This is a genomic window from Rivibacter subsaxonicus (genome assembly GCF_004217215.1).
Classification (GTDB): domain Bacteria; phylum Pseudomonadota; class Gammaproteobacteria; order Burkholderiales; family Burkholderiaceae_C; genus Rivibacter; species Rivibacter subsaxonicus.
The window spans coordinates 1-57,208 of record NZ_SHKP01000005.1; the positions used below are offsets into that span (position 1 = coordinate 1).

The following is a 57,208-nucleotide window of genomic DNA, read 5'->3' on the forward strand; positions in this document are numbered from 1 at the left end:
CCTCAATGCGATGCTGCGCGACCAGGCGATGTGGAACGCTGCCCGTCATCTGCGGCAGCCCATCGGAGCTTGACTTTGAAGACAGTTGCTAACCCGACTGACCAAGCAGTGAGTCGACGGCACGCTCGAGCAGGCTGCGCTCCTCAAGCGGCGCCGCCAGCTGCTCCGCCACCAGCCGCTCGAAGGCCGAGCGGGTCAGTGCGTGCGTGAGCCCGAGGTCGGCGTCGCTGAACAGCAGGTACTCGCGGCTGTCGCTGACCCACAGCAGGCGTGCCACGGTCCAGCCGCCGCGCGGCACCAGCCGACACCAGGTGCCGAGCGCGAGGTGGCGCGCCCAGTCGCGCGGCGCCACCGCGTCGGCGCCATCGAGCAGCTCGGCTGGCACGGTGTGCATGGTGCCGAAGTCGAGCAGCGAGTCCTGCGCCGCGCGCTCGGGCGTCGCGCTCGCGGCCAGTGCCGCATCGTCGTCTTCCTCGCGCATGCGGCGCACGATCTCGGCCGGCGTCAAAAGCTCGGCGGATGCAGTGGCCAGGCGCGCGTCGGGACGCAACAGCTCCATGTGGCGATCGGCCAGTTCATCGAGCACCGCCTGGCGCTCGTCCGGCGTCAGCTTGGTCAGAGCCAGGCCCTGTTGCAGGCGCTGCACCAGTACCGGCACCCGCCTGAGCAGGCGCTGGCGCTCTTCCGGCGTGCGCGGCACTTCCAGACTCTGCAGGAGTTCGTCGATCCAGCCGTGCAGGGCCTGCACCTGCGGCGCATCCTCGCCATCGCGCAGCGCCACCTCGGTCAGCACATCGACCCAGGGACCGGTGAGGAAGCGCTTGAGCGCATCGCTCAGACGCAGGCCCGCGCCCTGGACCGCGGGCTGGTGCAAGCCGAACTCGGGGGCCGCGGCATGCAGGCGCGACTGCACCGCGCGCCGGATGCCGAGCTTCAGCTCGGTTCTGCGCTCGGCGCGCCGCAGGCGCGCGATCGACGCCTGCGCGGCATCGCATTCGGCGCTCAGGTCCATCTCGAAGATGAACTCGAGGTCGCCCAGGGCGCGCACGAAGGTCTCGCCGTCGATCGTCGGCGCCACCTCGAGCCGCGCGCAGAGATCGTCGACGCTGCGCATCAGCGCACACAGACGCGGGTCGCCATCGTCGTCGTAGCCCAGGGTCCAGCTGCCGATTCGGTTGAGGAAGGTCCAGGCCGGGTGGTGATGGTCGTCGAAGAGCTTCGGTTCCTGCAGTGCCAGCCGCAGCAGCGGCACCTGCAGCTTGGCGATCGCGCTGCGCACCGGCAGGCGCAGCTGCTCGTCGTGCAACACGGCGTCGACCATGCGCGCGATCAGTTCGATCACCTGGCGTTCGATGACCTGACGTGCCGCCGCCTCCAGCATCGGCAGCCGCTCGAGCAGGCGGTTGGCCAGCGGGTCGGCCGCCGCGCTGCTGCTGGTGCCGAGCACCCGCGTCAGCATCGCGTCGGGCAGGCCATCGGGCGCGCCTGGGGTGCCGATCGGCACCTGCGGCTGCATGCGGCCACGCAGCATGTCGAGTGCACCCGGCCGCGTGACGTCGAAGCCCGAGGGTTCCGGCGTTGGCAGCCGCCGGCCAGGCAGGGCGGTGGCGCGCCAAGCGGCCGGCGTCACACCCCAGCGATTCAGTCGTTCGAGCGCATCGGCATAGGCGCGACCGAGCGCGCGAGAAAGCGGCGCCGCCGCCGCACGCAGCAGCGCGAGCCGCGCGCCGGGTGCCAGGCCGAGCGCCTCGCTGGCGTCCCAGACCGCGCGCACCATCAAATCGGCGCGCAGCAGGTTGGAGCCTCGCTTGACGCCGCCTTCGCCACGCAGCGTGGCGCTGCGCGCGGCGAGCTCGCGCAACACCAGTTCATGCTCCAGCTCGACCGCCTGCACGATCTTGACGAGCTCGATGTTCTCCTCGGCCTCGGCCTCGTCGACCAGCGCCAGCGAATCGAAGGCCGAGTGGCTCAGGCGCCCGGCGCCTGCGGCACGTGCGGCGCGCGGTGCCAGTTCGTTCTGCCAGCGCTGCACCAGCAGCTCGGCGGTGCGCCGCACCCACAGCAGCTGATCACGGGTGAGGGCCACCTCGGCCGCCTGCATCGGCACGCCGCCGGCGCTGCGCAGCGATCGGGTCGTGCTTGGCGACTGCAGCACCTGGCGCGTGTCGTTGGACAGTGCCGCCATCCAGCGCGGCACGTCGGCAAGGCAGGCCTCGATGTGGCGCTCGAGCAGCGGGGCGTGGGGCGGGAACTCGTTGTTCATCGGCACGGATCACGTTCGGGTTCGGGGCACCGTCGGCGATTCATTATGGGGTGCGCGGCCAGCAAAAAAGGGGCTGCCTCGCGGCAGCCCCTTCTGGCGTCGATGCACCTGCGGACAGGTGCTTCAGGCCGTGGACATCACATGTCCATGCCACCCATGCCACCCATGCCGCCCATGCCGCCCGGCATGGCCGGGCCGTCGTCCTTGGGCGACTCGGCGATCATGGCTTCGGTGGTCAGCATCAGGCCGGCCACCGAGGCAGCGTTTTGCAGAGCAGTGCGCGTCACCTTGGTCGGGTCCAGGATGCCCATGTCGATCATGTCGCCATAGGTCGCGTTGGCGGCGTTGTAGCCGAAGTTGCCCTTGCCCTCGAGGACCTTGGCGATCACCACGCTGGCTTCGTCGCCGGCGTTGGCGACGATCTCGCGCAGCGGCTGCTCGATCGCGCGCAGCACGATCTTGATGCCGGCCTCCTGGTCGGGGTTGTCGCCCTTGATCGCACCGGCAGCCTGCTTGGCGCGCAGCAGCGCGACACCACCACCGGCCACGATGCCTTCTTCGACGGCGGCACGGGTGGCGTGCAGCGCGTCTTCGACGCGGGCCTTCTTCTCCTTCATCTCGACTTCGGTGGCAGCACCGACCTTGATGAGGGCCACGCCGCCGGCCAGCTTGGCCACGCGCTCTTGCAGCTTCTCGCGGTCGTAGTCGCTGGTCGCTTCCTCGATCTGGATGCGGATCTGCTTGACGCGGGCCTCGATGTCACCGGCAGCGCCGGCGCCGTCGATGATCGTGGTGTTTTCCTTGCCCACTTCGACGCGCTTGGCCTGGCCGAGGTCGGCCAGCGTGACCTTCTCGAGCGTCAGGCCGACTTCCTCGGCGATCACCTTGCCGCCGGTCAGGATCGCGATGTCTTCCAGCATCGCCTTGCGACGGTCACCGAAGCCCGGCGCCTTGACGGCGACGACCTTGAGGATGCCGCGGATGGTGTTGACCACCAGCGTGGCCAGGGCCTCGCCGTCGACTTCTTCGGCAACGATCAGCAGCGGACGGCCCGACTTGGCCACCTGCTCCAGCGTCGGCAGCAGGTCGCGGATGTTGCTGATCTTCTTGTCGTAGAGCAGCACGAAGGGGTTGTCGAGCAGCGCCGATTGCTTCTCGGGGTTGTTGATGAAGTACGGCGACAGGTAGCCGCGGTCGAACTGCATGCCCTCGACCACGTCGAGTTCGCTCTCGAGCGACTTGCCGTCTTCGACGGTGATCACGCCTTCCTTGCCGACCTTGTCCATCGCGTCGGCAATGATCTTGCCGATCGACTCGTCGGAGTTGGCCGAGATCGAGCCGACCTGGGCGATTTCCTTGCTGGTGGTGGTGGCCTTGGAGGCCTTCTTCAGCTCGGCGACCAGTTGCAGCACGGCCTTGTCGATGCCGCGCTTGAGGTCCATCGGGTTCATGCCCGCGGCCACGTACTTCATGCCCTCGCGGATGATGGCCTGGGCCAGCACGGTCGCGGTGGTGGTGCCATCACCGGCGTTGTCGCTGGTCTTGGAAGCGACTTCCTTGACCATCTGCGCGCCCATGTTCTGGAGCTTGTCCTTGAGCTCGATCTCCTTGGCGACCGAGACACCGTCCTTGGTGACGGTGGGGGCGCCGAACGAGCGCTCGAGCACCACGTTGCGACCCTTCGGGCCGAGCGTGACCTTGACCGCGTTGGCCAGGATGTTCACGCCTTCGACCATGCGTGCGCGGGCTTCGCCGCCGAACACAACATCTTTTGCTGCCATGAAAATTCTCCGAAATCGTTGGGTGGGGCGGGCGGCTTACTTGCCTTCGACGACGGCGAAGAGGTCTTCCTCGCGCATCACCAGCAGTTCGTCGCCATCGACCTTGACGGCCTGGCCGCTGTACTTGCCGAACAGCACGCGGTCGCCGACCTTGACGTTGAGGGTCACGAAGTCGCCCTTGTCGGTCCGCTTGCCGGGGCCCACCGCCAGCACTTCGCCCTGGTCGGGCTTCTCGGCGGCGTTGTCGGGGATCACGATGCCCGAGGCGGTCTTGGTTTCTTGCTCGAGACGCTTGACGATCACGCGATCGTGCAGGGGACGCAGCTTCATCATCTCTCCTTGGATGGGCTCTGACAGTTGATGCGGGATTGGGTCGCAGTGAGCGCCCATTCACATGCTCGGATTCCGGCGCCGGCAAGGCGGCGGACGGATTGTTAGCACTCGTCAGACGCGAGTGCTAGTCAGACGATTATAGGGTTCGAATCCGAGCTTTCAATGACCCGCCCGTGACCAGGCCGCCGGATCGGGGCCGCCGCGCCGGCGCTTCAGTCGATCCGCAGGTACACGCGCCGCCCCTCGACCTTCACCGGATAGCTGCGCAGCGCCTCGCTGACCGGCTCGCAGGTGGGCTGGCCGCTGCGCACGTCGAACTTGCCCTGGTGCAGCGGGCATTCGATCTCGTGGCCTTCGAGGAAGCCGTCGCACAGCCGCGCCTGGCCGTGGGTGCAGATGTTGTCGGTGGCGTAGACCGCCGCGCCGACGGTGTAGATCGCGATGTCGCGGCCGGCGACGACCAGGCCCATCACGTCGTCGCTCGGCAGATCCTCGGCCGCGAGGGCGTCGACCCAGTTGTCTTGGCTCATGGCGGTCCTCAGATCGGGTAGATGATCGAGTTCGGGATCATTTCGCTGTCGTAGATGCACTCGCGCGACGCGAACCTCAGGCCCTGCGGGGTGCGCACCACCACGTCGAGGTAGCGGCCGACGTTGAACACGGTCGAGGCTTCGGACAGCTTGGTGCGCAGCACCGCGTAGTTCGCCTCGCACTCGAAGCGGCCCGCTTCGGCCCTGCGGATCACCGGCGCGCCGACGATGTGGCGCTGGTAGTAGGGGTCGTGGAACAGCGTCTCCTTGATGCCGTAGACGCGGTCCTTCAGCATGCCCTTGCTGGTGAAGGCCAGCGTCGCCAGCGGGAAGCCGCGCTCGTGGTTCTCGCGCGGCTGCAGCCGGTAGACGCAGTCCTCGGTGAAGAACTCGGGCCACAGCTCCCAGTCGCCGGAATCGACCGCGCTGGCGTAGTCGGCATAGAGCTGGGTCAGCGCGAGCCAGTCCGCGAAATCGATGTTGGTGGCCATCGCTCAGGCCCCCGGCCCGGGGGCCGCGCACAGCGCGGACCCGTTCGCCCCGTCCACGCCCGCGCAGGCGGGCGAGGAGCCGCGGGACTCGCCCTCCATCACTTCGCGCCAGTAGCGGTACATGCCGCGGATCAGCGTCTCGGTGACCATGTGCTCGGTGTTCTCCACCTCGTGCCCGCCCAGTTCGGCCAGCGTGCGGTGGAAGGGCTTGCTCTCGAAGGCCTGCTGGGAGAACTCGATCACCTCGCCGTCGTCGGCCGAGACGAAGCCGGCCGGTCCGAACAGGTTGGCCTGGCGCAACCGGCGCTGCGTCATCTCTTCGCTGTCGTCGTCGAAGCCGAAGTGGGTCCAGACGAAGTCGAAGGCGCCGTGGCCGCTGGGCTGGATGTGGCGGGTCGAAACGCTGTTGACCTGCTGCTGCAGGATCACGCTCGGGAAGATGGTGGTCATCACCGCGGTCGGCCCGCCCCACCAGGGCTCGGGAACGATGTCGAGGAAGCTGGCGTCGTTGAGCTGCATCGTCTCCTTGAAGCTCGACACCTGCGTCACCTGCTCGGCCTTGCCGGCGGTGCCGCGCGTCGAGATCATGGCCGCGTGGCGATGCCTGTCGTCCATGCGCAGCTGCGACTTGTTGTCGGCACGCCAGAGCCCGAAGGTGACGAACCAGGTGTGCAGCAGGCCGGGGTGGTAGGGGTCCTTGATGTTCTCCTGCATCAGCTTCCAGTTGCCCGGGATGCGCTGGCGGTTGTAGCCGAGGATCCTGAGCTTGCGGCCGTTGAAGAGACGGTCGAAGTAGCCGAGGATCACAGGGCCGAGGTAGTCCTCGAGCGACTCGAGCTCGTGGTCGAAGGAGGCAAAGACCACGCCGCCGCGCGTGGCGACCTTGAGCTTGGTCAGACCATGGTCGGCCGTCTTGAAATCGGCCGGCATGCCGCCGTGGACCTGGCCGTCCTGCTTGACGCCGCGGCGGAACGGCACGCCCTGCAGATCGCCCTTGAGCGTGTAGCTCCACTGGTGGTAGGGGCAGACGAAGTCCTTGCGGTTGCCGTGGCGCTCGCGGCAGAAGCGCATGCCGCGATGGGCGCAGACGTTCTCGACCACGTTGATCGCACCCTCGGCGTCGCGCACCATGATCACCGAGCGTTCGCCGACCACGGTGCGCTTGTAGTCGCCGGGGTTCGGGATCTCGGCCTCCAGCCCGACGTAGCACCAGTGGTCCCGGTAGAAAAAACGCTCCAGCTCGCGCTGGTAGATCTCGTCGCTGGTGTAGGTGAGGAAGGGGATGCGGTGGGTGCCGTCGCCCTCCCAGCGCACCCGCTTCGGGAACACGCTCGTGGTGTCGCTCATGCTGCTCTCCTCGCTCAATCCTCGATGCGGACCTCGATCTCGCCGAGGCCGGCGATCGCGCCGCGCATCGCGTCGCCCGCCACCACCGCCTTCACGCCCTCGGGCGTGCCGGTCATGATCAGGTCGCCCGGCTCCAGCGCGTCGTAGGCGGACAGCACGGCGATGGCCTCGGCGACCGACCAGATCAGCTGGTCGATGTCGGAGCGCTGGCGCGGCTGGCCGTTGACCGTCAGCGTGATCGCGGCCGCGCGCGGGTGGCCGATGTCCTGCGCGCGGTGCAGCGCGCCGATCGGCGCCGACTGCGCGAAGGACTTGCCGAACTCCCACGGCCGCCCCTTGTCGCGCGCTTCCAGCTGCAGGTCGCGCCGCGTCATGTCCAGGCCCACCGCATAGCCGTAGACATGCTCGAGCGCGCGCTCGACCGGGATGTCGCGCCCGCCGCGGGCGATGGCGACGACCAGCTCGATCTCGTGGTGGTAGTTGGCGGTCTTCGGCGGGTACGGCAGGCGCACCGGGCTCGCCGCGTCGACGACGGCCGAGGCCGGCTTCATGAAGAAGAACGGCGGCTCGCGGTCCGGGTCCTTGCCCATCTCGCGGGCATGCGCGGCGTAGTTGCGGCCGACGCAGAAGACGCGGTTGACCGGGAACTTCTCGTCGCGGCCGGCGACGGAGAGCGTGTGGAGCGGCGGAGCCTCGACGGCCAATTTCATGGTGCTGTCCTGGTGAAGAGGGTGATCAGAGTCGCTGCTCGCGCCACAGGCCGAGCGCCTGCTGCACCGGGCGGTCGGAGAAGCTGAACAGCAGCATGTCGCGCTCGGCGCGCAGTTGGAGGCCGTGCCACGAGGGCACGACGAACACATCGTTCTCCTGGATGCGCCAGGTGGCGTCGCCGACCTGCACCTCGCCGCGGCCTTCGAGGCACACAACCACGGTGCCGTCGGTCGAGCGCAGCGGCTTCGTTTCGAAGCCCGCCGGCAGCCATTGCGCGAAGGCGCCGATGGTCGGCATCGGCGAGGCGCCGGTGGCCGGGTTCACGTAGCGCAGCTTGTGGCCGTGGTGCGGGTCGGGCTGTCCCTGCGCGATGGCCTGCAGCGAGGCGCGCGTGCGCTCGAAGGGGTAGACGAAGACCCGCGTCGGCTCGGCCGCACGCGGCTGGTAGTCGACCGGCACCATGTTGGCGCCGTAGCGCGCGAGCGCGTCGCCCTCCGGCCGCTGCGCCGGCTGCGACTGCTGCTCGCCCTTCTCGGCGAAACCGGCGTCGAGGAAGCGCACGATCGGGATGTCGAGCCCGTCGAGCCAGACGACCGGCTCATCGCCGAGGTTGCCGTGCTCGTGCCAGGTCCAGGCCGGCGTGATGATGAAGTCGCCGCGCCGCATCGTCGTGCGTTCGCCGTCGACCGCGGTGTAGGCGCCCTCGCCGTCCAGCACCAGGCGCAGCGCCGATTGCGTGTGGCGGTGCGCCGGCGCGACCTCGCCGGGCAGGATCAGCTGCAGCCCGGCGTAGAGCGACTGCGTGATGCAGGACTGACCGCGCAGCGCCGGGTTCTCGAGGATCAGCACGCGGCGCTCGGCCTCCTCGGCGCTGATCAGGCGACCCGCTTCGAGAACCTGCTCGCGCAACTCGGCGTAGCGCCACAGCGCGGCCTGCACCGGCGTGCGCGGCTGCGGCGGCACCAGCGCCCCCAGCACCTCCCACAGCGGCGTCATGTTGCGCGCGCCAATGCGCTCGTAGTAGGCGGCACGCTCGCGCAGCGCGTCGGGCGGCAGGGTGGCGGCGTGCATGAGCTCGGTCTCCTCAGGTTCCTTGCGGATAGAAGGCGTCGGCGTGGATGCGCTCGGGCGCGATGCCCTTGCGGCGTGCGACCAACGCCGCGGCCTCGACCATCGGCGGTGATCCGCACAGGTAGGCGCGCCAGTCGTCGAGCTCGCCGAGGTCCTGCTCGATCGCGTCGGTGACGAGCCCGCAGCGCTGCGTCGCCGGGTCGCCGCCGGAGCTGACGACCACGTGCAGCTTCAGCGCCGGGTGGTCGCGCGCCAACTCGTCGAGCCAGTCGAGTCCGTAGACATCCTTCGGCGTGCGCACGCCAAGGTAGAGATGGATCGGATTGCGCATGCCGCCGCCGACGGTGCCGCGCAGGATCGACAGGATCGGCGCCAGCCCGGTGCCCCCGGCCACGCACAGCATCGGGCCCTCGTGCCGGCGGCGCAGGTAGGCCGAGCCGAGCGGGCCGCTGACGCGCACCGCGTCGCCGGGCTGGAGTTCGCGCGCGACATAGCCGCTCACGCGGCCCTCGGGCACCAGGCGCACGTGGAACTCGAGTTGACCGTCGTCGCACAGGCCGGCCATCGAATACGGCCGGATGTGATCGGGCGTGAACTGCAGCTGCGCGTACTGGCCCGGCGAGAACTCGATCGGCTTGGCCGGCCTGAGCACGACGCGCCTGATGTCGTGCGTCAGCTCCTCGACCGCCACCACCGTGGCCTTCACGATGCGCGCCGGGTGAACGACGATCTCGTCCGGCTCGGGAATCTCGATCGTGCACGGCCCGGTGACATGGGTCTGGCAGGCCAGCACGAAACCCTCGGCGCCTTCGAGCGGACGCTGCAGTTCCTTGCCGCCGTCGAGCACCTCGCCCTCGAGCACCTTGCAGCGGCAGGTGCCGCAGCGACCGGCCATGCACGAGTAGGACATCGGCACCTGCGCTGCCTTCAACGCCTCGAGCAGGTTCGCTCCCGGCTCGACCCGGATGACGCGGTTCAGGGGCTGGACGAGGACTTCCATGACGCGGGCGGCGAGATGCATTGCGGTTGCCGGCATCTTGGCGATCGATAGCTGTTCAGCCAATAGAATCAGCTGAATAGTCAACATCACGCACGGTGATGAAGGAGCCGGCGATGGAGCTCGGTGACCTCGATCTGAACCAGCTGGTGCTGTTCCAGCACCTGATGGTCGAGCGGCGCGTGTCGAAGGTGGCCGATGTGATGGGCCTGACCCAGCCCGCTGTCAGCAATTCGCTGGCCCGGCTGCGCAAGCTGTTCGGCGACGAGCTCTTCATCCGCACGCCCTCGGGCATGGTGCCTACGCCCTTCGCCGAGCAGCTCTCGGAACCGGTGGGCTACGCGCTGGCAATGATCCACAGCGGGCTGAACCAGCACGCGAAGTTCGACCCGGCGCGCATCGCGCGCTCGATGACGATCGGCATGACCGATATCGGCGAGATCGTCTTCCTGCCGCGGCTGGTCGAACGACTCAGCCGCGAGGCTCCGGGCATCACGCTGAGCACCGTGCGCAACGCGGCCGTCAATCTGCGCGACGACATGGAGGCCGGCCGGGTCGACATCGCCATCGGCCTGCTGCCGCAGCTCAAGGCCGGCTTCTTCCAGCGACGGCTGTTCCGCCAGCGCTACGTCTGCCTGTTCCGCCAGGGGCACCGACTCGACAGGAAGAAGCTGACGCTGGCCGACTACCGCGCGGCCGAGCATCTGGTGGTGGTGTCGGCCGGCACTGGCCATGGCAAGGTGGACGAGTTGATGCGGCGTTCCGGCATCGAGCGGCTGGTCCGGCTGACGGTGCCGCACTTCGTCGGCGTCGGTCACATCCTGCAGGCCACCGAGCTGGTCGCCACCGTGCCCGAGCGGCTGGCCCAGCGGCTGGCCGAGCCCTTCGGGCTGTCGTACCTGCCGCATCCGGCAAAACTGCCGGATATCGCGATCAATGTCTTCTGGCACGCCAAGGCGCATCGTTCGCCGGCGAACCAGTGGCTGCGCGGCGTGGTCTGCGAGCTGTTCGCCGACGACCAGGTCGTGGACCCGGCGGAGGCCGCCGCTTGAGCACCGATCTCGACCCGAGCAAGCCGACGCTGGCCGCCCGCCTGTTCGGCCCCTGGGTGCGCGAACTCGACCGCGCGACGCTGCGCGCCGACCTGCTGGCCGGGCTGCTCGGTGCGGTGCTGGTGCTGCCGCAGGCCATCGCCTTCGCCACGCTGGCCGGGCTGCCGCCACAGATGGGCCTGGCGACCGCGGTGCTGCCGTGCGCGCTGGCGGCGCTGTTCGGCTCCAGCCGCCACCTGATGTCCGGGCCCAGCAACGCGATCTCGCTGGCGCTGGCAGCCACGCTGGCACCGCTGGCCCTGGCCGGCAGCCCGGAGTACATCGAACTGGCGATCGCGGTGACGCTGCTGGTGGGCCTGCTGCAGACGCTGATCGGCGTCTTCGGCCTCGGCTCGATCGCCAACTTCATCTCGCCGGCCGCGCTGATGGGCTTCACCACCGGTGCCGCGCTGCTGATCGTGGTGCATGCCTTGCCCGATCTGCTCGGCCTGCCGGCGCACGGCGCCAGCGCGCTGCTGGCCGCGTTGCCGGGCTTTCGATGGGGGCCACTGGCGGTGGCCGCCGCCACGTTGGTGGGCGTGCTGGCGACGCGCCGTTGGCGGCCGCGCTGGCCGTCGATGCTGATCGGACTGGCGCTCGGCACGCTATGCGCCACGGCCCTGCGACTGTGGCAGCCGGCCCTCGGCGAGGCGATCGCCCGAGTCGGCCCGGTGCCGCCACCGTGGCCGATCTGGCACTGGCCTCAGCTCGACGCGGCGCGCCTGCGCGATCTGGCCGGCATCGTGCTGGCGCTGACGCTGGTCGCCTCGGCGCAGTCGATCGCGATGGCCAAGACGGTGGCGCTGCGCTCGGGGCAGCGCATCGACGTCAACCGCGAGCTCTTCGGCCAGGGGCTGTCGAACCTGGTGGGCGGCGTCACCTCCGCGTACCTGTCGGGCGGTTCGGTCAACCGCTCGCTGCCGAACTACGAAGCCGGCGCCCGCACGCCGATGGCCAGCGTGTTCTCGGCGCTGCTGCTGTTGCTGCTGACCATCGTCAGCGCGCCGCTGCTGGCCGCGATCCCGCTGGCGGCGATCTCGGCGCTGCTGGTGCTGGTGGCGATCTCGTTGCTGGATCTGGAGCGCTGGCAGCGCCTGGCCCGGATCGAGCGGGCCGACTTCATCACCGCCGCCGTCACCGCGATCGCGACCCTCAGCCTGCGGCTGGAGATCGCGATCCTGCTTGGCAGCCTGCTGTCGCTCGGCAGTCACCTGCACCGCACCTCCAGACCGGCGATGCGCACGATGGGCTTTGATTCAGATGATGCGAAGCGGCCCTTTGTCGTGCTCGACGAGGCACCCGCGGGCGCCCTGCCGGAATGCCCCCAGCTCAAGCTGCTGCGCATGGAAGGCGCGGTCTACTTTGCCGCGGTGCCCCACGTGGGCGACACGCTGCAGGCCCTGCGCGAGGGCTCGTCGCCGCAACTTCACCTGCTGGTGATGGCCAAGAGCATGAACACCATCGACCTGCCCGCGGCCGAGATGTGGGCCCAGGAACTGGCGGCGCGGCGCGCCGCGGGTGGCGACCTGTACTTCCACCGCCCGCGCCCGCCCGTCATGCAGTTGTGGCGCAGCACCGGCTTCCTCGACGCGCTGGGCGCCGACCACGTGTTTGCCGACAAGCACAGCGCGATCGCCGCCATCGTGCCGCGCCTGGACGATGCGACCTGCGCCGCCTGCACGCGACGAATCTTCGCCGAGTGCGCAGGAAGACCGCGAAATCCTACTCAAGGGGGAGAGCTGGAAGCGTAGCAAGCACGGCTGCGATTGCTACGATGCTGACTCGCCTCACGACGGGCCGCAGAGCCAGCAATCCGCAAGCGTCGAAGGCGTGCTCAGGGAAAACGAAAAAGCGACCGGCGCTGCCGCCGGTCGCTTTTTTCTTGGTGCCTCGCGGCTCAGCGCGGCACGCGCCGGACCGTCGTGCTGCCGCCGCCGGAAACGACCTGGACCGGGTCGCCGGCCAGGAAGTCGCCCGGGTTGCCCGGCTGCGTGACCGCGATCTGCTGGCCGTTCTCGAGGCGCACGATCACCTCGACCCCGGCCTGCTGGTTGCGCGCCGCCGTGGCCTGGTTGGCGGCCACGCCGCCCGCTGCGGCGCCTGCCGTCGTCGCCACCGTCTGCCCGGAGCCGCCGCCGATCTGGCTGCCAAGCGCCGCGCCCGCCACCGCCCCGGTGACCGTTCCGGCCGTCGACGCCGTGCCCGCGATCGTGACGGCGCGCGTGCTCACCACCGTGCCCTGCTGCACCGTCTGCGGCGCCGAGCTCGCGCGCACCGCATTCGGATCGGGCGTGCTGCATGCCGCCAGAACCGCCGCCAAGCCAAGGGCAAGAAGAACCTGCTTCATCTCATTCATCCTTCGTCTTTGGCCGGCACGCCGGTGACTGCGATGGTTCTCGACACGCGCGCCGGCGAGATGTCGAAAGCCGCTCCTCGATCGACGATCTAGGCCTCAGGCGTGCAGACGGCTGCTGCGCGGCACGCTGGCCAGCAGGAACTCCATCTGGTCGGCCAGGATGCGGCGGCCGCGCAGGATCATGTCCTCGTGCAGGCTCGGCACGTAGGGCAGGTAGAGCAGGCTCATGTGCGCTTCCTCGGGCATGCGGCTGCCCTTGCGGCCGTTGCACGAGCGGCAGGCCGTGATGCAGTTCATCCAGCTGTCGCTGCCGCCACGCGAGGTCGGCACGATGTGCTCGCGGGTCAGGTCATCGGCGTGGAACAGGCCGCCGCAGTAGGCGCAGACATAGCGGTCGCGTGCGAACAGCTTGCCGTTGGCCAGTGCCGGCGCCTGGCGCCAGGCCCGGCTCGGGACGCTGCCGCGCACCGCGATGATCGGGTGCACCTCGATGCGCGACTGGCGTCCGCTGATGCGCTGGATGCCGCCGCGCAGCACATAGAACGGGTCACCCAGCGTCCACGCGATGCCGTCGCTGGCGTAGATGAGCGCCGCCTCCCTGGCCGAGATCCAGGCTTGCGGCCGTCCGGAGACATCGAGTTGCAGTACGTCCAAGTTTGGGGCACTCCGTGCACCGCAGCATAAGCCAGCTTGCATGACAGGCTCAATCGGGATCGGCATGGGCTTAGCGAAGCATCGGGCAACGCCGCTCTCCGGGTGAACCCCAAGCGGAAGTAGGCCGAAGTCCCTACAAAAGCCGACAAGGCTGTCACACCGGCGACCCGGAATTCTGCAAAATAGAACGACCGTTCGTTTTATTGCTTATCCTCACAGCTTCCGCTCAACCGCCGTTGCTCGCACAACGCCCAAGCGCCGTGTCCACACCCCTTCATTCCCTGCCCGCTGGTGATCGTTCGAACGAGCCACGCGCCAGCCTGAAGTCGGGCCTGCAGAAAGGCCGGCAGACGCGTGCCGCGATCCTCGAGGCGGCGCTCGGCCTGGCCTCGCAGATCGGACTCGAGGGCCTGTCGATCGGCGCGCTGGCCGAGGTGACCTCGATGAGCAAGTCGGGCGTTTTCGCCCACTTCGGATCGCGCGAGGAACTGCAGATCTCGGTGGTGCGCGAGTACCACGCGAAGTTCGAGGAAGAGATCTTCTATCCGGCCGTGCGCGAGGCGCGCGGCCTGCCGCGCCTGCGCGCGATGTTCGATCGCTGGGTCAAGCGGGTCTCGGTCGAGATCGACTCCGGCTGCATCTACATCAGCGGCGCGGTCGAGTTCGATGACCGCCCGGGCCCGGTGCGCGACGCGCTGGTGCGCATGGTGCGCACCTGGCACGACGCGCTCGAGCGCGCGATCCGCATCGCGATCGAGGAGGGCCACCTGCGGCCGGACACCGATCCGATGCAGATGCTGTTCGAGATCCACGGCCTGATCCTCGCGCTGCACCACGACGCGCGCTTCATGCGCAACCCGGGCGCGGTCGAGCGCGCCTACCGCGCCTTCGAGCGCATCGTCGCCGACTACCGCACGAGCGACGGCGCCGATCTTCCGCTGCGGAGCCGAGGCGCGCGCTGAAGGCGCGGCTCGACCCCATCCCTCACCTCCCCCTTCTTCACCGCTGACCCTGGAGCTAGTTTCGATGGCGACCTACACCCCCCCGCTGCGCGACATGCAGTTCGTCCTGCACGAGGTGCTCAACGTCACCGACGAGTTGAAGCTGCTGCCGCGCCACGCCGATGTCGATGCCGACACCATCAACGCGGTGCTGGAAGAAGGCGGCAAGTTCGCCTCGCAAGTGCTGTTCCCGATCAACATCAGCGGCGACACCGAGGGCTGCACGCTCGACAAGACGACCCACGAGGTGAAGGCGCCCACCGGATTCAAGGAAGCCTATGCCCAGTACGTCGAGGGCGGCTGGCCGGCGCTGAGCTGTGACCCGGAGTACGGCGGCCAGGGCCTGCCGCTCGTCATCAACCAGTGCATGTACGAGATGATGAATTCGGGCAACCAGGCCTGGACCATGTATCCCGGCCTGAGCCACGGCGCCTACGAGGCGCTGCACGCGCACGGCACGCCGGAGCAGAAGGCAACCTTCCTGCCCAAGCTGACCAGCGGCCAGTGGACCGGCACCATGTGCCTGACCGAGCCGCATTGCGGCACCGACCTCGGCATGCTGCGCTCGAAGGCCGAACCGCAGGCCGACGGCAGCTACAAGATCACCGGCCAGAAGATCTTCATCTCCGCCGGCGAGCACGACCTGGCCGAGAACATCGTCCACCTGGTGCTGGCGCGGCTGCCGGACGCGCCGGTCGGCAGCAAAGGCATCTCGCTGTTCCTGGTGCCCAAGTTCCTGGTCAATGCCGACGGCTCGCTGGGTGCGCGCAACCCGGTGTTCTGCACCGGCCTCGAGCACAAGATGGGCATCCATGGCAACGCCACCGCCCAGATCAACCTCGACGGCGCCATCGGCACCCTCGTGGGCCAGCCCAACAAGGGCCTGGCGGCGATGTTCGTGATGATGAACGCGGCGCGCCTGGGCGTGGGCAACCAGTCGCTCGGCCTGACCGAGGTGGCCTACCAGAACGCGGTGGCCTACGCCAAGGACCGTATCCAGATGCGCGCGCTCTCGGGCCCGAAGAACCCCGAACTGCCGGCCGACAAGATCATCCACCACCCCGACGTGCGCAAGATGCTGCTGACCGCACGCGCCTACGCCGAGGGCGGCCGCGCGTTCGCGATCTGGACCGCGCTGCAGATCGACAAGGAACTGCACAGCGACGACGAGGACGAGCGCAAGGAAAGCGCCGACCTGGTCGCGCTGCTGACGCCGATCATCAAGGCCTTCATCACCGACAACGCCTGGATCGCGACCTCGCACTGCATGCAGGTCTTCGGTGGCCACGGCTACGTCAAGGAATGGGGCATGGAGCAGTACGTGCGCGATGCCCGCATCAACATGATCTACGAGGGCACCAACACGATCCAGTCGCTGGACCTGCTGGGCCGCAAGGTGCTGGGCGACAACGGCAAGAAGCTCAAGGCCTTCGGCAAGCTGGTGCAGACCTTCGTCGAGGACGAGGGCACCAACGAGGCGATGCAGGAGTTCATCAACCCGCTGGCCGACGTCGGCGACAAGCTGACCAAGCTGACCACCGAGCTCGGCATGAAGGCCTTCGGCAACGCCGACGAAGTGGGCGCCGCCGCGGTCGACTACCTGCGCGTGGCCGGCCACCTGGTGTTCGCCTACTTCTGGGCCCGCATGGCCAAGGTCGCGCTCGAGAAGCAGAACGCGGGCGACCCGTTCTACACCGCCAAGCTGGCCACCGCGCGCTTCTACTTCGCCAAGCTGCTGCCCGAGACCGCCGGCCTGATCCGCACCGCGCGCACCGGCCTGGCGCCGCTGATGGAGATGGACGAGGCGCTGTTCTAAACGCCGCCACCCTTTCGCAACCTCGCCTGGAGACAACAAGCATGAACAAGAAGAAGCTGCTGCTGGCCACCCTGCTCGTCCTGACCGGTTCTGCCTTCGCGCAGACCAGTCCGGCGGGGTTGTGGAAGACGATCGACGACAAGAGCGGCAAGGAGCGCTCGCTGGTGCGCATCAGCGAGAGCGCCGGCGTGTTCAGCGGCCGCATCGAGAAGCGGCTCGATCCGAACGCGCCGGCCAACGAGGTCTGCGTACCCTGCACCGACGACCGCAAGGGCAAGCCGGTCGACGGCATGGAGATCATCCGCGGTGTCAAGAAGAACACCGACGATGCCGCGCTGTGGGACGGCGGCAGCATCCTCGACCCGGAGAACGGCAAGACCTACAAGGTGCGCCTGAGCCCGGCCGATGGTGGCAAGAAGCTCGAGGTGCGCGGCTACATCGGCATGCCGATGCTGGGTCGCACCCAGACCTGGATCCGGGTCGAGTAAACGAACGAACGACGACTTTCTGGAGAGAGTAGTGATGAACCGATTCAACGTTCGCAAGGTCGCCGTGCTCGGCGCCGGCGTGATGGGCGCACAGATCGCGGCCCACCTGGTCAACTGCAAGGTGCCGGTCGTGCTGTTCGACCTGCCGGCCAAGGAAGGCCCGAAGAGCGCGATCGCGCTGAAGGCGATCGACAACCTCAAGAAGCTCAAGCCGGCCCCGCTCGGCGTGGCCGAAGACGCGGCGCTGATCACGCCGGCCAACTACGAGGAGCACCTCGCGCTGCTTGGCGAATGCGACCTGGTGATCGAGGCGATCGCCGAGCGCATGGACTGGAAGCTCGATCTTTACACCAAGATCGCGCCGCACGTGGCGCCGCATGCGCTGCTGGCCTCGAATACCTCGGGCCTGTCGATCACCAAGCTGGCGGCCGCGCTGCCGGCCTCGATCCAGCCGCAGTTCTGCGGCATCCACTTCTTCAACCCGCCGCGCTACATGGCGCTGGTCGAGCTGATCGCGACGCCGACCACCGAGCCGGTGGTGCTGGATCACCTCGAAGCGTTTGTGACCACAACCCTCGGCAAGAGCGTGGTGCGGGCCAAGGACACGCCGAACTTCATCGCCAACCGGGTCGGCATCGCCGGCATGCTGGCGACGATCAAGGAGGCCGAGAACTTTGGCTTGAGCTACGACGTGGTCGACGACCTGACCGGCAAGAAGTTCGGCCGCGCCAGCTCGGGCACCTTCCGCACCGCGGACGTGGTCGGCCTCGACACGATGGCCCACGTGATCAAGACCCTGCAGGACAACCTGCAGGATGATCCCTTCTATGCCAGCTACGCGACGCCGGCGGTGCTGGACGGCCTGATCAAGGCTGGCGCGCTCGGCCAGAAGGCCGGCGCCGGCTTCTACAAGAAGGTCGGCAAGGACATCCTGCGCCTGGACCCGGCGAAGCAGGACTACGTTCCCGCCGGTGGCAAGGCCGAGCCGATCGTCGATCGCATTCTCAAGAAGCCGGTTGCCGAGCGCCTCAAGCTGCTGCGCGAGTCGAGCAACCCACAGGCGCAATTCCTGTGGGCGATCTTGCGCGACGGTTTCCACTACGCCGCGGTGCACCTGGAAAGCATTGCCGATTCCGCGCGCGACGTGGACTTCGCGATGCGCTGGGGCTTCGGCGCCAAGCAAGGCCCCTTCGAGCTCTGGCAGGAGGCCGGCTGGCAGCAGGTCGCAACCTGGGTCAAGGAAGACATCGACGCCGGCAAGGCACTGAGCAGCGCACCGCTGCCCGACTGGGTCTTCGATGGCCGCACCGGTGTGCACGCGGCCGAAGGCTCGTGGTCGCCAAGCCAGAAGCGCTACGTGCCACGCAGCGCGCTGCAGGTCTACCAGCGCCAGCACTTCCCCGAGAACGTGCTGGGCTCGGGCGCGGTCGCCCCGCTGCAAAGCGGCACCGAGCTGTTCAAGAACGACGAGGTCCGCGTCTGGACGCTAGACGGCGAGGTCGTGATCGCCTCGATCACCGCCAAGCTGCACCTGATCAGCCCGCTCGTCGTCGAGGGCCTGCTCAAGGCACTCGACATCGCCGAGGCCGGCTACCAGGGTCTGGTGATCTGGTCGCCGGACGACGTGTTCTCGGCCGGCGCCAATCTCGAGGCGCTGATGCCGGTGTTCATGAAGAGCGGAGCGAAGGGCATCGCGCCCGAGGTCAAGAAGCTGCAGGACGCCTTCCTTCGCGTGCGCTACTCCAACGTGCCAGTCGTCTCGGCGATGCGCGGCATCGCGCTCGGCGGTGGCTGCGAGCTGTCGGTGTATTCCGCGAAGCGCGTGGTCGCGATGGAGACCTATGTCGGCCTGGTCGAGGTCGGCGTCGGCCTGGTGCCGGCCGGCGGTGGCCTGGCCTACATCGCGCGCCGCGCGGCCGAGATGGCGAGCGCCGGCAATGCGAATGCCGACATCTTTGCCTTCGTCAAGGACGGCTTCACCAACGCCGCGATGGCCAAGGTCGGCACCAGCGCGCTGGAAAGCCGCAAGCTCGGCTACGTGCTCGACAGCGACGTGATCGTGCCGCACAAGGACGAGCTGCTGTTCGTTGCCATCGAGCAGGCCAAGGCGATGGCCGCCAGCGGCTATCGCGCGCCGGTCAAGCGCCTGTTTCCGGTGGCCGGCCGCAACGGCATCGCCACCGTCAAGGCCCAGCTCGCCAACATGCGCGATGGCGGCTTCATCAGCCAGCACGACTTCCACATCTCGTCGCTGATCGCCGACGTGGTCTGCGGCGGCGATGTCGACGCCGGTTCGCTGGTCAGCGAGGAGTACCTGATGGCGCTCGAGCGCAAGCATTTCTGCGCGCTGCTGGAAAACGGCAAGACGCAAGAGCGAATCATGGGCATGTTGTCGACCGGCAAGCCGGTTCGGAACTGATCAGGCCGCGACAGGAGAAATACATGAGCAAGCAGATTCAAGACGCCTACATCGTCGCCGCCACCCGCACCCCGATCGGCCGCTCGGGCCGCGGCTACTTCAAGAACACCCGGCCCGACGACCTGCTGGTCGCGGCGATCCGCAGCGCGATGGCGCAGGTGCCGACGCTCGACCGCGGCGCGGTCGAGGACGCGATCATCGGCTGCTCCTTCCCCGAGGGTGAGCAGGGCATGAACATGGCGCGCATCGCGGTGGCGCTGGCCGGGTTTACCAAACCGGTGGGCGGCGTCACGGTCAACCGCTTTTGCGCTTCGGGCCTGACCGCCATTCAAATGGCTGCTGACCGCATCCGCGTCGGCGAGGCCGACGTGATGATCGCCGGCGGCGCCGAGTCGATGAGCCTGGTGCCGATGGGCGGCAACAAGCCCTCGTTCAACCCCGAGGTCTTTGCCAAGGATGAGAACGTCGGCATTGCCTACGGCATGGGCCTGACCGCGGAGAAGGTCGCGGCGCAGTGGAAGGTCAGTCGCGAGGCGCAGGACGCCTTCGCGCTCGAGTCGCACCTGCGCGCCATCAAGGCCCAGGCGGCCGGCGAGTTCACGAACGAGATGACGCCGATCGAAGTCGTCGATCGCTTCCCGAATCTCGAGACCGGCGAGCAAGGCATCAGGACCCGCACCGTCTCGCTCGACGAGGGCCCGCGCCCCGACACCTCGCTCGAAGGCCTCGCGCGCCTGAAGCCGGTGTTCGCCGCCAAGGGCAGCGTGACCGCCGGCAACAGCTCGCAGACCAGCGACGGCGCCGGCGCGCTGATCCTGGCCAGCGAGAAGGCCATCAAGCAGTACGACCTCAAGCCGCTGGCGCGCTTCGTCAGCTTTGCCGCGCGCGGCGTGCCGCCCGAGATCATGGGCATCGGCCCGATCGAGGCCATCCCGGCCGCGCTGAAGTACGCCGGGCTGACGCAGGACCAGATCGACTGGATCGAACTCAACGAGGCCTTTGCCGCGCAGTCGCTGGCGGTGATCAACAGCGTCGGTCTCGACCCGTCCAAGGTCAACCCGATGGGCGGCGCGATCGCGCTCGGCCACCCGCTCGGCGCCACCGGCGCGATCCGCGCCGCCACCGTGATCCACGCGCTGCAGCGCCATAAGCTGAAGTACGGCATGGTGACGATGTGCGTCGGCACCGGCCAGGGTGCGGCCGGCATCTTCGAGCGCGTCTGATCGGACAACGCCGCTGCGCATGAGCAGTTCGGGCCGCCAGCGCAGCAATGCATGGCGGCCCGTGTTCCTTGCAGATCCGACATGAGCCAACTTCATCAGTACCAACGGCGCCGCTTGCTTGGCGTCGCCGCCCTGCTGCCGCTCACCGGCCTGGCTGGCTGCGCGCCGGCCGAGGCCGTGCGCGACTTCCCGACGCTGGCTTCGGCGCAGGCCGCCATCGAGCGAGCCTCCGCCGGCGGGCTCAAGAGCAGTGGCGCCTGGACCCTGGCCCAGGTGCTCACGCATGCCGCGCAGAGCATCGAGTTCTCGATGAGCGGCTTCCCCGAGCTCAAGCCCGAGTTGTTCCGCGCCACGCTCGGCCGCGCCGCGTTCGCCTTCTTCGATGCCCGTGGCGCGATGCGCCATGCGCTGGACGAGCCCATTCCCGGCGCGCCCGAGCTGAATCCCCAGACGGCGCTGCCGGCCGCCGCCGCGCGCTGCCTCGATAGCTTGCGCCGCTTCGAAGCCCATACCGGCGCACTCGCGCCGCATTTCGCCTACGGTGCGCTCGACAAGGCGCAATACACCCGCGCCCACCTGATGCACCTGGCCAACCACTGGACCGAGATCGGTCCTGCCTGAGGGGCAAGCTTTGATGCAGTCGATCCGCTTCTCGGCCGACGATGGCTTCGAGCTGTCGGGCACCCTGCATGGCGACCCGGGCACCGCCCGCGCCGGCCTGCTGATCGCGCCCGCGATGGGCGTGCCGCAGAGCTACTACGCCGAGTTCGCCACCTGGCTCGCCGACCAGGGCGTGGCGGTGCTGTGCTTCGACTACCGCGGCATGGGTGCCTCGCGCCCGACCGCGATGAAGCACTCGCTGCGCGGCCTCGATGCCGACGTGCAGACCTGGGCCGAACGAGACGCCGGCGCCGCGCTGGCCTGGTTCGATGCGCAGCTGCCGTCGACGACGCCGATCCACTGGCTCGGCCACAGCCTCGGCGCGCAGATCCTCGGCCTGGTGCCGGGCCGCGAGCGCATTTCGCGCGTGGTCACGGTCGGCGCCGGCAGCGGCTACTGGCGCGAGAACGCGCCGGGCTTGCGCCGCTATGTCTGGTGGCTCTGGTTCGTCATCGTGCCGCTGGCGCTGCCGCTGGCCGGCTACTTTCCGGGCCGCCGGCTGCGCAAGGTCGGCGACCTGCCGCGCGGCGTGATGGCGCAGTGGCGCCGCTGGTGCCTGTCACCCGACTATCTGATGAGCGAGCCGGGCACCGACTGGCGCGAGCGCTACGCGCGCATCCGCAACCCGATCCTCGTGCTCTCGTTCACCGACGACGAGTTCATGAGCGAGCGCAACACCGAGTCGCTGCACGGCTTCTACGCAGGAGCGCCCAAGACGATGCGGCGCATCGCGCCGGACGACATCGGTGAAAAGCGCATCGGCCATTTCGGCTTTTTCCGTTCGCGCTTTTCAGACTCGCTGTGGCCGCAGGTACCGCAGTGGATCGGCGCCTGACGCCATACTTCACGCATCGTTCCAGGAGTTTTCAGCATGAGCATCAAGACCGCCGTCGTCGACGGCGTGGCGACCATCGAGATCGCCCGCCCCGAGAAGAAGAACGCGATCACCAGCGCGATGTACCAGCAGATGAGCGACGCGATCCTCGACGCGCAGCTCGACAGTTCGGTGCGCGCGATCCTGATCACCGGCCAGCCCGGCATCTTCACCAGCGGCAACGACCTCGAGGACTTCATGAAGCGGCCGCCGCAAGGCGCCGACTCGCCGGTGTTCCAGTTCATGCAGTCGCTGGTCGGCTGCGACAAGCCGGTGATCGTCGCCGTCACCGGTGCCGCGATCGGCATTGGCACGACGATGCTGTTGCATTGCGACTTCGTCTATGTCTCCGACGAGGCGCGGCTTGCAATGCCCTTCACCAGCCTCGGCCTGGTCGCCGAGTTCGCGTCGAGCCTGACGGTGCCGGCGCTGATGGGCCGCGCCAAGGCGGCCGAGAAGTTGCTGCTCGGCGACCCGATGACCGGCGCCGAGGCGGTCGAGCTCGGCATCGCAAACGCGGTGCTGCCGGCGGCCGAGGTGCTGCCGCATGCGCGTCGCATCGCCGAGCGCTTCAACGCGCTGCCGCCGACCGCGATCCGCGAGACCAAGAAGCTGATGACGCGCGCCAACCGCGCGGCGATCCTGGAAGCAGTCGCGGTCGAGGGCGAGGTTTTTGGCAAGCAGTTGCGCAGCGAAGAGGCGCGCGAGGCCTTCACCGCCTTCTTCGAGAAGCGCAAGCCGGACTTCTCCAGGTTCTGAGCACGGCGGGCGGAGCAACGGCCATGACGATGCTCGCCAAGATCGCCCTCGGGCCGGTGCTGCTGGCGCAGGCCCGCGCGGCGCGCAAGCGCGCGGTGCCGCTGCCCGAGGCGGCCGGCCCGCGAGACGGTGAGTTAGGCGGCCAAGGACAGCCGATCTCGCTGCTCTTCGTTGGCGATTCGTCGGCGGCCGGCGTCGGCGTGACACACCTCGATGCCGCCTTCGTCGGCCACCTCACGCGCAACTTGCATCAACTGACCGGACGACATCTGCGCTGGCGCGTCGCCGCCAGGAGCGGCATCTCGACCGACCATGCGCTGTCGCTGCTCGACACCCTCGACGCCGAGGCGCCCGGCACGCGGGCCGCGCTGGCCATCGTGCTGCTGGGCGTCAACGACGTCATCGAGCAGATCCCGCCGCACCGCGCGCTGCTCGGCCGGCAGGCGCTGCTCGAGCGACTGCGCGCGCGCCACGGCGTGCGCCACGTGGTGTTCACGCCGCTGCCGCCGATGCACGAGTTCCCGCTGCTGCCGAACCCGTTGCGCGCGGTGGTCGGTCGCGACGCGCGCCGCCTGGACGCGGCGGTGGCGCGCTGGGCGGCGGATCGCCACGACGCCAGCCACCCGCTGATCGACATGCATCTCGGCCCCGAGGTCATGGCAGCCGACGGCTTTCACCCCGGCGAGCCGGTCTACCGCGTCTGCGGTCAGGCGGTGGCCGAACACATCGCGCAGCGCGTGCTGCCGATGCTCGACGACAAGAACTGAACAACACTCAACCGGAGACGCGCATGAGCCTCAAGGGCAAGACCCTCTTCATCACCGGCGCCAGCCGTGGCATCGGCCTGGCGATCGCCAAGCGCGCGGCGGCCGACGGCGCCAACATCGCGCTGATCGCCAAGACCACCGACCCGAACCCGAAGCTGCCGGGCACGATCTTCAGCGCCGCGGCCGAGATCGAGGCCGCCGGCGGCCAGGCGCTGCCGATCGCCGGCGACATCCGCGAGGAAGCCAGCGTGCTCGACGCGGTGCGGCAGACGGTGGAGCGATTCGGCGGCATCGACATCCTGGTCAACAACGCCAGCGCGATCAGCCTGACGCCGACCCCAGCCACGCCGATGAAGCGCTTCGACCTGATGTTCGGCGTCAATGTGCGCGGCACCTACCTCTGCACCCAGGCCACGCTGGCCGAACTGATCAAGAGCGCCAAGGCCGGACGCAACCCGCATGTGCTCAACATGAGCCCGCCGCTGAGCATGAAGGCGCACTGGTTCCGTGGTCACGTGGCCTACACGATGGCCAAGTACGGCATGAGCGAGTGCACGCTGGGCCATGCGGCCGAGTTCAAGCCGCACGGGATCGGCGTCAACAGCCTGTGGCCGCGCACCGCGATCGCCACCGCGGCGCTGCAGATGATTCCGGGCGTCGACATCGCCAAGTGCCGCACGCCGGAGATCCTGGCGGACGCGGCCTACCTGATCCTGACCAGCGATCCGAAGACGACCACCGGCAACTTCTTCATCGACGATGAGCTGCTGGCGCAGCATGGCGTCACCGAGCTCGACAAGTACAGCGTGACGCCGGGGACGAAGGACTTCATCCCGGACTTCTTTGTGGATTGAGTGCGCTCAGGAGCCTGCTCGCAGAGCTCGGGGCGTTCGTTCCGTCCAAACCCCGTCGGGTTTGGAGCCGCGGCACTTCAGCGCTTGTGGTCGAAGCGGCGGTCGAGCGGGGGGATGCGCCCGTCGCCGAACGCGAGGCTGGCGAAGCCGGCGATGTAGAACGGCTCGAACTTGGCGCCCTTTTCGGGCATGGGCTCCAGGCGCTGCGGGGGCCGCTTGGCCTGACTTCTGGGGGCGCTGGCTGACTTCTGCATGTTCCGGTCCACGGGGTGGCCTCGATTGCTGCCCACCTCGGCAGCTTCGGGTTCAACGTGTGATGTCGCGATCTGGATGACATCGTTCACGTCGGCCCGGATTTCCAGGCCAGAATTTCGCTACAGAATGTAAGCGCCCACCCGCGCCGATCGACCCGGAGCCAGCCGTGCCCCTCATGGCCTGCCGGCTCGACGCAGCGCGGCGTCGACCTCCTCGTCGTCGAGCTGGTGGAAATCGGCGTAGTGAAAGCCGATCGCATGGAAGGGTTCGGGCGAGGCGAGGCAGCACACCGCGTCGGCCAGCGGTGCCAGTGCGGCGAGCGTCGACGCCGGCGCCACCGGCACCGCCAGCACCAAGCGCGCCGGGCCTTGCCGGCGCAGGGCCTGCAGGGCCGCGCGCATCGTGGTGCCGGTGGCCAGGCCGTCATCGACGACCACCACCTTGCGGCCTGCGACCGACGGCGCCGGGCGACCGCCCAGATAGCGTGCCCGGCGGCGCTCGAGTTCGGCCCGCTGCTCGGCCACCGCTGCCTCGAGCCAGGCGCGGTCGGCCGGCAGTTCGGCGGCCAGTTCGGCGTTGAGCACCAGTTCCGGCGGGTTGCCGTCGACCAGCGCGGCGTAGGCCAGCTCGGGCTGCCAGGCCACGCCGATCTTGCGCACCAGCAGCAGTTCAAGCTTGGCGCCGAGCATCCTCGCGATCTCGGCCGCCACCGGCACGCCACCGCGCGGCAGGGCCAGCACCAGCGTGTCGGGGCCGAGCGAGGCGAGGCGCCGCGCCAGCGCGCGCCCGGCCCAGGCGCGGTCCGGCAGGGGCAGCGGCGTGGGGGAACCGGGCGGTGAGTCGATCAAGGCAATCACGATTCTTGTCCCGTGGCCGCTCCCGCACAATCACGCCATGAGCATCCAGACCGACGATTTCGCGCCCGGCCCGGCGCTGGCCAGGCGCGTGGTCAGCGCGGCACCCGCCTCGCCCAACGAGGAGGCGATCGAGCGCGCACTGCGGCCCAAGGGCTTGGCGGAGTATGTCGGCCAGGCCAAGGCGCGCGAGCAGCTCGAGATCTTCATCGGCGCGGCCAAGAAGCGCAGCGAGGCGCTCGACCACGTGCTGCTGTTCGGCCCGCCGGGGCTGGGCAAGACCACGCTCTCCCACATCATTGCCGCCGAGCTTGGCGTCAACCTGCGCCAGACCTCGGGCCCGGTGCTCGAGAAGCCCAAGGACCTGGCCGCGATCCTGACCAACCTCGAGAAGAACGACGTGCTCTTCATCGACGAGATCCACCGGCTGAGCCCGGTGGTCGAGGAGATCCTGTATCCGGCGCTCGAGGACTACCAGATCGACATCATGATCGGCGAGGGCCCGGCGGCGCGCTCGATCAAGCTCGAGCTGCAGCCCTTCACGCTGGTCGGCGCCACCACCCGCGCCGGCATGCTGACCAACCCGCTGCGCGACCGCTTCGGCATCGTGGCCCGGCTCGAGTTCTACACGGTCGAGGAACTGGCGCGCATCGTGACCCGCTCGGCCGGACTGCTCAAGGTGCATGCCGACGCCCAGGGCGCGCTCGAGATCGCGCGTCGCTCGCGCGGCACGCCGCGCATCGCCAACCGGCTGTTGCGCCGGGTGCGCGACTACGCCGAGGTCAAGGGCAACGGCCGCATCGATGCAGGCGTCGCCGACCTCGCGCTCAAGATGCTCGACGTCGACCCGCAGGGCTTCGACGTGATGGACCGCAAGTTGCTGGAGGCGGTGATCCACCGCTTCGACGGCGGCCCGGTCGGCCTAGACAACGTGGCCGCGGCGATCGGCGAGGAAAGCGGCACGATCGAGGACGTGATCGAGCCCTATCTCATCCAGCAGGGCTACCTGCAGCGCACGCCGCGCGGGCGCATCGCGACCCTGGCCGCGTATCGGCACCTGGGGCTCACGCCGCCCTCACGCAACGCCGGCGTCGACCTGTTCGGCAGCAGCAGCTAGCGCGGCACGGCGCGGCGTGCACAACGCGCCCACCGCGCACAAGCCGGCAATGATCAGCGCGCCGCCGCCGACCTGCAGTGCCAGCGGCAGGGTGTGGACGAACCACAGGTAGAGCGAGGTCGCGCCGAGCAGCGCCAGGAACAGCAGCGCCGCGTTGCGCTGCGTCGCACGCGTCAGTTGCGGGTCGAAGCGTTCATCGCGGGCGCGCGCCAGGTCGAAGGCCGGCTTCGGGAAGCGCGCCGCGACGTCGGCCGGGCGCCAGCCGGGCGGCTTGAACCAGACCCGCAGCTTGTCGGCCCAGGATCGCGCATGCCAGCTGTCGTGCGCCAGCGCCGCGTACACCTCGAGGTTGGCCCACAGCGGGTTCCAGCTGCGCAGCGGCGAGCGGGTGCCGTAGACGCAGGGCTCGTCGTCGTGCTCGGGCTCGAAGCTGCCGAAGAGGCGATCCCACACGAGGAAGATGCCGCCGTAGTTGCGATCGAGGTAGCGATCGTTGACTGCGTGATGCACGCGGTGGTTGCTCGGCGCGCAGAACCAGCGGTCGAACCAGCCGAGCTTGCCGATCTGCTGGGTATGGACCCAGTACTGGTACAGCAGGTCGATCAGCGCAACGATCGCGTAGACCAGCGGCGGGAAGCCGAGGATCGCCATCGGCAGGTAGAACAGCCAGCCGCCGATCCAGCCACTGCCGGTCTGGCGCAGCGCGGTGCTGAGGTTGTAGTCCTCGCTCTGGTGGTGCACCACGTGCGCGGCCCAGAACAGCGCCACCGTGTGGCCGAGCCGGTGATGCCAGTAGTAGCAGAGGTCGTAGAGCACGAGGCCGGCGACCCAGACCCACCAATGCGAGGCGCTGAGCTCGAACAGCGCCAGGTGCCGGTGCGCCAGCACGTAGATCGCCAGCATCAGCGCGCCGCCGAAGACGCCGACGATCTGGCTGCCGATGCCCAGGCCGATGCTGGAGAGCGCGTCGCTGAGCCGGTAGGTGTCGCGCCCGCGCCGGCGACCGACCCACCACTCGAGCGCGATCAGCGCCAGGAAGACTGGCGTGGCCAACACGATGATCTGGGCCGATGTCACGAACGAAGCTCCTGCGACTGTGTGGTGGGCGTGCCGTTCGTCAGCCGCGGCGTTCCCTTCGTCGGGATGGAGCGCGGTGGCGTCGCTTCGGCGTGACAAGCTTCACGCGAGCCGTTGCGGCCTGCGCAGATACTGAACTTGGGAATCCGCCTCAAGGGGCCGGTCGATGTCGAGGAAGCAGAGAACATGAGCAAGAAGACGGTGCACAGCGGTTTCACGCTGGTCGAAGTGATGATCGTGGTGGCGATCATCGGCATCCTAGCGACGATCGCGCTGCCTTCGTATCGGGACTACCTCACCCGCGGCCGCATTCCCGAGGCCACGTCGCGCCTGGCTTCGCTGCAGGTCCGGATGGAACAGTACTTCCAGGACAACCGAACCTATGTCGGCGCTCCCGCCTGCACCGCCGACACGACCGCCAGCACGCACTTCGACTTCTCGTGCTCCGCCGCCGCGACCGCGACGGCCTACACGCTGCAGGCGGTCGGCAAGGGCTCGATGACCGGCTTCACCTACACCGTCGATCAGGCGAACGGCCGCGCGACGGCCGCGGTGCCCACCGGCTGGACACAGCACAGCCCCAACAACTGCTGGGTCACCAAGAAGGGCGGCACATGCTGATGCGGCGCCATGCCCAGCGCGGCATGACCCTGGTCGAGGTGATCGTCACGATGACCATCCTCGGGCTGCTGCTGATGCTCGGCGCGCCGAGCTTCTCGGGCTGGCTGCAGAACAGCCGCATCCGCACCACCTCGGAAGCCATCCTGGCCGGACTGCAGTTCGCCAAGAGCGAGGCCGTGACGCGCAACGCGCGCGTGCGTTTCCAGCTGACCGACACGCTGGACAACAGCTGCGCGCTCAGCACCGCGGGCCGGAACTGGGTCGTCAACCTCGATCCCAACGCCAACGTCGGCGAGGTCGCCGGACTGTGCGCATCGGCGCCCAGCGACACCGTCGCGCCCTTCATCATCCAGAAGCGCGCTGGCGCCGAGGGCTCCGGAAACATCACGGTTGCCGCCGGCGCATCGAGCATCGCGTTCAACGGCCTCGGCCGACCGACGCCGGCGCCCGCAGGCGACGTGGTCATCAACATCACCAACCCCGGTGCCGGCTCCTGCGCAGCGGTGGGCGGCCCGATGACCTGCCTGCGGATCGTCGTGTCGCCGGCCGGCCAGGTGCGCATGTGCAACCCGACCTTCCCTGCTGGCGAGCCCCAGGCGTGCTGACATGAAGAAAACCTCCTCCCGACCCCGCCGCCGCCCGCAGTCGGGCTTCATGCTGCTCGAAGTGCTGGTCGCGATCCTGATCTTCGCGATCGGCGTGCTCTCGCTCGTCGGCCTGCAGGTGGCGTCGATCAAGGAATCGACGCAGGCCAAGTACCGAGCCGACGCGACGCTGCTCGCCAACGATCTCATCAGCCGGATGTGGGTGACCGACCGCAGCTTCGCCACCATCGACGCACAGTTCGACAGCGCCGGACCGGGTGCGGCCTACACCGCGTGGCTGCCTGCGGTGCAGGCGGCGCTGCCGGGTTCCGCGGCGACGCCGCCGGTGGTGACGGTGGAGTCGGTCGCGGGGGGCGGCGCCGCCGGCACGCCGAGCAGCCGGGTGACGCTGACCCTCTCATGGAAGGCGCCGACCGAGCCCGTGGCCGACCCGCCTCACAACCTGACGGTTGTGACCCAGATCAAGTAGGAGCAGCGGCTTGAGAAAAACGCACTTCAGTTCTGGCGCCGCCCGCATGGGCGGTTTCAGCCTGGTCGAGTTGATGGTCGCCCTCGTGATCGGCATGGTGTCGATCCTCGTCGTGATGCAGGTGTTCGCACTGTCTGAAGGCTCCAAGCGCACCACCACCGGTGGCGACGACGCCCAGAACACCGGATCGATCGCATTGCTGATGTTGCAGCGCGATATCCGCCAGGCCGGCTACGGCCTCAGTTCCGTCAAGCTGCTCGGATGCAACCTGGCGCTGCCGGCCCCGGCCTCGTGGACCCTCAATGCCCTGGCACCGGTGACCATCAACCATGCCGACATCCCCGCCGGCGATGCCGGATCCGACACCTTCCTGGTCGCCTATGGCAATGGCGGCGGCTCGTCGGAGGGTGACCTGGTCGCGGCCCAGCCCGCCGCGACGACCTATCGCGTCGTGTCGCCGGGCGCCGTTGCCGTTGGCGACCGGCTGATCGCGCTGAGCAGCACCCTCAATGCCACGCCGCGCCCGACACCCTGCAACGTGGGCATCGAGACCGCCGTCACCGTTCCCTCGCCGAACGTGAATGTCGCCGTGGGCGTGGCGAACATGGCCAACGGCGTGCTTTTCAATCTCGGCCCGAGCCCGCGCATCCTGGCCTACGCGGTCCGGGACGGCAGCCTGACCGTCTGCGACGGGGCGATCAACAACTGCAGCGACGCTTCCGCTGGGACGCTGGCCGACAGGAGCATCTGGGTCCCCGTCGGCGACGGCATCGTCGGGCTGCGGGCCCAGTACGGTTGGGACACTACGGCGGCACCGGGCGACGGCTCCGTCGACACCTACTCGCAGAGCGTGCCGGCCGCGGTTGCCGGCCTCACCACGGCCTGCCAGGCGGCTCGCGTTCCAGCGCTGCGAGTTGCCCTGGTGACTCGCAGCGGCCAGTTCGAGAAGACCGACGTGACCGACGGCGGCGCCGGCACGGCACCGGCTCCGGCCTGGGCCGGCCAGGCCGACGACCCGATCGACCTGAGCGCGATCGCGAACTGGAAGCGCTACCGCTACAAGACCTTCGAAACCACGGTGCCGCTGCGCAACATGGCTTGGCAAGGAGTGCAGTCAGGATGCTGAGTACCAGACAACCCTCGCGCCTGCGGGCGCCGCGCCGCGCGCGGCAGCAGGGCATCGTGCTGTTCATCGCACTCATCGTGCTGGTCGCGATGACGCTGGCCGGCATCGGCCTGATGCGCTCGGTCTACACCAGCAATCGGATCGCCGGCAACCTGGCCTTCCAGCAGGCGGCAACGCAGGCGGCGGACCTCGGCATCGAAGCGGCGGTCGTCTGGCTCGAGAACAACGCCGGCGCCACCCTGCACCAGAACATCGACGTCGGCGGTGGCAACCCGGTCGGCTATGCGGCGTCCCGCCAGGACCCGGCCGCCGGCCAGTCGTGGAACGACTTCTGGACCACCGTGCTCGACCCGGCCAGGCGTGTGACCACGCTGGCGGCGCCCGTGGCCGGCAACACGGTGTCCTACGCCATCCAGCGCCTGTGCACCGGCGCCGGCGACCCCACCGACGCGGCGCTCGGCATCAGTTGCGAGGCCTCGCCGACCGCGGTCTCCGCCAACCGCGACCTGATCAGCAAGACCGGCGGCACGCCGCCGCCGAACATCCCGCCGCCGCAGTACTACCGCATCTCGGTGCGTGTCGTCGGACCACGCAACACGGTCAGCTTCGTGCAGGCCGTGGTTTCCATCTGATATGCCCGACAGAACAGCCAAGAGCCGTGCGCGCCTGCAAGGCGACGTCGAGCCCGGTGCCAACGAGGGAGTGCCCAGCATGAACAAGAAGACCACCCAACCGATCGCGCGGCTGCGCCGCTGGCTGTTGCCGATGCTGCTGCTGGCGGCCGCCGGCGCCCATGCGGCGAGCACCGACATCGCCGCCGCGCCGCTGGTCACGTCTTCTCCGTCGACGGTGCTGCCGAACCTGATGTTCGTCCTCGACGACTCGGGGTCGATGGACTGGGACTACATGCCGGACTACGTCAACGAGGGCTTCTGCCGGGCCTCGGGCGCCGTGTCCGGCACCACGAACGGCAACTTCAATCGCGCCTGCTGCCAGAACGCCAGCAACAACAACAGCGGCAGCAACTCCTGCTGGCGCGGTGCCGCGCCCTTCGGCGAGTGGCGCGGTCATGCGCCCTTCCTCAGCAGCAGCTTCAACGGTCTCTACTACAACCCGGCCGTGACCTACCGGCCGCCGCTGAAGGCCGACCTGAGTTCGTGGCCGGCCCAGAACTCGGCCAATACCGTGGCCTGGACGCTGGTCAAGAACGACGCCTACAACATCCAGAACACCAACTCGATCAACCTGCTGACGCAGTTCCCGGATACCGAGTGGTGCACGAGCAGCGCGTACACCGACTGCCTGCGCAACGGCAACTACGTGCTGCCCGGCACCGTCAACGGCAAGGCCTACACGACCTTTCGCGCCGTGACCGCCACCGGCAGCGGCAACATCGCCATCGGCCAACCGGACGCGGCGACCACCGAGGCCCGTTCCTTCGGTCCGCACTACTACCTCATCAACACGGCCGAGTGGTGCAATAGCCCGAAACTGCGCGACTGCCAGGCCACCAGCGGCGGCTCCTACACCTACCCGGCGCCGGTGCGCTGGTGCAACAGCGACGCCAATTCGCGCGCGATAACGCCGACCACCGGCAGTTGCCAGGCGATCCGGACCGCGACCTATTCGCATGCCCGCTACCCGACCAAGTTCAGTTCGCCGGGCACGGCGGGAACGCCGGGCACGCCAGCCGTCGCGGCCACGATGTCCTTCACCTTCGCCCTGAACGGCTGCACCAGCGGCACCAACGGGCGCCGGGTCGGCTTCTCGCAGGCCGTGGTCAACGGCGTCGACCTGCTCGGCGGCACCGCGACCAGCACCGAGCGCACCGCCGACAACCTGGCCGAGGCGCTGCGCGACGGCATCAACGCCAACACGGCAACCACGGGCTACTCCGCGACGAATCCGAGCGACGGCCAGCTCGTGATCACGGCACCGATCTCGGCCGGCAACCTCAGGACCGGGATCGCGCTGACGCGCAGCAGTGCTTCGCACGCCTCGTGCACCTACACGACGACTCCGCCGACGCCGCTGTTCGACGGCTACACATCCGCGACGACGGGCACGCCCGCCACCGGCGGCAGCTTCCCCGGCAGCTTTACGCGCGTTGACATCGTGCCCGGCACCACCAGCTACCCGAAGGCTGCCGGCCGCTCCGACTGCGCCGGCACCACCTGCACCTATGCCGAGGAGATGACCAACTTCGCGAACTGGTGGACCTACTACCACTCGCGCATGCAGTCGATGAAGTCCTCGGCCGGCCTGGCCTTCGCGACGGTGTCCGACCAGTACCGGCTCGGCTACATGAGCATCAACAACTCCACCGGCAGCGACTTCCTCAACCTCGGCACCTACACCGGCACGCAGAAGTCGGACTGGTTCAGCAAGCTGGTGGCAGCCGAGCCGAGAAACTCGACCCCGTTGCGCCAGGCACTCTCCACGGTTGGCCGCCTCTACGGTGGCGCGCTGAACGGCTCATCCCTGAACGGCTCGACCGTCAGGGATCCGATGCAGTATTCCTGCCAGCAGAACTTCACGATCCTGTCGACCGACGGTTACTGGAATGGCGCCGGCGGGACCCAGCTCGACGGTACGACGGCCATCGGCAACCAGGACGGCAGCCTGTCGCGCCCCCTGCTCGATGGCACCAATACCTCGGACACGCTGGCCGACGTGGCGGCCTACTACTACAACACCGACCTGCGCACCAGCAACTGCACCTCGGGCAGCGGCACCGACCTGTGCCAAAACAACGTGCCGACCGGCGGCGACGACGTCGCGCAACACCAGCACATGACAACCTTCACGCTGGGCCTGGGCATCTCGGGCTACATGCAGTTCCAGCCCGACTACCGGACCGCGGGCTCGGGCGACTTCTTCAACATCAAGAGCGCCCACGACGCCGATGCCGCCAACGGCATCTGCACGTGGCAGGCCAGCGGCACCTGCAACTGGTCGGTGCCGGCTAGCGACTCGCAGACCAACATCGACGACCTCTGGCACGCCGCCGTCAACGGTCGCGGCAGTTACTTCAGCGCCAGCGATCCGATCGGGCTCTACACCGGCCTGTCGAGCGCGCTGGCAGCGATCGACTCGCAGAAGGGCAGCGCCGCGGCGGCGACGACCAGCAACCCGAACATCTCGGCGGGTGACAACTTCGTGTTCCTGTCCAGCTACGAGACGGTCGAGTGGACCGGCGACGTGCGCGGTCAGACCCTCGACCCCCGAACCGGCCAGATCCTGACTACCGGCTCGGACTGGTCGGCGCGCGATCGGCTCGACGCCAACGGCTCGCGCACGATCTACACCTTCGACGCGGGTTCCGCGACCGGCCTCAAGTCCTTTGCCTGGACCGCACTCACCGCCGCCGAGCAGGCCTACTTCGAGACCGCGCACATGACGACCAGCGGTGCCCTGAGCCAGTTCTGCCTGGTTGGGCCGACCTGCCTCAGCAGCACGTCGCAGGCCGACGCCGCGGGCGCCAAGCTGGTGAGCTTCCTGCGCGGCAACCGCAGCGACGAGGGCTCGTCGGCCGACGTCAGCAAGTATTTCCGGAGCCGCGTCCACCTGCTGGGCGACATCGTGCATTCGGAGGCGATCTACGTGAAGAAGCCGCTGCTGAACTACGCCGACGCCGGCTACGCGGCGCACCAGACGGCGATGGCCACGCGCCAGGCGATGGTCTACGTCGGCGCCAACGACGGCATGCTGCACGCGCTCAACGCCGTGACCGGCGACGAGATGTGGGCCTTCGTGCCGAGCGCGGTGCTGCCCAATCTCTACAAGCTGGCCGACAAGAACTACGCCGCCAAGCACCAGTACTACGTCGACAGTTCGCCGGTCGCCGGCGACGTCAAGATCGGCGGGGTCTGGCGCACGCTGCTGGTGGGTGGCCTCGGTGCCGGAGGACGCGCCTACTACGCGCTCGACGTCACCGATCCGGCCAACCCGAAGGCGCTGTGGCAGTTCAGCGATGCCAACCTCGGCCTCACCTTCGGCAAGCCGGAGATCGCCAAGCTCAAGGACGGCACCTGGGTGGTGCTTGTCGCCTCGGGCTACAACAACAACGTTGGCGGCGGCGACGGCCGCGGCCGCCTGTTCGTGCTGAACGCCGCCGACGGCACCGTGATCCGCAGCATCGACACGGGCGTCGGCACGGTCGCCACGCCGAGCGGCATGGCCCAGATCCGGGCCTGGGTCGACAACGGTTTCATCGACAACACCGCGCTGCGCGTCTACGGCGGCGACAACCTGGGCAACCTCTGGCGCTTCGACATCAACGGCGACATCGGCGCGGCCGGCTACGATGCCCAGCGTCTCGCGACCCTCAGGGGCGACAGTCTCAACGCACAGCCGATCACGGCCCGGCCCGAACTGGCCCAGATCGCCGGCACCGCCATGATCTACATCGGAACCGGCCGCTACCTCGGCGCGACCGACCTGACCGACGGCAGCCAGCAGACGATCTACGCCATCAAGGACAGCCTGGGCACGGTCGACCACGGCGATCCGCGGCTGAATGCGGCCTTCGTCGAGCAGGTCCTGTCCGCTGACACGACCTGCCCGACCGGTGCGCCGTCATGCCGTCCCGGCCAGACGGTGCGTACCGGGACCGCGAACCCGGTCAACCTCGCCACCAACGCGGGTTGGTACGTGGACCTGCCCATCAGCCGCGAGCGGGCCACCAACGACCCGCTGCTGGTGCTCGGCACGCTGGTCGTGACGAGCAACATCCCGAACGCGACGGTGTGCACGGCTGGCGGTTCGAGCTACATCAACTACTTCGACTACCGCACCGGTGGACCGATCGCGTCGGGCGTCGTCAGCGAGTACATCGGCAACTCGCTGGCCAACGGCACCTCCATCGTCTACACCGAAGATGGCAAGCCGGTCGGCAACACGAGCAAGGGAGACGCCACCACCTTCAACGATGGCGTGCAGACGCGCTCCAGCACCGGTGCCACGCGCCGGATCTCGTGGCGCGAGCTGGCCACCGAGCAATGACCTGAGTCAAGGCGCCGGCTGACCCGGCGCTCGCATCGAAAGAGGGGCCCGCGGGCCCCTCTTCTTCTTTGACGCGACCCCGGGGTCGCGCCGTCAACGCTCAGGCCGCCGGCCCGGCCCGATCCTGCGACTCGTCGCGCGGTGCCTCGGCAGCGGCCTCGAGGTGCGCCGTGTCACCCCAGCCAACCAGCATGAAGCCGGCCTGCGTATGCAGCAACCGGTTGATGCCGGCGTTGCGCAGTTGCCAGGTACGCGGCGCGTCGAGCTCGATGCGGGTCGCGGCGCGGTAGAGGCAATCGAGCACGCCGCCATGCGCCACCAGCGCCACCGTCTTGCCGCGGTGGCCCGCCACCAGCCGGCTGGCGGTCTCGACCACGCGTTCGTAGAAGCCCTGCAAGGTCTCGCCGCCGGGCGGGCCGAAGCCGGGCTCGCGCTTGCGCCAGCGCAGGCTCTCGGCCGGGTGGCGCTGCTCGATCTCGGCCCAGGTCTGGCCCTCGAAGCTGCCGAAGTGGCGTTCGCGCAGGCCGGTGTCTGTCTGCACCGGCAACTCGATGCGGCCGGCCACGCTGCGCGCGGTATCGAGCGCGCGGCTCAGGTCGCTCGAGTAGATGGCGTCGATGCCCTCGTCGGCCAGCGCCTCGGCCAGCCGCGTGGCCTGCCAGCGGCCGGTGTCGTTGAGGCCGATGTCGAGCTGGCCCTGGATGCGGGTGTCGACGTTCCACGCGGTCTCGCCATGGCGGATCGCGAGCACGCGCACCGGCTGGTGCGCGTCGCCGTCGGTGGCGGCCGCGTCCGCCATCAGCCGCGAAGCCGCGGGTTCAGCGTGTAGGCCCCGCTGTGCTGCGCCTGCGCCAGCACATGGCCGGCGATCGCCGCACGCACCTGGGCGCCGGTGAAGTCGCCTTCGACCGGGCAGCGCGCGACATCGAGCGCGTAGAGCGTGAAGACGTAGTGGTGCAGCAAGCTGTCGTTGAAGGGCGGGAACGGGCCGTTGTAGCCGTAGTACTTGCCGGCCATCTGCTCATTGCCGGCAAACCACCCGGTGTAGTCGTTGAGGCCATGGCGCGCGCCGTGCAGCGTCTGCGGCCCGGGTCGGCCACGCGCGACGAAGCCCCGCGCGAACTCGCCCTCGGCCAGTCCGGCCAGCGTCGGCGGCAGGTCGACGAGCACCCAGTGGAAGAAGTCGACCCGCGGCAGATCGGCGGGCACCTCGCGGTCGGGCTGGTTGACGTCGTCGCCACGGCTTGGCACGTCGGGGTCGTGGCAGATCAGCGCCAGGCTGCGGGTGCCGGCCGGCAGTTCGCTCCAGGTGAACTGCGGCGACACGTCGTCGGAGAAGGTGACCGTGGCCTGCGGATCGGGCCGACCGGCCGCATAGCGCGCCGGGATCGCTGCCCCGTCGGGCCAACTCGTGCTGTTCAGCTTCATGCTCGTCATCTCCCCCAATGGCCGGTTTCTATGCACCCCAGGTCACCGGATGCCCGGCTGCCTGGGCCCGTCTGAGCAATTCGAGCAGCGGCCAGGCGCGCGCCCGCAGGCTGACCCGATCGCCGGCGCGCGGCGCCTTCTCCTCGGCCTCCGGGGTCGCCTGCTCGCCCTCGTCGGCCGCGCGACGCGCCGCCTCGTCGGCGGCGATCGCCGCCTCGATGCTCGCGATCGCCTGCGGCATCTGCTCCGGCGTGAAGATGCCCTGCGCCGCCGGCTCGCGCCCGGCCTGCTTGAGCAGCGCATCGCCGTGCGGCCCGGTCATGATGACGTCGGCACCGGCCTTGGATTTGAATTTGTAGAGCATCGCTTCTCGGCTTCCGTGATTCAGCGGTAAATGTGGTCGCGCGTGAACGGGTACTGCGATTGTGCGCCGCGCGCTTCGGGCCGCCACCCCAGCAACTGGTGCAGCCCCATCCAGCAGCGCTCGAAGCCGAGCGCGCTGCCGGCGAGGTAGAGCCGCCACGCGCGCAGCACCGGCTCGGGCACCAGCGCGCGAGCGGCGTCGAGCCGGGCCTCGAGCGCGTCGCTCCAGTCCCACAGGGTGCGCGCGTAGTGCGGACGCAGGTTCTCGACGTCGAGCACCTCGAAGCCGGCCCGCGCCATTGCCTCCATCACCTGCGCCACGTGCACCAGCTCGCCGCCCGGAAAGATGTGGCGCTCGACGAAGTCGCCGATGCCGGCGCCGAGCTGGCGGTTGTGCAGACCAGCGGCGGTGATGCCGTGGTTCAGCAGCAGGCCGCCCGGCCGCAGCAGCCGCCGCAGCTTGGTGAAGTAGGCATCGAGCTGAACCCGACCGACATGCTCGAACATGCCGACCGAGGCGATGCGGTCATAGCCGGGATCTTCTTCGACGATGTCGCGATAGTCACGCAGCTCGATCGAGGCGCGGTCGCGCAAGCCGCGCTCCTCGATCAGCCGCTGCACATGGTCGTGCTGGTGGCGCGACAGCGTCACCCCGTGCGCGATCGCGCCATGGTGCTCGACCGCCCACAGCATCAGCGCGCCCCAGCCGGCGCCGATGTCGAGCAGGCGCAGCCCGGGCCGCAGCATCAGCTTGCGGCAGATCAGCTCGAGCTTGGCTTCCTGCGCCTGCGCCAAGCTCAGGCCCGGCTCGCGATAGTAGGCGCAGGAGTAGACCCGGCGCGGATCGAGCCACAGTTCGTAGAACTCGTCGCCGAGGTCGTAGTGGAACTGCACCTGCTCGCGATCGCGCCGCCGGCTGTGGGTGCCCGCGACGCGCAAGCCTTGCAGCCACGGCGCCCAAGGCCGGCTCAGCCCGGCCGCGACGGGGTCGGATTGCAGCAGGGCGCCGGCCAGATCGGCCACCAGGCGCGGCGACCCGTCGATGTCGAGGCGGCCGTCCACATGCGCCTGAGCCAGCCGCCCGATCTGACCCGAGGCCAGCGGGCGCAACAGGCCGAGTTCGTGCAGTCTCAGGACCAGCGGCGCCCGCTCGGGCCCCAGTCGGCGGCCACCGGGCAGGACCAGCGCCACGCCGAACGGCAGTTGCTGCAGCCGCGCCCTGATCCGGCGCTCAAGCATTGCCCAAGGCGACCAGCTTGGCGCTCGCGCGGGAGCGGCGCGTTCGGTGCTGAACCCAAGGCCCGGCGTGTCCATCGGCGACCTCCGTCATTCGCCATGCTCACACCTCTCACTCTAGGCAAAACGCTGCCGTTGTGCAGCCACCCGTGGGCAGTCGCGACGATGGCCGGCCTCGCAGCCTCAGGCCGGCGCCCGCACGCTGACCGCGGTGACCTTGAAGCCGGGGATCTTGCCGACCGGATCGATCGCGTCGCCGGTCAGCCGGTTGGCCGCTGCCTCCCAGTAGGCAAAGGCCATGAAGACCTGGCCGCGCCGGACCTCGGTGCTCAGGTGCGCCACCGCGCGCACGCTGCCATGACGGGTCGCCAGTTCGACCGCGGCCTCGTGGGCGATACCCAGCGCCTGCGCGTCGAGCGGGTGCAGCGTCACCAGCGGCAGCGGCGACAGCGCCTCGAGCATACTGGCATGACGCGTCATCGCGCCGGTGTGCCAGTGCTCGAGCACGCGGCCGGTGGTCAGCACGAAGGGGAAGTCGGCGTCGCGCGTCTCGGGCCCGGCGGCAAAGGTGGTCGGCACCAGCAGCGCGCGGCCGTCGGGCGTGTGGAAGTGGTCGGTGAAGACCACCGCCTCGCCCGGCTCATCCTCGCGCGCCGCGGGCGTCACGACCGCGCCCTCGCGGATCAGGCGCGACCACGGCACACCGGCCAGCGGACTCATGCCGGCGCGCATTTCCTCGAAGACACGGGCGACCGGCGCCTCGGCGGCGAGCTGTCCGTCGCCGTCCTCCCCCTCAGGTCCGTCATGCCAGTAGGTCCATGGCAGCCCCAGCCGGCGCGCCACCTGCTCGATCGCCCACAGGTCCTGGCGCGCGTCGCCGGGCGGCGCGAGCGCCGGTCGACCGATCTGCACCAGCCGGTCGGTGTTGGTGTAGCTGCCCCATTTCTCGGCATGGGCCGAGGCCGGCAGGATCACGTCGGCCAGGATCGCGGTCTCGGTGGCGAAGATGTCCTGCACCACCAGATGCTCGAGCCCGGCCAGCGCGGCGCGCGCGTGGTTGAGGTCGGGGTCGCTCATCGCCGGGTTCTCGCCCTCCACAAACAGCCCGCGGATGCGGCCCTCGGCGGCGGCGTGCATGATCTCCACCACGGTCAGCCCCGGCGTCGGGTCGAGGTGGTCGGCCAGCGGGTTGCGGCCCCACAGCGCCTCGAAGGCGGCGCGCGCGGCATCGTTGGCCACGCGCTGGTAGTTGGGCAGCATCATCGGGATCAGGCCGGCGTCGCTCGCGCCCTGCACGTTGTTCTGGCCGCGCAGCGGATGCAGGCCGGTGCCGGGGCGGCCGATCTGGCCGGTCACCATCGCCAGCGCGATCAGGCCGCGCGCGTTGTCGGTGCCATGCACATGCTGGCTGATGCCCATGCCCCACAGGATCATCGAGCCGCTGCTGGTGGCATAGGCGCGCGCCACTTCGCGCAGCGTCTCGGGCTCGATGCCGCAGATCTCGCTCATGCGCTCGGGCGTGGCCTCGGCGACCGAGGCCTTGAGCGCCTCGTAGCCGTTGACGCGCGCGGCGACGAAGCCTTCGTCGACCAGGCCCTCTTCGATGATCACGTGCAGCAACGCGTTGAGCAGCGCGACGTCGGTGTCGGGGCGGAAGCGCAGGTGCCACTTCGCGCGCCGGCTCAGCGCGTTGCCGCGCGGGTCGGCGATGCAAAGCGTGGCACCACGATCGACCGCATTCTTGAGCCAGGTCGCCGCGACCGGGTGGTTGACCACCGGGTTGGCGCCGATCAGCAGAACGAAGCCGGCCTGCGCCACGTCGGCCACCGGGTTGCTGACCGCGCCCGAGCCCAGGCCTTCGAGCAGCGCCGCCACCGAGCTTGCGTGGCACAGCCGCGTGCAATGGTCGACGTTGTTGGTGAGCAGACCCTGGCGCACCAGCTTCTGGAACAGGTAGGCCTCTTCGTTGCTGCCCTTGGCCGAGCCGAAGCCGGCGAGCGGAATCGCGTTGCCACGCAGCCCTTGTGCGATGGCGCCGTCGCGCAGCTTCCTCAGGCCGCCGGCCGCGAGTTCGAGTGCCTCGTCCCAATTGGCCGGACGGAACAGCGCATCGAGCGCCAGTTCGCCCCGCTTGACGCGCTCGATGTCCTGGGCGTCCTTCGCAGCACCTGCGCGCCGCACCAGCGGCTTCGTCAGTCGCTTCGGGTTGTGGATGTAGTCGAATCCGTAGCGGCCCTTGACGCACAAACGCCCGTGGTTGGCCGGGCCGTCGCGGCCGACGACGAAGCGGATCGTCTCTTCGCCCTTCTCGTCCGGGCCGACGTTCCACTGCAGCTGGCATCCCACGCCGCAATAGGGGCAGACCGAGTCGACCTGCTTCGTGATGGTGGCGATGCCGGCCTCGCGCGCCGGCATCAGCGCACCGGTCGGGCAGGCCTGCACGCATTCGCCGCAGGCCACACAGCTCGAGTTGCCGAGCGCGGCATCGGCGTCGAAAGAAATCTTGGAGTGCGCGCCGCGCAGCGCCAGCCCGATCACGTCGTTGCCCTGCTCCTCGCGGCAGGCGCGCAGGCAACGGGTGCACTGGATGCAGGCGTCGAGGTTGACCGCGATCGCCGGGTGGCTGAGGTCGGGCACGGCGTAGCTGGTCTCGCGACGCGGGAAGCGCGGTGCGGTAACGCCAAGCTTGCCGGCCCACGCGCTCAGCTCGGAGGCCGGTGTCAGCGCGTCGGTACGCGCGCCGGCGTCGCTCATCAGCAGTTCGAGCACGAGCGCGCGCGACTTTTCGGCACGCAGGCTCGCGGTCTCGATCTTCATGCCGGCGCTCACGGCGCGGCAGCAGGAGGCGGCCAGCGTGCGCTCGCCGCCCACCTCGACCATGCAGGCACGGCAGTTGCCGTCGGGGCGCAGGCCGACGCCGTTGGCATCGACCGGCTTGTGGCAGAGATGCGGGATCTCGATGCCCTGGGCGTCGGCGACGTTCCAGATCGTCTCGCCGACCGGGGCCTGCACGACGCGGCCGTCGAGCGTGATCTCGACCAGCGCCAGCGCTTCATTCGGCGTGCGCGCGTTCATGCCGAGGCTCCTTCGCCGGCCAGTTCATGCGGGAAGTAGCGCATCACGCAATCCACCGGATTCGGCGCCGCCTGCCCGAGGCCGCAGATCGAGGCATCGCGCATCACCTGCGACAGATCGGCCAGCAGTTCGCGATCCCACCGTTCGCCCGCGATCAGCTCGCGCGTCTTCGCGGTGCCGGACCGACAGGGCGTGCACTGGCCGCAGCTCTCGTGCTCGAAGAAGGCCATCAGGTTGCGCGCGACATCGATCGCGCGGTCGCGGTGCGCGTCGCTCTCGCTGAGCACCACCACCGCCGCCGAGCCGATGAAGCAGCCATGCGGCTGCAGCGTGTCGAAATCGAGCGGCACGTCGGCCAGGCTGGCCGGCAGGATGCCGCCCGAGGCGCCGCCCGGCAGGTAGCCGTAGAGGCGGTGCCCTTCGGGCAGGCCGCCGCAGTATTCGTCGACCAGCTCGCGCAGCGTGATGCCCGCCGGTGCCAGCTTGACGCCCGGCTCGCGCACCCGGCCCGAAACCGAGAACGAGCGCAGCCCCTTGCGGCCATGGCGGCCCTGGGCCGCAAACCAATCGGCGCCGCGCTCCAGGATCTCAGGCACCCAGTACAGGGTCTCGAAGTTGTGCTCCAGCGTCGGCCGGCCGAACAGCCCGACCTGGGCCACGTAGGGCGGCCGCAGTCGCGGCATGCCGCGCTTGCCCTCGATCGACTCGATCATCGCGGACTCCTCTCCGCAGATGTAGGCGCCGGCACCGCGGCGCAGTTCGATCGTCGGCAGGTCCGCCATCGGTGGCTCGGCGCGCAGCGCGGCCAGTTCGCGCTCGAGCAGCGCGCGGCAGCCGTGGTACTCATCGCGCAGGTAGACGAAGACCCGCTCGATGCCGACCGCCCAGGCCGCAATCAGCAGGCCTTCGAGAAAGCGATGCGGGGAGCGCTCCAGGTAATGGCGGTCCTTGAAGGTCCCGGGCTCGCCCTCGTCGATGTTCACCGCCATCAGCCGCGGTGCGGCTTCCGCGCGCACGATGCGCCACTTGCGTCCGGCCGGGAAGCCGGCGCCCCCCAGTCCGCGCAAGCCCGAGGCCTCCATCGCCTGGAGTACCGACTCGACATCGCGCTCGCCGGATACGCACTCGGTCAGCATGCGGTAGCCGCCCGCTGCGCGGTAGGCCGCAAGATCTTCGTAGGCTTCGGGCGCGTGGGTACGGGCGTCTTGCCGTACCGCCGCCTGCACCGATTCCGCCGTCGCGTTCGGCACCGGCCGCTGATGCACCACCGCAGCCGGCGCCTGCTCGCAGCGACCGATGCAGGGCGCTGCGATGACGCGGACCTCGGTCCCGAGCAGGGCCGGCAGGCGCTCGAGCAAGTCCTTCGCGCCGGCCAGTTCGCAGGCAATGCCATCGCAGACGCGCACCGTCAGCGCCGCGGGCGCATCGAACTCGCCATCGGCGCGTGGCTGCCGGATCTCGAAGTGGTGATAGAAGCTCGCCACCTCGTGCACCTCGGCCAGCGAGATCCGCGTCAGCTCGGCCAGTGCCGCCAGGTGGTCGGTGCGCAACTGCCCGAAGTGGTCGTTGAGCCGATGCAGGTGTTCGATCAGCAAGTCGCGGCGATCCAGGTTTGCGCCCGCCAGCACGGCCTGCACGGCATCGAGCGCGGCGCCGGGCACCGGCCGCGGGCCGCTCGGCAGCGCCTTGCGGCGCATCAGGTGGACGGGCTGGACCGGAGCATTCATCTCCTGACCATAGCCACCGGGCCGGTCTTAAATATGCCAAGCTCCGCATAAATGTTGCGCCTCGACATACGCCCGCATTGGCAGCTGCAGCGCGAAGCGCGCGAGGGCGAGCCGACCGCTCCGGCGCTCGACACCAACGCGCTGATCACGCTGCTGGCGGCCATCCAGGACCATGGCGCGATCGCGCAGGCGGCGCGGTCGTTGGGCCTGTCCTACCGGCATGCCTGGGGCCGTATCCGGGACGCCGAGCGCCTGTTCGGCCACCCGCTGGTGATCGGCGGCCGGGGCCGCGGCTCGACGCTGAGCCCGCTGGCCGAGAAGCTGATCTGGGCCGAGCGGCGCGTCAACGCGCGGCTGTCGCCGCTGCTGGCCTCGCTGGCCTCCGAACTCGAGGCCGAGATCGTCCGCACGCTGCCGCGTCCGCCAAGAGAAGAGCCCGGCGCCGGGCCGAAGCTGCGCCTGCATGCCAGCCACGGCTTCGCGGTCGCGGCGCTGCTCGAGCGCCTGGAGGCGGCGGCGCTGCCGGTCGAACTGCGCTACCGCAACAGCGTGGAGTCGGTCGCGGCGCTGGCCAGGGGCGAGTGCGACCTGGCCGGCTTCCACGTGCCGATCGGCGAGTTCGAGGCACGCGCGGCGGCGCACTATCGCCAGTGGCTGCGCGACGACGAGCATCGGCTGGTGCATCTCGCGGTGCGCAGCCAGGGCCTGTTCGTTGCCGCCGGCAACCCGCTGCGGATCCGCTCGCTGCAGGATCTGGTGCGCGAGGACGTGCGCTTCGTCAACCGCCCGGTCGGCTCGGGCACCCGCATGCTCAGCGAGCTGCTGCTCGAGGCCGAGGGCATCCAGCCGGGCCGGCTGCGCGGCTGGAACAGCGCCGAGTTCACGCACGCCGCGGTGGCGGCCTACATCGCCAGCGGCATGGCCGATGCCGGCATCGGCGTGCAGACCGCGGCGCAGCGCTTCGGCCTGGGCTTCCTGCCGCTGGTCAAGGAGCGCTACTTCCTGGCGCTGCCGGCCCGACTGATCGACACGCCGGCGATGGCCCGGGTGCTCGAACTGCTTCGCTCGCCCGGCTACCGCGCGGCGGTCGCGGCGCTGGCCGGCTACGAGGCCGGGCAGACCGGCAAGCTGCTGACGGTGCAGGAGGCTTTCGAGCGCTGAGGGCCGCTACACCGGCACCGCGCTGGCGCTCTTGACCCGGTCCATCACGAAGCTGGTCTTGCAGTCCTCGACGCTCGGGTGCTTGAGCAGCGTGTCCATGATGAAGCGCGAGTAGTGGCCCATGTCCTCGACCACGACCCGCAGCAAGTAGTCCATCTCGCCGGTCAGCGCGACGCACTCCACCACCTCGGGCCAGGCCTGCACCGCGCCCTTGAACAGGTCGATCGGGTTGCGCTTGTGGCTCTCGGTGTGCTTCTCGAGCCGCACGTTGATGAAGGCCGTGAGGCTCAGCCCGACCCGCTCGGGCGGCACCACCGCCACGTAGCCGGCGATCACGCCGGCCTCCTCGAGTCGCTTGACGCGGCGCAGCGCGGCCGAGGCCGAGAGCTGGACCTCGGCGGCGAGCTGGTCGTAGGTCATGCGGCCGTTGGCCTGGAGCGCGCGCAACAGGCGCCGGTCGACGGCATCGAGCTCGATGATGGCTTGCATCATCATGATTTTGCAGGATTCCTGCGCATCCATGGTGATTCAAGCCCGAAATCGAAGCAAAGCTGCGGCCGCTGCTCTATACAGTTTAGAGCGATAGTTTCTTCACGAATCCGACGAGGCGCCGCATGCAAGTCACTCCCTGGGACAACCCGATGGGTACCGATGGTTTCGAGTTCATCGAGTACGCGGCGCCGGATCCGGTCGCGATGGGCGCGCTGTTCGAGCGCATGGGCTTCAAGCCGATCGCCAAGCACCGCCACAAGAACGTCACGCTGTACCGCCAGGGCGGCATCAACTTCATCGTCAACGCCGAGCCCGACAGCTTTGCGCAGCGCTTCGCGCGCCAGCACGGGCCGAGCATCTGCGCGATCGCGTTCCGGGTGCAGAACGCGAAGCAGGCCTACGAACGCGCGCTCGAACTCGGCGCCTGGGGTTATGCCGGCACGGCCGGCCCGGGCGAGCTGAACATCCCGGCGATCAAGGGCATCGGCGACTCGCTGATCTACCTGGTCGACCGCTGGCGCGGCAAGAACGGCGCCAAGGACGGCGAGATCGGCAACATCGGCTTCTTCGACGTCGACTTCGAACCGCTGCCCGGCGCGGAGCTCAATCCGGTCGGCAACGGCCTGACCTACATCGACCACCTCACGCACAACGTGCACCGCGGCCGCATGGCCGAGTGGGCCGACTTCTACGAGCGGCTGTTCAACTTCCGCGAGATCCGCTACTTCGACATCGAGGGCCAGGTCACCGGCGTCAAGAGCAAGGCGATGACCAGCCCCTGCGGCAAGATCCGCATCCCGATCAACGAGGAAGGCAACGAGAAGGCCGGCCAGATCCAGGAGTACCTCGACCGCTATCACGGCGAGGGCATCCAGCACATCGCGATGGGCTCGACCGACCTGTTCAAGACGGTCGACGCGCTGCGCGCCAGCGGCGTCAAGCTGCTCGACACGATCGACACCTACTACGAGCTGGTCGACAAGCGCATCCCGGGTCACGGCGAGAACGTCGCCGAGCTCAAGGCGCGCAAGATCCTGGTCGACGGCAAGGCCGGCGAGTTGCTGCTGCAGATCTTCTCGGAGAACCAGCTCGGCCCGATCTTCTTCGAGTTCATCCAGCGCAAGGGCGACCAGGGCTTCGGCGAGGGCAACTTCAAGGCGCTGTTCGAGTCCATCGAGTTGGATCAGATGCGGCGCGGCGTGCTGAGCAAGTCATGAAGACCTCAGGCCTCGAAAAGGGCGTCAACCAGGGTGTTGCGCCTGTCACCTACGGCCAGGGCGAGCGCCCGCCGCGCGGTGACTACGCCCGCGCGCGCAGCGACTACACCTGCGCCCAGGACTACGCGCAGTACTCCGAGGCCGACCACGACACCTACCGCCGGCTCTACGCGCGCCAGAGCGCGCAGATCGAAGGGTTGGCCTGCCGCGAGTTCATCGACGCGGTGGCGCAGCTCGGTGCGCCGGATCGCATCCCGCGCTTCGAGGCGATCAGCGAGCGGCTGCGCAAGGCCACGCGCTGGGAGATCGTCGGCGTTCCGGGCCTGATCCCCGAGGAAGCATTCTTCGCGCTGCTAGCGCAGCGGCGCTTCCCGGTCACCGACTGGATGCGCACGCCGGAGGAATTCGACTACGTGGTCGAGCCCGACGTCTTCCACGACCTCTTCGGCCATGTGCCGCTGCTGTTCAACCCGATGTTCGCCGACTACATGCAGGCCTACGGCGAGGGCGGGCTCAAGGCGGCGCGGCTCGGCTCGGCGGAGTTGCTGGCGCGGCTCTACTGGTACACGGTCGAGTTCGGGCTGATTCGCGGCAGCGAGGGGCTGCGTGCCTATGGCGCCGGCGTTCTCAGTTCGGCCGGCGAACTGCGCTACAGCGTGAGCTCGCCCGAACCACGGCGCATCGGTTTCGAGCTCGAACGCATCATGCGCACCCGCTACAAGATCGACAGCTACCAGGCCAGCTATTTCGTCATCGACAGCTTCGACCAGCTGTTCGAGGCAACGGCGCCCGACTTCACGCCGATCTACGAGCGCGTGAGCCGGCTCGGCGAGATCGAGGCCGGCGCCGCAGCCGACGGCGACCGCGCGATTGCCCTGCCCTGATTGCGCCCACGGCGCTTCCCCCATCGGGGGTCCTCCGTCGGATGGATGAACGGTCGCGCGGTCCGGCCCAAACTGCCAACGTGCAACGCCCTCACACCTTCCCGCTCGACGACGCCGACCGCCTGACAGCGCTGGCCGCACGCGGCCTGCTGGCCGCAACGCTGCTGGCCGGGCTGATCGGCCTGCTCGCCAACGGCCCGATCGAGGTCGGCCATGCGGTCCTGCAGCAAGCCGACACGCGCGCGCTGGGCGCGCTGCCGAACGCGGTCAACGTGCTGTCGCATCTGCCGCTGCTGATCGTCGCTGCGCTGGCCTGCCGCGCCTGCCTTGACCTGACGCGTCGCGGTCCGCGTCGCGCCTCCCTGTGGGCGCGTGGCTGGGCGCTGTTCTTTGCTTGCGTAGCGCTCGGCGCCTTGGGCGGCGCCGCATTCCATGCGCAGCCCGGCGTCGCGCGACTGCTCGTGGTCGACGCCGCCATCGGCAGTGCCAGCGCGGTCCTCGCACTGCTCTTCCTCGCCGAGCGCATCAACTTTGGCCTGTTGCGCGGGCATTGGCTTGTGCTGGCAGCAGCAGCGGGGCCGGTGGCAGCGCTGGTCGCCGCGGCCAGCGACGACCTGCGGGTCCTGGTGGCGCTCGAGTTCCTGCCGATCGTGCTGGTGCCGCTTGGCGTGTGGCGCCTGCCGAGCCGTGGCATGCCCGGCCGTGACTGGATCGTCGCCTTCGCGATCTGCGTCGGCGCGCATGTCGCCGCCTGGGCCGACCTGCCGCTGTGGCACCTGAGCCGAGGTGCCATCGGTGGCCTGGCGTTGAGCCACCTAATGCTTGCGCTGTGCGTGGCCTGGCTGGCGCGCTGCGCCCTGGCGATCGCGCCGCTTCAACCGGCCGCAGCCGGCTCCGGCGCGGCCGCGAGCAACCGGGCCTCGACCTCGCTCACGACCTCGGGGTGATGGGCCAGGGCCACGTGCCCGGTGGCCTCGATGTGGCGCGCTTCGGCGCCGGGCAGGCAGGCACTCTGCGGCGGAAACACGATGTTGTCGGCGTGACCGTAGAAGCAGGTGCAGTGCGCCGCCAGACCGGCGGCACGCCCCCCCGGCGGACTCAGCGCCGCCGCCCAGGACGAGCCAAGGCGCATCTGCACCGCGTTGCGCGTGAGCCCGAAGCGCGCCAGCCAGGTGCCGCGATGCGGCGTGCCGATCGTGAACACATGGTGTACCCGCGCCGGCGCATCGGGCACGGCCGCCCACCATGCGCGCAGCGCGAGCCCGCCCATGCTGTGCGCGACGATCAGCGGCGGCAGGCCGGTCTCGCGCTCCAGGCGCGCCACGGCCGCTTCGATGATCGGCACGTAGTCGTCGATCGAGCCGAACACAGGTTCCAGCGATGGCGCCACGAAGGGCACGCCGCGCGCCCGGCACCGTGTCAGCCAGGGCAGCCACAAGCCACGATTGCAGACGTAGCCGTGGACGAACACGATGCCACGCCGGCCACGGCCCTGCGGCTGGTCGGGCTCCCGCGTCGATCGCCATGGTTGTCGCCAACCGAAGGCTCGCATCGAGGCCGCGCACTCACCCAGCCAGGCGCGCAGCAACTGGCCGGCACTGGCGTGAGGTGTCGGGTCTTGGGCATGCAGGCAGGCCGCCAGCAGGAACTCGAGGCCGAGGGCACCGGTGTGCAGCGCGATCACCAGCAGCAGACCGCCCGCCATCAGCCACGGCTGCCCCGCGCGCCACGCCAGCAACGCCCACAGCAGCGAAAACACCGCCGCCGCGAGCGTCACGACGCGCAGCAGCCGGGCAAGCATGTGCTGCGTGCCGCTCAGGCCAGCCTGACCTCGCGCCCCGAGAGCTGCTGCGCCAGGTCGGTCGCCAGCCTGTTGACGAGGCCGTAGACCGACAACTGCGGATTGGCGCCGATGCTGGTCGGGAACAGCGAGCCGTCGTGCACCGAAAGGTTCTCGACCTGCCAGTGGCGGCCGTCGGGGCGCACCACGCCGCGCCGGGCGTCGCCGGCAATGCCGCAGCCACCCATCACGTGGGCGCTGACCACGCGCGTGAGATGCGGCTTCATCGGCAGCGCCTCGATGCCCTTCCTGGCGTCGGCCCAGCTCTTGTAGGTCACTGCACGCTCGTGTGCCGGAACGACCTCTCGTGCCCCGGCCGCGAACTGCAGTTCGGCCATGCTCAGCATTGCCCGCCGCGCGCCGTCCATCACGAAGTCGGTCAGCGGGTAGTCGAGCACCGGCAAGCCACCGCTGCCCAGCGTCACACGACCTCCGCTGGCCTGCGGGTGAAAACCGTCGCGCAGCAGCGCCAGCAGCGCGTGCGTGTTGGGGAAGGCCGCGAACTGGCGCGCCATCTCGGGACCGAAGCCGCTCACCGTCGACGCGAAGATGATCGGGTGGATCGGCGGCGCCTCGAGCTTGTAGCCGATCGGACCGTCGATGGCGTGGGTGCCGAGAAAGTGATCGGTGTAGATGGTCTGCGGCGCGCCACTCCAGCCCTCGACCTTCTGGTCGAACACCGCGGCCGAGATGACGACCGGATGGAGGAAGGTGCGCCGGCCCAGCACATCGTGCGGATCGGGCAGGTCGGAGCGCAGCAGCAGCGCCGGCGAGTTGATCGCGCCGCCCGCCACCACGAAGTGTTTGGCCTCGATGCGCAGCACCTGGCGCGAGACCGGCTCGCCGATGCTCGACACCGGCACGCACTCGAGCGCCTCGATGCGCTCGCCGCGCCGAACCAGGCGCTGGGCGCGCGTCTCGACCAGCAGTCGGGCGCCCTTGTCGAGCGCCGCCGGAATGGTCGTGACCAGCATCGACTGCTTGGCGTTGGTCGGGCAACCGAGGCCGCAGGAGCCGAGATTCCAGCAACCCTTGACGTTGCGCTGGATCGCGGCGGCCGCGATGCCGAGCTGCAGCGCGCCGCGCCGCAGCAGGTCGTTGTTCTCGTTGGGTGGCGCGAGCCAGGGCCCGATGTTCAGGCGCTGCTCGGCCTGCGCGAACCAGGGCGACATCGCCTCGGGCGCGAACTCCGGGCCGAGGCCGAAGTGTTCGCGCCAGTAGCCGAGCGTGTCGTCGGGCGTGCGAAAGGAGCTGGTCCAGTTGACCGTGGTCGAGCCGCCGACGCAGCGGCCTTGCAGGATGTTGATCGCCTTGTCGGCGGTCTTGCGCGCCGCGCTTTCCTGATAGAGCGAGGGGTAGGCCTCGCTTTCGAGCTGGCGGAAGTCGCTGCTCGACTTGAGCGGGCCCTCCTCGACCAGCACCACGTCGAGTCCGGCCTGGGTCAGCAGCTCGGCGGTGATGCCGGCGCCGGCGCCGGTGCCGATGATCGCGACGTCGCAGCGGATCGTCTCGGCCGGCAGCGGGCGTGCACCCAGATGATGGCCGCCGTAGACCTTCCAACCGCGGGCCAGGCCGTCGCGTACGGGATCGGGGAGTCGACTCATCGGCAGATCGCGGTTCGGGTGTTCAGATGTCGGTCGGGCCGGGATAGCCCATTTGCGACCAAGTCGCTGGCGTCGCCATGTAGCTGGCGGCGCTGAGGTCGCGCAGCGCATGAAAGACCTGCTGGCGCAGTTCGTCGTCGGCGGTGTGCAGACGCTTGATGGCCGCATGCGCGGCGGGCAGGTCGGCCTGTTGCCAGGGCACCTCGAGCCCCGTGAGCCAGCGCCGGGCGGGTGCCAGTTGCAGCAGGCCGAGCAGTTGCGCCAGTTCGGCCTGGGTATGGCGCGGCAGCGCCGCGAGGGTCGCCTCGACCCGCGTCAGGTGCGCGTCGAGCGCGGCCGCGAGCGCCGCCGCCTCGGTCGGCAACAAGCCCTCGAGCACCGCCAGTGCCGTGGCGCGAAAGACCGCGCGACCGTCGGCGCTCAGATGTCCATTGCGCCATCCGGGTGACCACAGCCACGCGCCGGTCGCACCCGCAATGGCGACAACCGCCGTGGCGCCGGCCCCGAGCTTGAGCAGGCGCCGCCGTCGCGGGTCGGCCGGCGCCTGGTTCGGCGCGGCGTTGGCGTGCTTGGGCGCGAGGCTCGAGGGGATGGCTGGCTCGGATCGTTGCATGGCGGGCGAGTGTTGCATCATTCGCGGGCGCCCCATCGAGGCCGCGCTCTATTCCCGCCCCGGATTTCCCCCGCCTTCCTGTCGCCGATGAGACAAGCCCTGGAAGCCCGACTCGCCGCCGCCGCGCCGATCCTCACCGCCCTCGAAGCGGTTGAACGCGAACGCACGGCGCGAGGCCAGGATGCCGAGCTGGCGCGACGTGTCGTCGACGTCAAGGCCTACCAGCAAAGGCGATTCGCACGCAGCTACGCCGATCTGCTGGAATCGCCGCGCTATGGCGCGGCGGCGCGATTCTTCCTGGACGATCTCTACGGCCCGCGCGACTTCCGCGAGCGCGACGCGCAGTTCGCCCGCATCGTGCCGGCGCTGGTGCGCTTGTTTCCGCAGGACATCGTCGGCACCGTGCTGGATCTGGCGCGGCTGCATGCGCTGTCGGAGCGCCTCGATGGCGCGATGGCGCGTGCCCTGCCGACTTCGCAGGTCGACGCGCGCGGCTATCTGGCAGCCTGGCAGGTGGTCGGCGAGCCCGCCGCGCGCGCGCAGCAGGTCGAGTACGTGCTGGCCATCGGTCGTGCCCTCGATCGCTTCACCCGCGTGCCGATGCTGGCAACCTCGCTGCGCATGATGCGCGGCCCGGCGAGCGCGGCCGGACTGGGCTCGCTCCAGCGCTTTCTTGAGGCGGGCTTCGACACCTTCAAGGCCATGCGAGGCGCCAACGAGTTTCTGGTGATCATCAGCGAACGCGAGCATTCACTGCTGTCGCTGATGTTCGAGCCATGCGTCGAGTCCGATGCGGGACACCCGGCGTTGGTGCAATTACCGTAGCTCTCGCAGGGTGCGCTGCGAACAATCGGCCTTCACTCTCGCGCCTCAGGAAGATCGATGGACATGCAGGTCACACAGCCTTGGCTGAATCACTACCCGCCCGGGGTTCCGGCTACTGTCGACTACGTTCAGCATGGCTCGCTGGTCGATCTGCTGGACGCGGCGTTCCGCCAGCATGCTTCGCGCACGGCCAGCGTGTGCATGGATACGAAGCTGCGCTTTGCAGAGATCGACGAGATGTCGACCGCGCTGGCGGCCTGGCTTCAGGCGCGCGGGCTGCGCAAGGGCGCGCGGGTGGCGATCATGATGCCGAACCTGCCGCAGTACATGGTGGCGATTCCCGCTGTGCTGCGCGCCGGCTGCGTGGTGGTCAACGTGAATCCGCTGTACACACCGCGCGAACTCGAGCACCAGCTCAAGGACTCCGGTGCCGAGGCGATCATCATCCTCGAGAACTTCGCCGGCACGCTGGCCGAGGTGATCGAGCGAAGCGCCGTCAAGCAGGTCCTGCTGGCATCGATGGGCGACCTGCTCGGCTTCTGGAAGGGGCAGCTGATCAACTTCGCGGTGCGCCATGTCAAGAAGATGGTGCCGGAGTTCAAGCTGCCGCTGAGTGACGACCGCCAGGTGACGCGCTTCAACATGGCCATCGCCGAGGGTACCCGCCTGAGCCTGCAACGACCGGCGGTCGGCCCCGACGACGTGGCATTCCTCCAGTACACCGGCGGCACGACCGGCGTCTCGAAGGGCGCGACGCTGTTGCACCGCAACGTGGTGGCAAACATCGTCCAGACCGAGGCCTGGTTCAAGCCGATGCTGATGACGCTCGGCGACAAGCCGCTCACCTGCGTCTGTGCGCTGCCGCTGTATCACATCTTCGCGCTCACCATCTGCTACATGATGGGCGCGCGCCTGGGCATGGCGAACGTCCTGATCCCGAACCCGCGCGACCTGCCAGGCCTGGTGAAGACGCTCTCGAAGCACCGCATCAACATGTTCCCGGCGGTCAACACGCTGTTCAACGCGTTGGCCAACGACGCTGATTTCGCACGCCTTGATTTCAGCGAGCTGGTGGTTTCCAACGGTGGCGGCATGGCCGTGCAACAGGCCACCGCGGAGAAGTGGCTCAAGGTCACGGGCTGCCCGGTGGTCGAGGGCTACGGCCTGTCCGAAACCTCGCCGGTTGCGACCAGCAACCGGCTCGACCAGCGGAACTTCACCGGCACCATCGGCTTGCCGATTCCGTCGACCGAGATCTCCATCCGCGACGACGATGGCCGCGAACTCACGATGGGCGAGCCGGGCGAGATCTGCATCCGTGGACCGCAGGTGATGGCCGGGTACTGGAACCGTCCCGACGAGACCGCCAAGGTCATGACCGACGACGGCTTCTTCAAGTCGGGCGACGTCGGTGTGATGGACGCAAACGGCTATGTGAAGATCGTCGACCGCAAGAAGGACATGATCCTTGTGAGCGGCTTCAACGTATATCCCAACGAGATCGAGCAGGTCGTCAACCTGCACCCCGGCGTGCTCGAGTGCGCCGCCGTCGGCGTGCCCGATGCGCGTTCGGGCGAGGCAGTGAAGCTGTTCGTGGTCAAAAAGGACCACGCGCTGGCCGAAGAAGATCTCGGCGAATACTGCAAGCAGAACTTCACGGCCTACAAGCGGCCAAAGTACATCGAGTTTCGCGACGAACTGCCCAAGACCAACGTCGGCAAAATCCTGCGCCGGGAACTGCGCTCGACGACCGCCTGACGGACGGTACCGCTGCCCGCTTCGGGCAGCCGGACGGCGTTGTCCCTCTGTCGGGCGGTCGGCTCTGGTCGAGTTGCAAGCGCGACTGGGCTACCAGGCCGTTGGCCAGCGCTGCGAGTAATTCGTTTCCGACGCCGAAATGAAAAACGCCCCGTCACATGACGGGGCGTTTCAATTAATAGCCTGACGATGTCCTACTTTCACACGGGAATCCGCACTATCATCGGCGCAGAGGCGTTTCACTGTCCTGTTCGGGATGGGAAGGAGTGGGGCCACCTCGCTATGGTCATCAGGCTTAAACTTTCATCGCACAGCGCTGGGCTGCGCGATCAATTTGTAGAGTCTTATCAGCATTCTAGATTGCGCGCCGGATATTGCAACGGCATAACACTCTGACGGTGGCGGCGGTTTAGCGCGCCAATCGACGTCAAAAATATAGGGTCAAGCCTCACGAGCAATTAGTATCGGTTAGCTTAACGCATTACTGCGCTTCCACACCCGACCTATCAACGTCCTGGTCTTGAACGACTCTTCAGGGGGCTCAAGGCCCCGGCAGATCTCATCTTGAAACGAGTTTCCCGCTTAGATGCTTTCAGCGGTTATCTCTTCCGCACTTAGCTACTCGGCAATGCCACTGGCGTGACAACCGATACACCAGAGGTGCGTCCACTCCGGTCCTCTCGTACTAGGAGCAGGCTTCCTCAAATCTGCAGCGCCCACGGAAGATAGGGACCAAACTGTCTCACGACGTTTTAAACCCAGCTCACGTACCTCTTTAAATGGCGAACAGCCATACCCTTGGGACCGGCTACAGCCCCAGGATGAGATGAGCCGACATCGAGGTGCCAAACACCGCCGTCGATATGAACTCTTGGGCGGTATCAGCCTGTTATCCCCAGAGTACCTTTTATCCGTTGAGCGATGGCCCTTCCATACAGAACCACCGGATCACTTAGTCCTACTTTCGTACCTGCTCGACTTGTCAGTCTCGCAGTCAAGCACGCTTATGCCTATGCACTATCAGCACGATTTCCGACCGTGCCTAGCGTACCTTCGAACTCCTCCGTTACACTTTGGGAGGAGACCGCCCCAGTCAAACTGCCTACCATGCACTGTTCCCATCCCGGATAACGGGACAAGGTTAGAACCTCAAACACACCAGGGTGGTATTTCAACGTTGGCTCCATGACACCTAGCGGCGCCACTTCAAAGCCTCCCACCTATCCTACACAGGTCTGTTCAAAGTCCAATACAAAGCTACAGTAAAGGTTCATGGGGTCTTTCCGTCTTTCCGCGGGGAGATTGCATCATCACAAACATTTCAACTTCGCTGAGTCTCTGGAGGAGACAGTGTGGCCATCGTTACGCCATTCGTGCAGGTCGGAACTTACCCGACAAGGAATTTCGCTACCTTAGGACCGTTATAGTTACGGCCGCCGTTTACCGGGACTTCAGTCAAGAGCTTGCACCCCATCATTTAATCTTCCGGCACCGGGCAGGCGTCACACCCTATACGTCGACTTTCGTCTTTGCAGAGTGCTGTGTTTTTATTAAACAGTCGCAGCCACCGATTTCTTGCAACCTCATTGGGCTCCCCTTGTACAGGTTCACCTACTAAAGGCACACCTTCTCCCGAAGTTACGGTGTCAATTTGCCGAGTTCCTTCTCCAGAGTTCTCTCAAGCGCCTTAGAATACTCATCTCGCGCACCAGTGTCGGTTTGCGGTACGGTCGTGTGCAGCTGAAGCTTAGTGGCTTTTCCTGGAAGCAGGGTATCACTCACTTCGGAGGCAAGCCTCCTCGTTATCACCCCTCATCTAAGCCCGGCGGATTTGCCTACCAGGCATGACTACAGGCTTGAACCGGGACATCCAACACCCGGCTGAGCTAACCTTCTCCGTCCCCACATCGCACTGCACATCGGTACAGGAATATTCACCTGTTTCCCATCAGCTACGCATCTCTGCCTCGCCTTAGGGGCCGACTCACTCTACGCCGATGAACGTTGCGTAGAAAACCTTGCGCTTTCGGCGAGGGGGCTTTTCACCCCCTTTAACGCTACTCATGTCAGCATTCGCACTTCCGATACCTCCAGCGGACTTCACAATCCACCTTCGCAGGCTTACGGAACGCTCTCCTACCACGTGCCTTACGGCACATCCGCAGCTTCGGTTACTGGCTTAGCCCCGTTACATCTTCCGCGCAGGACGACTCGATCAGTGAGCTATTACGCTTTCTTTAAATGATGGCTGCTTCTAAGCCAACATCCTGACTGTTTTAGCCTTCCCACTTCGTTTCCCACTTAGCCAATATTAGGGACCTTAGCTGGCGGTCTGGGTTGTTTCCCTCTTGAGTCCGGACGTTAGCACCCGGTGCTCTGTCTCCCAAGCTGTACTCATCGGTATTCGGAGTTTGCAATGGTTTGGTAAGTCGCCATGACCCCCTAGCCATAACAGTGCTCTACCCCCGACGGTAATACTTGAGGCACTACCTAAATAGTTTTCGGAGAGAACCAGCTATCTCCAGGTTTGTTTAGCCTTTCACCCCTATCCACAGCTCATCCGCTAGTTTTGCAACACTAGTCGGTTCGGACCTCCAGTGCGTGTTACCGCACCTTCATCCTGGCCATGGATAGATCACCTGGTTTCGGGTCTACACCCAGCGACTGATCGCCCTATTCGGACTCGGTTTCCCTGCGCCTTCCCTATTCGGTTAAGCTTGCCACTGAATGTAAGTCGCTGACCCATTATACAAAAGGTACGCAGTCACCCTTGCGGGCTCCTACTTTTTGTATGCATGCGGTTTCAGGATCTATTTCACTCCCCTCCCGGGGTTCTTTTCGCCTTTCCCTCACGGTACTAGTTCGCTATCGGTCGATTACGAGTATTTAGCCTTGGAGGATGGTCCCCCCATATTCAGACAGGATTACACGTGTCCCGCCCTACTTGTCGCACGCCTAGTTCCACACGCTGCTTTTCTTGTACGGGGCTATCACCCGCTATGGCCAGCCTTTCCAGACTGTTCCAATGAGCTGCGTGCTAAAACGTGCAGGCTGGTCCGATTTCGCTCGCCACTACTTTCGGAATCTCGGTTGATGTCTGTTCCTCGAGCTACTGAGATGTTTCAGTTCACCCGGTTCGCCTCGTACCCCTATGTATTCAGAGTACGATACCCCTAAGGGTGGGTTTCCCCATTCGGAAATCTTCGGATCAAAGCTAATTTGCCAGCTCCCCGAAGCTTATCGCAGGCTAACACGTCCTTCATCGCCTGTAATCGCCAAGGCATCCACCACATGCACTTAGTCACTTGACCCTATATTTTTGGCGTCAATGACCATCAGAGTAATACGTTACGCCGTTGCTCAGGCATTGC

49 protein-coding genes and 2 rRNA genes are annotated in these 57,208 nt (G+C 68.1%); 25 read left to right on the plus strand and 26 right to left on the minus strand.

Annotated elements, in window-relative coordinates:
• Nucleotides 1–88: 88 nt before the first annotated feature.
• The 9 genes from EV670_RS05995 to EV670_RS06035 form a co-directional block, all read right to left on the minus strand.
• Entirely contained in the window at nt 89–2,263 is a 2,175-nt protein-coding gene (locus EV670_RS05995; protein ID WP_130430953.1) for a DUF1631 family protein, read from the minus strand.
• Nucleotides 2,264–2,400: 137 nt separating this feature from the next.
• Entirely contained in the window at nt 2,401–4,044 is a 1,644-nt protein-coding gene (gene groL, locus EV670_RS06000) for a chaperonin GroEL (protein WP_130430954.1), read from the minus strand.
• Between the two features lie 36 nt (nt 4,045–4,080).
• Nucleotides 4,081–4,374 (minus strand): co-chaperone GroES, encoded by a 294-nt coding sequence (gene groES / locus EV670_RS06005; protein ID WP_130430955.1) that lies wholly within the window; start codon nt 4,372–4,374, stop codon nt 4,081–4,083.
• Between the two features lie 215 nt (nt 4,375–4,589).
• Nucleotides 4,590–4,907 carry a non-heme iron oxygenase ferredoxin subunit gene (locus EV670_RS06010; protein WP_130430956.1) on the minus strand — a complete coding sequence of 106 codons (318 nt, stop codon included), beginning with the start codon at nt 4,905–4,907 and terminating at the stop codon, nt 4,590–4,592.
• An 8-nt stretch (nt 4,908–4,915) separates the two neighbouring features.
• Nucleotides 4,916–5,398 (minus strand): aromatic-ring-hydroxylating dioxygenase subunit beta, encoded by a 483-nt coding sequence (locus tag EV670_RS06015; RefSeq protein ID WP_207225014.1) that lies wholly within the window; start codon nt 5,396–5,398, stop codon nt 4,916–4,918.
• Between the two features lie 3 nt (nt 5,399–5,401).
• The gene (locus EV670_RS06020) at nt 5,402–6,745 is read right to left on the minus strand and encodes an aromatic ring-hydroxylating dioxygenase subunit alpha (protein ID WP_242616863.1); all 1,344 of its coding nucleotides are present in this window, start codon (nt 6,743–6,745) and stop codon (nt 5,402–5,404) included.
• A 14-nt stretch (nt 6,746–6,759) separates the two neighbouring features.
• Nucleotides 6,760–7,455, minus strand: a complete 696-nt coding sequence (locus EV670_RS06025; RefSeq protein WP_130430957.1) for a fumarylacetoacetate hydrolase family protein — start codon at nt 7,453–7,455, stop codon at nt 6,760–6,762.
• 25 nt (nt 7,456–7,480) lie between these two features.
• Complete coding sequence (gtdA, locus tag EV670_RS06030; RefSeq protein ID WP_130430958.1) at nt 7,481–8,527, minus strand: gentisate 1,2-dioxygenase; 1,047 nt, start codon at nt 8,525–8,527, stop codon at nt 7,481–7,483.
• 13 nt (nt 8,528–8,540) lie between these two features.
• A complete protein-coding gene (locus EV670_RS06035) occupies nt 8,541–9,527 on the minus strand; it encodes a 2Fe-2S iron-sulfur cluster-binding protein (RefSeq protein WP_130430959.1) in 987 nt (328 codons plus the stop codon).
• 113 nt (nt 9,528–9,640) lie between these two features.
• Between EV670_RS06035 and EV670_RS06040 the strand changes: the two genes are divergently transcribed.
• A complete protein-coding gene (locus EV670_RS06040; RefSeq protein ID WP_130430960.1) occupies nt 9,641–10,576 on the plus strand; it encodes a LysR family transcriptional regulator in 936 nt (311 codons plus the stop codon).
• Complete coding sequence (locus tag EV670_RS06045) at nt 10,573–12,366, plus strand: SulP family inorganic anion transporter (RefSeq protein ID WP_130430961.1); 1,794 nt, start codon at nt 10,573–10,575, stop codon at nt 12,364–12,366. Before EV670_RS06040 ends, EV670_RS06045 begins: the two co-directional genes overlap by 4 nt.
• A gap of 146 nt (nt 12,367–12,512) precedes the next feature.
• Here the strand turns inward: EV670_RS06045 and EV670_RS06050 are convergent, their stop codons facing one another.
• Nucleotides 12,513–12,962 carry an outer membrane lipoprotein gene (locus EV670_RS06050; protein WP_165393254.1) on the minus strand — a complete coding sequence of 150 codons (450 nt, stop codon included), beginning with the start codon at nt 12,960–12,962 and terminating at the stop codon, nt 12,513–12,515.
• Between the two features lie 105 nt (nt 12,963–13,067).
• Entirely contained in the window at nt 13,068–13,625 is a 558-nt protein-coding gene (locus EV670_RS06055; protein ID WP_130430963.1) for an HNH endonuclease, read from the minus strand.
• 281 nt (nt 13,626–13,906) lie between these two features.
• Between EV670_RS06055 and EV670_RS06060 the strand changes: the two genes are divergently transcribed.
• From EV670_RS06060 to EV670_RS06105, 10 genes are all read left to right on the plus strand, one after another.
• A complete protein-coding gene (locus EV670_RS06060) occupies nt 13,907–14,587 on the plus strand; it encodes a TetR/AcrR family transcriptional regulator (protein WP_130431672.1) in 681 nt (226 codons plus the stop codon).
• A gap of 64 nt (nt 14,588–14,651) precedes the next feature.
• The gene (locus EV670_RS06065) at nt 14,652–16,442 is read left to right on the plus strand and encodes an acyl-CoA dehydrogenase C-terminal domain-containing protein (RefSeq protein WP_130430964.1); all 1,791 of its coding nucleotides are present in this window, start codon (nt 14,652–14,654) and stop codon (nt 16,440–16,442) included.
• 41 nt (nt 16,443–16,483) lie between these two features.
• Entirely contained in the window at nt 16,484–16,930 is a 447-nt protein-coding gene (locus EV670_RS06070) for a DUF2147 domain-containing protein (protein WP_130430965.1), read from the plus strand.
• A 34-nt stretch (nt 16,931–16,964) separates the two neighbouring features.
• Complete coding sequence (locus tag EV670_RS06075) at nt 16,965–19,349, plus strand: 3-hydroxyacyl-CoA dehydrogenase/enoyl-CoA hydratase family protein (RefSeq protein ID WP_130430966.1); 2,385 nt, start codon at nt 16,965–16,967, stop codon at nt 19,347–19,349.
• 23 nt (nt 19,350–19,372) lie between these two features.
• Nucleotides 19,373–20,572 (plus strand): acetyl-CoA C-acyltransferase, encoded by a 1,200-nt coding sequence (locus EV670_RS06080; protein WP_130430967.1) that lies wholly within the window; start codon nt 19,373–19,375, stop codon nt 20,570–20,572.
• 81 nt (nt 20,573–20,653) lie between these two features.
• A complete protein-coding gene (locus EV670_RS06085) occupies nt 20,654–21,193 on the plus strand; it encodes a DUF1569 domain-containing protein (RefSeq protein WP_130430968.1) in 540 nt (179 codons plus the stop codon).
• A gap of 13 nt (nt 21,194–21,206) precedes the next feature.
• The gene (locus EV670_RS06090) at nt 21,207–22,067 is read left to right on the plus strand and encodes an alpha/beta hydrolase family protein (protein WP_130430969.1); all 861 of its coding nucleotides are present in this window, start codon (nt 21,207–21,209) and stop codon (nt 22,065–22,067) included.
• 36 nt (nt 22,068–22,103) lie between these two features.
• Nucleotides 22,104–22,865, plus strand: coding sequence for an enoyl-CoA hydratase (locus EV670_RS06095; RefSeq protein ID WP_130430970.1), 762 nt, complete (start codon nt 22,104–22,106; stop codon nt 22,863–22,865).
• Between the two features lie 23 nt (nt 22,866–22,888).
• Nucleotides 22,889–23,632 (plus strand): SGNH/GDSL hydrolase family protein, encoded by a 744-nt coding sequence (locus EV670_RS06100; protein WP_130430971.1) that lies wholly within the window; start codon nt 22,889–22,891, stop codon nt 23,630–23,632.
• 23 nt (nt 23,633–23,655) lie between these two features.
• Complete coding sequence (locus tag EV670_RS06105; RefSeq protein ID WP_130430972.1) at nt 23,656–24,486, plus strand: SDR family oxidoreductase; 831 nt, start codon at nt 23,656–23,658, stop codon at nt 24,484–24,486.
• A 77-nt stretch (nt 24,487–24,563) separates the two neighbouring features.
• Here the strand turns inward: EV670_RS06105 and EV670_RS06110 are convergent, their stop codons facing one another.
• Both EV670_RS06110 and EV670_RS06115 read right to left on the minus strand, forming a co-directional pair.
• The gene (locus tag EV670_RS06110) at nt 24,564–24,830 is read right to left on the minus strand and encodes a hypothetical protein (protein WP_130430973.1); all 267 of its coding nucleotides are present in this window, start codon (nt 24,828–24,830) and stop codon (nt 24,564–24,566) included.
• Between the two features lie 84 nt (nt 24,831–24,914).
• Nucleotides 24,915–25,598, minus strand: coding sequence for a phosphoribosyltransferase (locus EV670_RS06115; protein ID WP_242616864.1), 684 nt, complete (start codon nt 25,596–25,598; stop codon nt 24,915–24,917).
• A gap of 37 nt (nt 25,599–25,635) precedes the next feature.
• Here EV670_RS06115 and ruvB point away from each other — a divergent pair, with 37 nt between their 5' ends.
• On the plus strand, nt 25,636–26,712 hold the full coding sequence (gene ruvB / locus EV670_RS06120) for a Holliday junction branch migration DNA helicase RuvB (protein ID WP_130430974.1): 1,077 nt from the start codon (nt 25,636–25,638) through the stop codon (nt 26,710–26,712).
• Here ruvB and EV670_RS06125 read toward each other — a convergent pair.
• Nucleotides 26,671–27,789 (minus strand): sterol desaturase family protein, encoded by a 1,119-nt coding sequence (locus tag EV670_RS06125; RefSeq protein WP_130430975.1) that lies wholly within the window; start codon nt 27,787–27,789, stop codon nt 26,671–26,673. The two genes, ruvB and EV670_RS06125, sit on opposite strands and share 42 nt — an antisense overlap.
• A 186-nt stretch (nt 27,790–27,975) precedes the next feature.
• Between EV670_RS06125 and EV670_RS06130 the strand changes: the two genes are divergently transcribed.
• The 6 genes from EV670_RS06130 (at nt 27,976) to EV670_RS06155 (ending at nt 35,614) form a co-directional block, all read left to right on the plus strand.
• Nucleotides 27,976–28,410: a type IV pilin protein gene (locus EV670_RS06130; RefSeq protein WP_130431674.1), complete on the plus strand. Its 435-nt coding sequence runs from the start codon at nt 27,976–27,978 to the stop codon at nt 28,408–28,410.
• On the plus strand, nt 28,404–29,015 hold the full coding sequence (locus EV670_RS06135; protein ID WP_130431675.1) for a GspH/FimT family pseudopilin: 612 nt from the start codon (nt 28,404–28,406) through the stop codon (nt 29,013–29,015). The genes EV670_RS06130 and EV670_RS06135 overlap by 7 nt, the downstream gene beginning before the upstream one ends.
• Nucleotide 29,016: 1 nt before the next feature.
• Nucleotides 29,017–29,484 carry a type IV pilus modification protein PilV gene (gene pilV / locus EV670_RS06140; protein ID WP_130430976.1) on the plus strand — a complete coding sequence of 156 codons (468 nt, stop codon included), beginning with the start codon at nt 29,017–29,019 and terminating at the stop codon, nt 29,482–29,484.
• Between the two features lie 10 nt (nt 29,485–29,494).
• Nucleotides 29,495–30,610: a PilW family protein gene (locus EV670_RS06145; RefSeq protein WP_165393255.1), complete on the plus strand. Its 1,116-nt coding sequence runs from the start codon at nt 29,495–29,497 to the stop codon at nt 30,608–30,610.
• Nucleotides 30,604–31,242, plus strand: coding sequence for a pilus assembly PilX family protein (locus tag EV670_RS06150; protein ID WP_130430977.1), 639 nt, complete (start codon nt 30,604–30,606; stop codon nt 31,240–31,242). The genes EV670_RS06145 and EV670_RS06150 overlap by 7 nt, the downstream gene beginning before the upstream one ends.
• A gap of 79 nt (nt 31,243–31,321) precedes the next feature.
• On the plus strand, nt 31,322–35,614 hold the full coding sequence (locus tag EV670_RS06155; protein WP_130430978.1) for a pilus assembly protein: 4,293 nt from the start codon (nt 31,322–31,324) through the stop codon (nt 35,612–35,614).
• A 100-nt stretch (nt 35,615–35,714) separates the two neighbouring features.
• Here the strand turns inward: EV670_RS06155 and EV670_RS06160 are convergent, their stop codons facing one another.
• The 6 genes from EV670_RS06160 to EV670_RS06185 form a co-directional block, all read right to left on the minus strand.
• Nucleotides 35,715–36,413: a histidine phosphatase family protein gene (locus EV670_RS06160; protein ID WP_130430979.1), complete on the minus strand. Its 699-nt coding sequence runs from the start codon at nt 36,411–36,413 to the stop codon at nt 35,715–35,717.
• Nucleotides 36,413–37,042, minus strand: a complete 630-nt coding sequence (locus tag EV670_RS06165; RefSeq protein ID WP_130430980.1) for a YbhB/YbcL family Raf kinase inhibitor-like protein — start codon at nt 37,040–37,042, stop codon at nt 36,413–36,415. Before EV670_RS06165 ends, EV670_RS06160 begins: the two co-directional genes overlap by 1 nt.
• A gap of 28 nt (nt 37,043–37,070) precedes the next feature.
• Complete coding sequence (locus EV670_RS06170; protein ID WP_130430981.1) at nt 37,071–37,406, minus strand: DUF1840 domain-containing protein; 336 nt, start codon at nt 37,404–37,406, stop codon at nt 37,071–37,073.
• 20 nt (nt 37,407–37,426) lie between these two features.
• Nucleotides 37,427–38,644, minus strand: coding sequence for a class I SAM-dependent methyltransferase (locus tag EV670_RS06175; RefSeq protein ID WP_130430982.1), 1,218 nt, complete (start codon nt 38,642–38,644; stop codon nt 37,427–37,429).
• A gap of 180 nt (nt 38,645–38,824) precedes the next feature.
• Nucleotides 38,825–41,716, minus strand: a complete 2,892-nt coding sequence (locus tag EV670_RS06180) for a molybdopterin-dependent oxidoreductase (protein ID WP_130430983.1) — start codon at nt 41,714–41,716, stop codon at nt 38,825–38,827.
• Complete coding sequence (locus EV670_RS06185) at nt 41,713–43,443, minus strand: NADH-ubiquinone oxidoreductase-F iron-sulfur binding region domain-containing protein (protein WP_130430984.1); 1,731 nt, start codon at nt 43,441–43,443, stop codon at nt 41,713–41,715. The genes EV670_RS06180 and EV670_RS06185 overlap by 4 nt, the downstream gene beginning before the upstream one ends.
• A gap of 51 nt (nt 43,444–43,494) precedes the next feature.
• On the opposite strand from EV670_RS06185, the gene EV670_RS06190 reads away from it, so the two are divergent.
• Entirely contained in the window at nt 43,495–44,604 is a 1,110-nt protein-coding gene (locus EV670_RS06190; RefSeq protein WP_130430985.1) for a substrate-binding domain-containing protein, read from the plus strand.
• Between the two features lie 6 nt (nt 44,605–44,610).
• On the opposite strand, the gene EV670_RS06195 is transcribed toward EV670_RS06190, so the two are convergent.
• Complete coding sequence (locus EV670_RS06195) at nt 44,611–45,093, minus strand: Lrp/AsnC family transcriptional regulator (RefSeq protein ID WP_130431677.1); 483 nt, start codon at nt 45,091–45,093, stop codon at nt 44,611–44,613.
• A 125-nt stretch (nt 45,094–45,218) separates the two neighbouring features.
• Here EV670_RS06195 and hppD point away from each other — a divergent pair, with 125 nt between their 5' ends.
• From hppD to EV670_RS06210, 3 genes are all read left to right on the plus strand, one after another.
• The gene (gene hppD, locus EV670_RS06200) at nt 45,219–46,313 is read left to right on the plus strand and encodes a 4-hydroxyphenylpyruvate dioxygenase (protein WP_130430986.1); all 1,095 of its coding nucleotides are present in this window, start codon (nt 45,219–45,221) and stop codon (nt 46,311–46,313) included.
• Entirely contained in the window at nt 46,310–47,197 is an 888-nt protein-coding gene (gene phhA / locus EV670_RS06205; RefSeq protein WP_130430987.1) for a phenylalanine 4-monooxygenase, read from the plus strand. Before hppD ends, phhA begins: the two co-directional genes overlap by 4 nt.
• A gap of 80 nt (nt 47,198–47,277) precedes the next feature.
• Nucleotides 47,278–48,144, plus strand: a complete 867-nt coding sequence (locus tag EV670_RS06210) for a hypothetical protein (protein WP_130430988.1) — start codon at nt 47,278–47,280, stop codon at nt 48,142–48,144.
• Here EV670_RS06210 and EV670_RS06215 read toward each other — a convergent pair.
• From EV670_RS06215 to EV670_RS06225, 3 genes are read right to left on the minus strand one after another with little or no spacing between them, the layout of a single operon-like run.
• The gene (locus tag EV670_RS06215) at nt 48,072–48,998 is read right to left on the minus strand and encodes an esterase/lipase family protein (RefSeq protein WP_130430989.1); all 927 of its coding nucleotides are present in this window, start codon (nt 48,996–48,998) and stop codon (nt 48,072–48,074) included. The two genes, EV670_RS06210 and EV670_RS06215, sit on opposite strands and share 73 nt — an antisense overlap.
• Nucleotides 48,999–49,012: 14 nt before the next feature.
• Complete coding sequence (locus tag EV670_RS06220) at nt 49,013–50,641, minus strand: GMC family oxidoreductase (protein WP_130430990.1); 1,629 nt, start codon at nt 50,639–50,641, stop codon at nt 49,013–49,015.
• A gap of 22 nt (nt 50,642–50,663) precedes the next feature.
• Nucleotides 50,664–51,254 (minus strand): hypothetical protein, encoded by a 591-nt coding sequence (locus EV670_RS06225; protein ID WP_130430991.1) that lies wholly within the window; start codon nt 51,252–51,254, stop codon nt 50,664–50,666.
• 87 nt (nt 51,255–51,341) lie between these two features.
• On the opposite strand from EV670_RS06225, the gene EV670_RS06230 reads away from it, so the two are divergent.
• Entirely contained in the window at nt 51,342–52,079 is a 738-nt protein-coding gene (locus EV670_RS06230) for a DUF8198 family protein (protein ID WP_130430992.1), read from the plus strand.
• Nucleotides 52,080–52,136: 57 nt separating this feature from the next.
• Nucleotides 52,137–53,837: a long-chain-fatty-acid--CoA ligase gene (locus EV670_RS06235; protein WP_130430993.1), complete on the plus strand. Its 1,701-nt coding sequence runs from the start codon at nt 52,137–52,139 to the stop codon at nt 53,835–53,837.
• Between the two features lie 181 nt (nt 53,838–54,018).
• Here EV670_RS06235 and rrf read toward each other — a convergent pair.
• A 5S ribosomal RNA gene (gene rrf / locus EV670_RS06240) occupies nt 54,019–54,131 on the minus strand.
• Between the two features lie 143 nt (nt 54,132–54,274).
• Nucleotides 54,275–57,148: ribosomal RNA gene (locus EV670_RS06245) — 23S ribosomal RNA — on the minus strand.
• Between the last annotated feature and the right edge of the window lie 60 nt (nt 57,149–57,208).

Excerpts from the sequence above, each read along its gene's own strand:
- EV670_RS05995 (WP_130430953.1), bottom strand. The coding sequence starts at position 2,263 with ATGAACAACGAGTTCCCGCCCCACGCCCCGCTGCTCGAGCGCCACATC.
- groL (WP_130430954.1), bottom strand. The coding sequence starts at position 4,044 with ATGGCAGCAAAAGATGTTGTGTTCGGCGGCGAAGCCCGCGCACGCATG.
- groES (WP_130430955.1), bottom strand. The coding sequence starts at position 4,374 with ATGAAGCTGCGTCCCCTGCACGATCGCGTGATCGTCAAGCGTCTCGAG.
- EV670_RS06010 (WP_130430956.1), bottom strand. The coding sequence starts at position 4,907 with ATGAGCCAAGACAACTGGGTCGACGCCCTCGCGGCCGAGGATCTGCCG.
- EV670_RS06015 (WP_207225014.1), bottom strand. The coding sequence starts at position 5,398 with ATGGCCACCAACATCGATTTCGCGGACTGGCTCGCGCTGACCCAGCTC.
- EV670_RS06020 (WP_242616863.1), bottom strand. The coding sequence starts at position 6,745 with ATGAGCGACACCACGAGCGTGTTCCCGAAGCGGGTGCGCTGGGAGGGC.
- EV670_RS06025 (WP_130430957.1), bottom strand. The coding sequence starts at position 7,455 with ATGAAATTGGCCGTCGAGGCTCCGCCGCTCCACACGCTCTCCGTCGCC.
- gtdA (WP_130430958.1), bottom strand. The coding sequence starts at position 8,527 with ATGCACGCCGCCACCCTGCCGCCCGACGCGCTGCGCGAGCGTGCCGCC.
- EV670_RS06035 (WP_130430959.1), bottom strand. The coding sequence starts at position 9,527 with ATGGAAGTCCTCGTCCAGCCCCTGAACCGCGTCATCCGGGTCGAGCCG.
- EV670_RS06040 (WP_130430960.1), top strand. The coding sequence starts at position 9,641 with ATGGAGCTCGGTGACCTCGATCTGAACCAGCTGGTGCTGTTCCAGCAC.
- EV670_RS06050 (WP_165393254.1), bottom strand. The coding sequence starts at position 12,962 with ATGAAGCAGGTTCTTCTTGCCCTTGGCTTGGCGGCGGTTCTGGCGGCA.
- EV670_RS06065 (WP_130430964.1), top strand. The coding sequence starts at position 14,652 with ATGGCGACCTACACCCCCCCGCTGCGCGACATGCAGTTCGTCCTGCAC.
- EV670_RS06070 (WP_130430965.1), top strand. The coding sequence starts at position 16,484 with ATGAACAAGAAGAAGCTGCTGCTGGCCACCCTGCTCGTCCTGACCGGT.
- EV670_RS06075 (WP_130430966.1), top strand. The coding sequence starts at position 16,965 with ATGAACCGATTCAACGTTCGCAAGGTCGCCGTGCTCGGCGCCGGCGTG.
- EV670_RS06080 (WP_130430967.1), top strand. The coding sequence starts at position 19,373 with ATGAGCAAGCAGATTCAAGACGCCTACATCGTCGCCGCCACCCGCACC.
- EV670_RS06085 (WP_130430968.1), top strand. The coding sequence starts at position 20,654 with ATGAGCCAACTTCATCAGTACCAACGGCGCCGCTTGCTTGGCGTCGCC.
- EV670_RS06090 (WP_130430969.1), top strand. The coding sequence starts at position 21,207 with ATGCAGTCGATCCGCTTCTCGGCCGACGATGGCTTCGAGCTGTCGGGC.
- EV670_RS06095 (WP_130430970.1), top strand. The coding sequence starts at position 22,104 with ATGAGCATCAAGACCGCCGTCGTCGACGGCGTGGCGACCATCGAGATC.
- EV670_RS06100 (WP_130430971.1), top strand. The coding sequence starts at position 22,889 with ATGACGATGCTCGCCAAGATCGCCCTCGGGCCGGTGCTGCTGGCGCAG.
- EV670_RS06105 (WP_130430972.1), top strand. The coding sequence starts at position 23,656 with ATGAGCCTCAAGGGCAAGACCCTCTTCATCACCGGCGCCAGCCGTGGC.
- ruvB (WP_130430974.1), top strand. The coding sequence starts at position 25,636 with ATGAGCATCCAGACCGACGATTTCGCGCCCGGCCCGGCGCTGGCCAGG.
- EV670_RS06130 (WP_130431674.1), top strand. The coding sequence starts at position 27,976 with ATGAGCAAGAAGACGGTGCACAGCGGTTTCACGCTGGTCGAAGTGATG.
- EV670_RS06135 (WP_130431675.1), top strand. The coding sequence starts at position 28,404 with ATGCTGATGCGGCGCCATGCCCAGCGCGGCATGACCCTGGTCGAGGTG.
- pilV (WP_130430976.1), top strand. The coding sequence starts at position 29,017 with ATGAAGAAAACCTCCTCCCGACCCCGCCGCCGCCCGCAGTCGGGCTTC.
- EV670_RS06150 (WP_130430977.1), top strand. The coding sequence starts at position 30,604 with ATGCTGAGTACCAGACAACCCTCGCGCCTGCGGGCGCCGCGCCGCGCG.
- EV670_RS06155 (WP_130430978.1), top strand. The coding sequence starts at position 31,322 with ATGAACAAGAAGACCACCCAACCGATCGCGCGGCTGCGCCGCTGGCTG.
- EV670_RS06160 (WP_130430979.1), bottom strand. The coding sequence starts at position 36,413 with ATGGCGGACGCGGCCGCCACCGACGGCGACGCGCACCAGCCGGTGCGC.
- EV670_RS06165 (WP_130430980.1), bottom strand. The coding sequence starts at position 37,042 with ATGAAGCTGAACAGCACGAGTTGGCCCGACGGGGCAGCGATCCCGGCG.
- EV670_RS06170 (WP_130430981.1), bottom strand. The coding sequence starts at position 37,406 with ATGCTCTACAAATTCAAATCCAAGGCCGGTGCCGACGTCATCATGACC.
- EV670_RS06175 (WP_130430982.1), bottom strand. The coding sequence starts at position 38,644 with ATGCTTGAGCGCCGGATCAGGGCGCGGCTGCAGCAACTGCCGTTCGGC.
- EV670_RS06180 (WP_130430983.1), bottom strand. The coding sequence starts at position 41,716 with ATGAACGCGCGCACGCCGAATGAAGCGCTGGCGCTGGTCGAGATCACG.
- EV670_RS06185 (WP_130430984.1), bottom strand. The coding sequence starts at position 43,443 with ATGAATGCTCCGGTCCAGCCCGTCCACCTGATGCGCCGCAAGGCGCTG.
- EV670_RS06190 (WP_130430985.1), top strand. The coding sequence starts at position 43,495 with ATGTTGCGCCTCGACATACGCCCGCATTGGCAGCTGCAGCGCGAAGCG.
- EV670_RS06195 (WP_130431677.1), bottom strand. The coding sequence starts at position 45,093 with ATGCAAGCCATCATCGAGCTCGATGCCGTCGACCGGCGCCTGTTGCGC.
- hppD (WP_130430986.1), top strand. The coding sequence starts at position 45,219 with ATGCAAGTCACTCCCTGGGACAACCCGATGGGTACCGATGGTTTCGAG.
- phhA (WP_130430987.1), top strand. The coding sequence starts at position 46,310 with ATGAAGACCTCAGGCCTCGAAAAGGGCGTCAACCAGGGTGTTGCGCCT.
- EV670_RS06215 (WP_130430989.1), bottom strand. The coding sequence starts at position 48,998 with ATGCTTGCCCGGCTGCTGCGCGTCGTGACGCTCGCGGCGGCGGTGTTT.
- EV670_RS06220 (WP_130430990.1), bottom strand. The coding sequence starts at position 50,641 with ATGAGTCGACTCCCCGATCCCGTACGCGACGGCCTGGCCCGCGGTTGG.
- EV670_RS06225 (WP_130430991.1), bottom strand. The coding sequence starts at position 51,254 with ATGCAACGATCCGAGCCAGCCATCCCCTCGAGCCTCGCGCCCAAGCAC.
- EV670_RS06230 (WP_130430992.1), top strand. The coding sequence starts at position 51,342 with ATGAGACAAGCCCTGGAAGCCCGACTCGCCGCCGCCGCGCCGATCCTC.
- EV670_RS06235 (WP_130430993.1), top strand. The coding sequence starts at position 52,137 with ATGGACATGCAGGTCACACAGCCTTGGCTGAATCACTACCCGCCCGGG.